We start from the raw sequence: 40641 nt of genomic DNA, 5'->3' as shown, positions 1-40641 counted from the left end.
TGGGGTAGATGCGGACTTTGGTCGCTCTTAACATATTCAGCGCTCATTGATAAAGTGCATTCATTTTAGCCTGTTTTACAGGCAGATATCAATTCAGTCAGGATACGTTGGAGTAGCCAGACCTAAAGCCCTTTGGGCTTTTCGCCTTATATCCCCGCCCGCACTGGGCAAGGGTTTACGGCGGTTTTTGCTAACTTCTAACTCGAACCAGCCAGGTGTTACCTCTCTCGCTCCTGCCCAGCGGTGATAAAATCGAGCCAAACATTCGTCATTAAGGGGTGAATCAACCAAGGTATTAACTTGACCATAAAGCCAACTACCCGGCCCAAGCATTTCCATAGTCACTTTTGCCAATAGATAAAGAGGAGCAAATGGATTAGCAAGTCCCTGGCGTTGCCGGGTTCGGCGCAACATAATGATCCAAACCCTCGGTGCATCATAGCGCCAGGCAATTTCACAGCCTTCACACCGCACACGCCAGCCAAGAGGAATTGAGCTATTCCCCATACAGTGAGGTAGCACCGAATAACCGTGCGCTTCAAACCACGGGGTAAGCGGATCATGATTCATAGACAAACCCTACCAAGAGGCTGAATATTAATCTGTTGAGTCAACTCTTGGTATGAAAGGACTGGTAAACCATGGTGATCACCCTCAATTAACTTACGTACATAGCGACGAATATCCATTGATACGATCAACACTGGCTTATTCTGCATCTGCGTTAAATCGCCTACAGTTTTCTTCATCTGTTCAAGGAAACTTTGAGTCACCGCCGGGTCCAGCGCCAAATAACTCCCTGCACTCGTCTGGCGAATTCCTCCCCGGATCTGTTCTTCTACCTGTTGGTCCAGCAGATAAGCAGGCAGAATGTTATTGCCGTTAGCGTATTTGTAACAAATGTAACGTTTGAGGCTACTACGAATATACTCCGTCAATTGCACCACATCTTTCTCCTTTTGCCCCCATACCACCATGGCTTCGAGAATCGCACGTGTATTGCGAATAGAGATATCCTCTCCTACCAGTCGTTGTAGTATCTCTGTCATCCGTTGCAGTGGGATTATGCGCATAGCCTCCTTGACCAACTCACCATAGCTGCCTTCCATCTGCTCCAAAAGATAACGGGTTTCCTGAACACCAATAAAATCTTCCGCATATTCCCGCAACACATGTGACAAATGCCAAGTTATTACCTGAGACATTGATAAAACCGCCAATCCAGACTTAGATAAACGCTCTTGGTGTGCTTCAGCTACCCACAAAGTAGGTTGATTCGGTAACAACGGCTCTCCTTCCTCATAGGGAATAGCCAACAATTCCAACTGACTGACCGGTTCCTGTACCAGCAAATGTGCCAAACGCAACCGACCACGGGCAACAGGTACCTCTTGTAGTTGGATCAGGTACTCTCCTTCCTTCATACCCTCATTAAAGCGTAAATGGATACCTGGAAATGGGACTCCCAAGTCTAAATAGAGCGCGCGTCGTACCCGTATTAATTCATCATTAAGCGAAATAGCTTCCAGCTCAGCTTGTAACCCAGCATCCACATCAATAAGTAAAGGAACCGTCATAGCGAATTCCTCTTTCTCACTAAGTTTCCCACCTTTGGCCTTACTACCGATCTTAGGCTTAGATTTAGGTTTAGCAGCCGGAGCCCCCGCCCCTTGAGCTAACAAACTAGGAAGGTCAGTTTGCTGGCTAGCGTTGACTTGCCGCTGACGTTGGAACAAAAAATAGCCTCCACCAGTCACCACCAGTGCAAGCATCAAAAAGGTTAATGTAGGGAACCCGGGAATAAGTCCAAACAATACCAATAAAACACCACCAATCAGCAGCGCCTTAGGTTGAGCAATGATCTGCTCGCCAATCTCATTACCCAGATCCAAGGAATCTTCCGATGAAACCCGAGTAACAATGATACCCGCTGTGATAGCAATCAGCAGTGCCGGAACCTGAGCAACCATGCCATCACCAACGGTCAAAATAGCGTAGAGTTGCAATGCCTCAGAAGCTGTCATCCCCTTCTGAGTAACACCTATAGTTATTCCCCCCAAGATGTTGACAAAGATGATGAGGAGACTAGCAATAGCATCACCCTTAACAAATTTCATTGCGCCATCCATTGAACCAAACATCTGGCTCTCTTTTTCGATAATGCTGCGCCTCTCCCTAGCTTCATTGACGTCAATCACTCCAGCACGCATATCTCCGTCAATGCTCATCTGCTTACCGGGCATAGCATCAAGGGAAAAGCGGGCGCTGACCTCAGCCACACGTTCCGAACCTTTGGTTATGACGATGAATTGTACGATAGTGATAATCAGGAAGATCACTATCCCTACTATCAAATTTCCACCAACAACAAAATTACCAAAGGTATAAACAATCTTCCCGGCATCAGCCTGCAAAAGGATCATTCGGGTGGTACTCACTGAAAGCGCCAAGCGAAACAGCGTTGTTACCAACAAAACTGCCGGGAAAGCAGAAAATTGCAAAGGTGAATTTATATAGACCGCCATCATCATTAGCACGACAGAGATAGTCATATTAATGGCGATCAAAATGTCAAGCAGGACAGGAGGAAGTGGCAACACCATCATGAAGACAACAGCCAGCAACAATATTGCTAGCATAATATCTTTACGCTCGCCGAGCAGACTTAATAACTCAAACCCACGATTCACAGTGGCGTCCCTTGGGAGAGATAACGCTGATAAGCACTACGAGCCTCTTCCAAATCTCCCTCTTGTTGGCAGGCTCGGCTGACACAAAGCCAGAGGGCTGCACCTTGTTCTCCCTGCTCCTGTAAGAGCGTACAATGCTCTTTTGCCACACCTCCCCGTTGCAGCTTAAGTAATGAAACTACCAAAGCTCGACGTCCTTCTTGATGCTCAGGATGTAAAGCCAGCAACGCATCCAACAAAATGCGAGCTCGTTCAGGATGACCGTACTGGAGTTGAAGCCAACCTAGCAGTAGCAAAGCGCTCTGCTGTTTAGAACTGAGAGTCATGGTCATACCTTGTGTAACAGATGCAGAGCCATCTGCAACAACTGTTCATCTTGATTCATATTTTCCAACAAGGAAACGGCATTCCGTACCCTAATATCATCACCTTGTTGTAAAGTCGCTCGCAGGCTACTGACAGCCTGACGGAAGTCCTGCGGACGCAACAGAGAATGAAATCCATCTTTTGGGCAAGCAAAGGCCAGTAAAGCCTGATCAGCTTTGTTAGCTGGATAAAGACGTGCAGAATGGGTCTCAACGGATTGACCATCAGGCAATAACGCATAGCGTTCGGGCAAACCAACTGCTATCTCTTCCCGGCTGATCGCCGTCAGTTGCTCAATTCCTATATGGGCGGAAGCGATTCTACTCACGAAGCGAGCACCTCACGCTGTACCCTTAATAAAGAGCAAAATGCCTGATGCAGCAAAGGCAGCGTTATGCACCGTTCATCTAATGTAACAAACAATAACAGACGATCATCCCCCAACCAGCCACAACGCAGAGGCAATTCAGGCCCCAGCCCGCTAAAAGTAAGCGACATTGCCTTAACCATCACGTCGCCCCCCTGATGCCAAGGGATTTCACGGGCCAGCCAAAGCGTTAATAACTCACCATAACGCTCAATCTGTAACGTGCCAGAGTACTCAAAATCTATTTGGATCAAAGGACTGGAAGCATCAGACATTTCCACACCCAAATCCTGACAAAATTGAAGCAATTGTGGCTCTACCCAGTTCATGATGTTCCTTCTCCTGACCACAATTCATCTTCGCTCTCAATTGCCGTATCAAGTGCCGATTGACAAGAATTAAGCAGGTTTTGGCGCTGTTCCTCATCACTAAACACTTCCACCGGAATCAGCCGAATCAATCGTTTCAATTCCCGGTAGAAATGAATTTGAGTTTGGCTATCCTGCAACCCTAAAGCATGACAGAGCATTTCAACATCCCGCACATTGGCCCAGCGTTTCTCGACCAAGGAAACAACATCTCCCATAAGGTCAGAAGGCCCGTATGCCATGACTTTCCCCTTCGATCACGCTTTTCCACAACTGCTCAACCTGAACTGACAAACTGTTAAGCAAACGGAGCTTATGCATGTCACTCATCACGCGCTCCAGCTTCACAGGATCAAGGTGCCGCGGTTGGCTGTCCAGATCAGCACTCAAGGCTTTCATGATAAACCCGGTCACATCCATCACAGAACTACACTTGAAATGGGACTGGATATCCCGCCAAGCAGCCGATAACCCTTGATAATCCATAACTGCATCACGATAGATATTACGCAATGCCTGCAATTCACCCACTCCATCTTGAGCCGCTATTGTCGCATCAGGAGTAATGTGAGCACCTAATTCAATAGCTACACCTTGCTCTTGTGCTAAACGTGACAATTCATGTTCAATCAATGTCAATATAGCGCGTGCTTCTGGCTTACCTGTTAACGCTTCGCGGGCTTGACTTAACGCATAAAATTGCTCACTCACCTCTTCAGAGAAACTCTCTAGGTAAGCTTGTAGCTGAGAAATATTAACCAGTTGACCGTTATTTAAGTGAGAGATCAATGACTTGATCTTTTGTTGACGCTCTAAATCCGGTATCTTCTGAAAATATTCACTTACCAATGCCTCAATTTCCCTCACCCGGGCATGCCCATCACTAACCTTACGTCTGGAGAGCGGCATATCCTTACGTTCCGAAAATGCAAAGGTAAGTTCTTCAGCTGCATCAGCAAAAGATTGGGATGCAGCTACCAGCACCGCTTTTTCTCCCTGAAACTGACCGACCTCCGGTCTCTGTTGTGCTGCAATCCCGGCATCAGGTTCTGGCAAAGTCATCGAATGAAGATGATTTTGGATAATACCCACGGTTTAACCTGTCATATCAGAGTTAATAATGGACAAATTATAAAGATACCAACCCAGTGTCTATGCCAAAATCAGTCGTGAATTTTTAGCAAAATCCGCCAGAAACTGCCCCTAAAGCGATTGGGGAATCGTCATGTCAACTACAACCATTTTCTAAAAACTCCCGACTCAGACTGTAATCCTTCTTTCATTCCCTACTTTATAGTGTTGGTAGTAAAGATTACATATAACGACTATGAAGCTTTCCCTAGACCACATTCCTGGCCAAATGCACCACGCCATTAGGGAATGTCGACTGATTCAGATTCGCGGTAGAGTTACCCAGGTTACAGGCACCCTGCTCAAAGCTGTCATTCCTGGTGTACGGATAGGTGAGCTTTGTCACCTGCGCAATCCTGATAACACATTGTCGCTCTTGGCGGAGGTTATCGGTTTCCAGCAACATCAAGCTCTGTTGACACCACTTGGTGAGATGTTTGGTATCTCTTCGAATACAGAAGTGAGTCCAACTGGTGCTATGCATCAAGTTGGAGTTGGTGATTATCTATTAGGACAAGTCCTTGACGGATTGGGTAACCCATTTTCTGGCGGCCAATTACCAGAGCCACAAACTTGGTATCCAGTTTATCGAGACGCTCCAGCACCAATGAGTCGTAAACGGATTGAACACCCGCTCTCACTTGGAATCAGAGCTATTGATGGCTTGCTAACCTGTGGTGAAGGGCAACGTATGGGGATTTTTGCCGCTGCGGGTGGTGGAAAAAGTACGCTGTTATCTACATTGATTCGTAATGCCGAAGTTGATGTTACCGTGCTAGCACTCATCGGTGAACGAGGTCGAGAAGTACGAGAATTCATCGAATCGGATCTGGGCGAAGAGGGATTAAAACGCTCAGTGCTAGTAGTAGCTACCTCAGATCGCCCAGCAATGGAGAGGGCTAAGGCAGGATTCGTAGCCACGTCAATCGCCGAATATTTCCGCGATCAGGGCAAACGAGTACTACTATTGATGGATTCCGTGACCCGTTTCGCCCGCGCTCAACGAGAAATAGGTCTGGCGGCAGGTGAACCACCAACCCGACGAGGATATCCTCCATCAGTCTTCGCGGCCTTACCACGGTTAATGGAACGTGCGGGTCAATCTGACAAAGGTTCGATTACAGCCCTTTATACTGTATTGGTAGAAGGGGATGACATGACAGAACCTGTGGCAGATGAAACTCGTTCTATCCTAGACGGCCACATTATTCTGTCACGCAAGTTGGCCGCTGCTAATCACTACCCGGCCATTGATGTATTACGTTCGGCTAGCAGGGTGATGAATCAAATTATCACCCCCGCGCACCAAGCTCAGGCCAACCTGTTACGCCACTGGCTAGCTAAATATGAAGAGGTTGAACTTCTGCTCCAGATTGGGGAGTACCAAAAAGGGCAAGATCCTGTTGCCGACAACGCTATTGCGCATATTGAAGCAATACGTGGTTGGTTGCGTCAAGGTACTCATGAGCCAAGTGATCTGCCGCAAACTCTGGCGCTCTTACAACAGATAACGAAATAATGATTGATCGCTTACAACGTATAAAAGCGTTACGTGTCAAACGCGCTGAACAATATCTGTCACTGCAACAAATGAAGCTTCAAACGGCTCATCAGCGACACCAACAAGCCTTGCAAAACGTACAAGATTACTATCAGTGGCGAATAAAAGAAGAACAACGTCTTTTTAAACTGTGTCAAGGCAAACCCATTGACCGCAAAGGGCTTGAGCGTTGGCAGCAACAAGTTGCCCAGTTGCGCGAAAATGAAGCGCAACTGGAGAAGAAAATCGCTGAAATACTCGAACAAGTGGAGCTAGAGTTCCACCAATTACAAGAGTGCCAACGCGTATTGCACCACGCACGCCGTCAACAAGAAAAATTTAATGAATTGAGTCGCCAGAAACAAGAAGCGCTCCGTATCCAAAGTGAATACCAGGAAGAGCTGGAACAAGAAGAGTTCCATCGTCAAGAAAGAGTATAAAACAGAAAGCATGAACCCACTGACAGCTATCGGCAAAGGTGTATCCTCCCTCCCAGAGTCCTCCGTGGCGGCAGACGCAGACTTGCAACGCCGTTTCGAGCTGGCTATCACCTCACACACACGTCAGCCAACACCACCACGGTCGGAACAATCGTTAAATGACACGAAGACAAATAACAGAACAGCGAATTTGCATTCCACGGATGACTCAAATGAGGAACTTTCTTCATTCGACTCCATGCACCTAACAACCAATGACCCGGGTATACATTCTTTACCACAGCCACACCATAGTATCTCTCCCGTTTCACATAATAATAGAGAAGAGAGCCAGGCTAGCCCAAATCAGAGGGAAATCTTACCAACATTTGTTTCTCCCCCTGCGGAGACAATCATTGAACACAAACAGAGAAACACCATAGCTGTACAGAAAGACGCAAACGGTGAACCAGCACATTATCCAATGACTAAAACAACGCCAAACATATTCGCCACCCAACCAGATACACAGCAAACGACTCTCCAGCCACGGCTAAACCGTGATGCACCAACCCTCTCTCAAGGAGGTGATATAAACTCTAGCTACTGGCAAGCTGAACTGGATCAGAAAGAAAATCTATCGGCATCTGTTCATCACCTCAATGAAATCACGATTGAAATAAAACAATCTCTGACACATAAATGGACAGGCTCTCTGGCAATACCTGATCTCCCTACGCGTCAGACAAACCAGAACACCCAACCCATTTCTGATCTAGAACTGGTCGATATCACCTCTACGATTACTTCTTATCCTGACACGGTAGCTATCCCTGTATGGGAAGACCCAAACAATAAACCGACAGACTACCCGGCGACTCGGACAACACCTGATATATCCACACGACCAGACACACAACAAAGGGTAATTCCTCGCCAGCAAGCAGATCTGACTTTACCTATACCTATCTACCATCCCAATGAACTTGGTATTGCAGAAAGCAAGCTCCTCAACGAATTAGAGATGCCCCCTCTGTCGGCGTCGAAGCCAACAGAATCTGACACTCAGCCCTCTTACCCTAACGAATCAGATGGGAAAGGGCTTTTCTTGCCACAAACACAACTCCTGCCAGGAGAGCGCATACTAGCTACGATGCAAGCAGCCTCAGCCTCTTCTCCCCTTTTAGCGGCGCTGATTGATAAACTGGGTATAGAGATTAGTATAGAACTAACACGACATCCACATCCGACGACATTACATCTGACACTGCCTAACCTAGGCGCTCTTGAGATCCAACTAACCAACGAGAATGGCAAACTTCAAATAGAGATTCTGGCGAATCCGACAACCCAACAACTACTGAAGCAGGCACGCTTTGAGTTGCTTGAACGTTTACAGCTCCTTTATCCAACACAAACGATCGAACTCTCTCTTCCCTCTCAAACGGATAGCGAGCATGGTTCACGCCAACGTCGCAACATATATGAAGAATGGGAAGACGATGTATGAATAACCTGACCTTACCCAAAGTCTCACTGGAAGAATTGACCGTGCGTCAAACCTTGAGTCGTCATCAGCAACAATTTAGCTGGGCTAATGGTCACCTCTCCCTGGATGTCGTCTCTCCCCCGCAAACATTGGACAGAGTACTACTTGCCCATTGGAAAGGGCATACATTCTGTTTTTATTGCCATGCAGCTGAACTGAGCCTGTGGCTTACTCCTGAGCTGCAACAAGCGGACTTATCCTCACTTCCTCAGGATCTACTGCTATCACTACTGGAACACCAGAGTAAGATGCTATCCGATCTATCATGGTCAGCACTGCGTACCACATCGGCTCCCTCTTTGTCAATCTGCTTACTATTGCGCTTTGAACGGCAAGGTGCCACATTACCGCTCTGGTTACCAGAACCCTCTCCCTTACTTGCCATATTGCCAAAACGTCAACCGGGCGAATACCTGACCATTCCATTACTACTTTCTCTACAATGGGGAGCAATAAACCTGACCTTGAACGAATTTCGCACCCTGGAATCTGGGGATGTACTGCTATTGTCCCCCCAGCTGCAACCAGATACTCCTCTGTTAGGGTACCTGGAAGGGCGCCCCTGGGCCTACTTTAAATATCATGAATATAAACTGGAGTTAATCACTATGCACACACCCTCTCCTGACAGTCCCAGCAACACTTCGTCAGTAACGGACTTAGACAGCTTAGAGGTTCATGTCAGTTTCGAAGTAGGTCGCCAGATTATTGATTTGCATACACTTACCAGTCTACAACCCGGTTCATTACTTGATCTTGGTATCCCGCCAGATGGCGAAGTGCGTATTCTCGTCAACCAAAAATGCCTCGGCTCAGGAAGGCTAGTGGATATTCAGGGACGTTTGGGAATAAGAGTTGAGCACCTTGCCATGGAAAAAGAATCATGATCCAGCTACCGGACGAGCTAGATCTCATCATCGGACTTGCACTACTATCACTGCTCCCTTTTATTGCCGTGATGGCCACCTCTTTTCTCAAACTGAGTGTGGTATTTTCCTTATTACGTAATGCCTTGGGAGTACAACAAATCCCGCCCAACATGGCTATGTATGGGCTGGCAATTATCCTCACTATCTACGTGATGGCTCCTGTGGGGTTTGCTACTCAGGATTACCTGCGTCAGAACGAAGTTTCATTTAGCAACGCACAATCAGTAGAAAAATTCCTGGAAGAGGGCATGGCGCCTTATCGGAACTTTCTCAAACAACATATTAAGCCCAGTGAACGCACTTTCTTTATCGATAGCACCCGACAAATTTGGCCAAGCCAATACGCAGACCGGCTAGAACCAGACAGCCTGCTAATCTTACTACCAGCCTTTACCGTCAGTGAGTTAACCCGAGCATTTGAAATTGGGTTTCTTCTTTATTTGCCATTTATTGCGATCGATCTCATTATTTCTAATATTCTGCTCGCAATGGGAATGATGATGGTTTCTCCCATGACCATTTCTCTTCCTTTCAAGTTACTACTATTTGTCCTGCTTGATGGCTGGACACGCCTGACACACGGCCTTGTCATCAGTTATGGAAGTTAAATATGAGTAACGCTGACATTCTACATTTCACCAGTCAATCTCTCTGGTTAGTGTTAATCCTTTCCCTGCCACCTGTACTGATGGCTGCCGCAGTGGGAACACTGGTTTCTCTGATCCAAGCACTCACCCAAATACAAGAACAAACATTAGGTTTTGTCATCAAATTAATTGCGGTCATCATCACTCTATTTGCCACTGCTACCTGGCTTGGCAACGAGCTCTACAGCTTCGCCAACATGGCCTTTCTCAAGGTGCCATTGATCAAATGACGCTACAAGAGCTTCAGCAACACATACTTGCCTATACCCTGCTGTTACCACGCATTATGAGTTGTTTCGTGATATTCCCTGTCCTCAGCAAACAGATGCTGGGAGGTGGAATGATTCGTAACAGTGTAGCTTGCTCACTGGCCCTTTATGTTTACCCAACGATAGCCGGTAGCGCCCTGCCCACTTTTGGCAGCCTGGAATTGATGATGCTGCTTGGCAAAGAAGTCTTGCTTGGCTCACTAATCGGCTTTATCGCTTCTATCCCATTTTGGGCCATGGAAGCCACAGGTTTTATTGTGGATAACCAGCGGGGAGCAGCAATGGCTTCAGTACTTAACCCTTCCCTTGGAAGCCAAACTTCACCTACCGGTCTGTTATTAACTCAAACTCTGATCACACTTTTTTTCTCCGGCGGTGCTTTTCTTAGTCTACTTAGTGCCCTATTTCAGAGCTATAACAGTTGGCCGGTAGCCCAGTTCTTCCCCCAAATCACCAACCAGTGGATCAGTTTTTTCTATGGTCAGTTCAGTTATCTGCTACAACTTTGCGCCTTGATGGCTGCCCCCCTGTTAATTGCCATGTTTCTGGCAGAATTTGGATTGGCATTGATTAGCCGTTTTGCTCCCTCTCTCAATGTTTTCGTGTTAGCAATGCCGATCAAGAGTGCAATTGCCAGTCTGCTACTGGTTATCTATATCTGGTTACTGATGCACCATGCCTATGATAAGGTGCTGTTAACCCTCTCTCCTTTGAACATGTTAACCCCGATCCTGGAGGTCCCATGAGTGGAGAGAAAACTGAAAAACCTACGCCCAAGAAACTCAGAGATGCCCGCAAAAAAGGCCAAGTAATCAAGAGTGCTGAAGTAGTATCTACCTCCTTAATCCTGGGACTGATTGGTATGATAATGGTTATGTCTGATTACTATCTGGAACATCTGAGTAAACTGATGTTGATTCCTACTAACCTGCTGGAGAAACCCTTCCCCCAAGCCCTCAATCATGTCGTTGAAAACCTGATGCAGGAACTGGTCTACCTTTGCCTGCCAATTTTGAGCGTTTCCGTTTCATTATCGCTGGTATCACACTTCGCTCAATACGGTTTCCTGCTGAGTGGAAATTCAATCAAACCTGATATTAAAAAAATCAACCCTGTCGAAGGTGCCAAGAGAATTTTTTCTATCAAGAGCCTGGTAGAATTCGTCAAATCAATACTCAAAGTAGGTCTACTCTGTACCCTAATCTGGGTTACTCTGGCAGGTAATCTACAGGGGCTACTAAACCTACCGGAATGCGGGTTAAGATGTATTATTCCGGTACTTGGTATGATGTTAACCCAGCTAATGACTGTATGCGGTATCGGGTTTATTATCATTTCTATTGCCGATTATGCCTTCGAACATTACCAACATATTAAACAGCTCAGAATGAGCAAAGACGAGATTAAACGGGAATATAAAGAAAGTGAAGGCAGCCCAGAGATCAAAAGTAAACGGCGCCAGTTTCACCAGGAATTACAATCAAGCAATATGCGCGCCAGCGTCAAGAATTCATCAGTGATAATTGCTAACCCAACTCACCTAGCCATCGGTATCCGTTATAAGAAAGGAGAAACACCTTTACCTCTCATCACGCTCAAGTTTACCGATGCCCAAGCCCTACAGGTCCGGCGTATTGCCGAGGAAGAAGGTATCCCCGTATTACAGCGAATCCCTCTCGCACGGGCACTTTATCAAGATGGTCTCATCGACCACTATATTCCAGCTGATCTGATCCAAGCCACCGCCGAAGTTCTACGCTGGTTAGATCAATGGCAGGATCGCTCTCCTGAATTATAACCTTCTCCATATATTATTAGACTTTTGATAATGCAAAACCGTCCATACTGATAACACCACAGGTAAATGTTCACTATGTTTCGATCATCGTCGGCAACTCTATTTATTTAAGGTTTGTTCAATTTATAGCTTGTTAAACCACTTTTCTTTTAAGCGACGAAGCAACTTGATAAAAACTCGACTAATTACGTAAAACGATTTGCGTGTCTTGCATTAGTATCTCTCTAAAATTCTTTTGGAGAGTATCTAAAGATGCAAATTCAAATTAATCCTTTAAAAATATCTTCTCCTGCTCATGAAGCAACAAAAAATTATACGTCTCCAACAAACGTTACCAAAGACCCCGTAGTTCAAAGTCTCACCAATGCTTTGAAAAGTGCAGCGGCAACTTTACGTCTCCCAGCCGAGACGGCCGTTCGTAACCTAATCCAGTCTCCAGCCGCACGGGGCAACGCCACTGTTATGGCAGAAGATGCTGGAAAACGACACATTACGTTAAAACAATTTGAAAATGGTAGTGTCAGCCTGGAGTTGAATCGCCCGCCATTAACTAGCCTGGTACTCAGTGGAGGAGGAGCTAAAGGCGCCGCCTATCCCGGAGCTATCAAAGCCTTAGAAGAGCAGGGAATGTTAAAAGGCATCCGTACCATGTCAGGTTCTTCTGCGGGCGGGATTACTGCCGCACTATTGGCATCGGGTATGAATGCGGCAGGCTTTAAAAAACTTTCTGATGAAATGGACCTAATTTCCTTGTTAGATAAACCCAACAGCAAGACACAATCAAACTCGCCCCCTATCACCCGCTCCGGTAAACAGTTTGCGGGTCCTTTTGGCGCACTAGGAAAGCTGGTTGACCTACTTTATAAGCTGCTTCCGCGTATACAGTCCAAAGCTATACCACTGGAAAAAGTTATCCGCCAGGAATCCGCTAAATCAATGCTAAAGCAGATAGCAGCCCACCCAGAACTTTCCAATAAACCTGACATTACGTCCATCCGTGATCGGCTCAGCAATGGGGGAGGAGTAACATTTAAAGATTTGGATATTCTGAGTAAACACATTCCCGAAATAAAATCACTGAATATTACCGGAACCGCAATGTTTGATGGTAAACCACAAATGGTCGTTTTCAGCTCAACGCTCACCCCATACATGGAAATTGCGCGTGCTGCCCATATTTCAGGCTCTTTCCCCATCGTATTTTCCAAACCTGAAGAGCACAGCCAACCTTTCCAGACAGAACAAGAAATTACCCAATTCCAAGACGGCGGTGTGATGTTAAACGTACCGGTCCCTGAGATGATCAACCCACATCATCAACACTCTCCTATTCGGCAAAATGATAATCTGATCCTGGAATTTGAAGGAGAGAAGGTACATGTACCAGCCAAAGGTAGCCTTGGCTCCACAATAGTAGATTGGATCGTCGGTGCACCTGTAACCGCCAGAAGTGCATTACAGGTCAAGGATCTGAAAACGTACAAAGAACAAACCGTCACAGTCCCGCTAAAAACAGAGATGGGTGATTTTAGCAATACGCTCAGCGGAACGTTGAATTTCACCATGAGCGGCGAGATAAAAAACCACCTACAAGAAAAGCTGAGTTCCACAGTAACAGAACACTTGCAGAATCGGGAAAAACAAACAGAACAGCACCGTTTTGATAACCTGGAACAAGCATTACTATCTCTGGATGATGAAATGTTCTCAGCTGTTACGGCACAATCCCGAGAAGCAACCTCAGACATTGCGCAATTCCGTGCTGAAGCCCGGGAATTCCTGTCTGAATTAGCGGCTGTGATTATCAGTGAAGAGAACGATCATCAGTTAACCATGACCCCATTCATGCAATCTACATTGCAGAAACTGGATGCCTTAGCGACGACACCTGAGCGTAAAGCATGGATTGCTGGCGAATTGAATCAGAGCGATAACCCAATATTCCAACGATTACTCAGTGCCAGTGCAGGGGAAAAAATTGACTCCCCTGTATTAGGACAAGCACTGACAGAAGCAAGACGCAGAGATGTCGCTAATATTGCGTTGAATATTACACGTGAAGTCGTTTATCCATCATTATTCCGAATGGGACAACCGGCCTCTAATATCGCACTATTACGTAAAGTCGAACATAGCCTTGCCAGAGCAACAACCGCCGAGCAAGTCAATCAAGCTCTCACAGAACTGGCGGATAACTATGGAGCAAGAATGAAACCTTGGAAAAAACCGTTCTCTTCAACAACGGTAGAACTGGCTAAAGCCTGGATGATCAAAACGGCATAGGAATAATATATGTTACAAGAATGGTTAAAAAAATATCAACTAGAGTTGCCTGTAGCGGGAGAAACGCTGTGTATCAAAAACAAACAAGCTCCCGATGTCCTGCTAGAACGGTTTGATGAGAATTATTTGCTAGCAGTGAAATTAGGTGATTATCCAGGTAAAGTTCTGCAAGGCGTTATGCTGCAATTATTGCAAGTGAACAATCCCTTTTCAACTTTATACCCTGTACGGCTCACTGCTGATGTTGCCGGGGATTTGCTACTATGGCTGCCCCTTTCCACAGAAGCAACAGAAGACGAATGTGATTCTGCTTATCATAAATTACTTGATGGTCACCAAGCCCTAAGTCCTATATTAAATCCACCTGACGACGACATTACTAAACCAACGGAGATGATGTTTGTTTAATTCAGATAAACATCACCACCGTGAATACAGTAAACATAATATAATATGAATTGAGCATTGGCGTTAAAGTATTTCCCAATGCTCAATGCAAACAAAAATGACTCAGGCTATCGTTACCAAATTGTATAATTACAATAAGTTTGAGATAAAACAATAAGTTTAAGATAAAACAATAAATTTAATAAAAATTACCAATGATGGCGTAGTATTCTTTAAACGATATTAAAATAAACAATTCAATGCGCTTGGGTTGATTTCTTATTTTTATTTATCAATCAAATCGTTCAAACCAAATTTGAATTTCTTATCAAATGATCTATTATTATGCGAGGACTATTTGAGCTATTAAGTTTCATTTTATACTGATTTTGTATCTTTTAATCAATAACATTCAGCTAATCATTACAATAATTGACATATTCTGAATTATTTATACATCATTTGAAATAAAAAGGAGAAAATTTAAGTCTGGATAAAAACTCAGTTTATACCTAATGGATTTCAAGATGCATCGCGACGGCAAGGGAACGAATCCCCGGGAGCATATACCCAATAGATTTCAAGTTGCAGTGCGGCGGCAAGAGAACGCATCCCCAGGAGCATAGATAACTATGTGACTGGGGTAAGTGAACGCAGCCAACAAAGCAGCAGCTTGAAAGATGAAGGGTATAGATAACTCTGTGACCAGGGTGAGTGAGTGCCGCCAACAAAGAGGCAACTTGAAAGATGACGGGTATATGACTAACTGCTTATCCATTAGGTTATCTTATTTATTTGCTGCGTTGTTTTAATGTAATAACAATGCAAATCTGAGCAGTGTTTACTACTCATACATAAGAATGTCATTCAAAAAAACGGTATGCAACAATTCACACTTACTGAGATAAACGCTAAGAATACTAAATCTATAGGTACTTGTTATTATGAATAAAAATTTATCACTTTTTATCTATCGTTTATAAAACGTAAAAATAATACTATTATTTAGGTAGGGATAGTAAACCCACCAAAAGAAAAACTATTTTAATCAAAAGGCATTACAATTCACTATCCAATTTAAGTATGCAAAATTATTCTTCCTGTCTATTACAGGTAGTAAAATTAAAGAAAACATATAGTTAATATCAATAAAAATAACGTGATTTATATTTTTTTAAGACAACACCAATAGATCCAGGACAATAAAATGAACGGCATCATAACATCAGGGAAAGGAATGGATATCACTCTATTCCAGAGTAGCATGCCTGCCTTCAACGTTATAGAACATCATCAGGAAGGGATATATATCCTGCTCGAAGGTGAAATGACATGGCAGGACAGTACCAATACCTACGATATCTCCCGCAACGAGCTGCTTTTTGTTCGTCGTGGCAGTTATGCAGCAAAAACTCGTAGTAATACCTGTAAGGTACTCTGGTTGCCTCTGAGTACAACTTTTCTTCACGGTTTTCTGCAACGTTTTGGTACTCTACTTAGTGAAGTCGAACGACACAATGTGCCAATGCCCGAATTAATTACATTTACCTCATCCCCTCTATTATCTCAAAGTATTCACGGACTGGTTGATCTATTGGCTCATGATTACCCTCCAGCCTTGGGTCAACTAAGAACAGAAGAATTGCTATTGTTGTTAGCATTTGGGGAGCAAGGTACTTTGCTCATGTCAGTGTTACGACAACTAAGCAATCGCCAAGTAGAACGTCTGCAAAGTTTTATGGAAAATCACTACCTCAAAGAGTGGAAACTCAGCGAATTTGCGAAAGAATTCGGTATGGGATTAACCACTTTCAAAGAGCTGTTTCGTTCTGTATACGGAATATCACCACGGGCCTGGATCAGTGAGCGCCGTATTCTTTATGCACATCAGCTACTCCTCAATAGCGAAATGAGTATTGTTGATATCTCTATGGAAGCTGGATTCTCCAGTCAATCCTACTTTACTCAAAGCTACCGACGGCGCTTTGATTGTACCCCCAGTCGGGCCAGATATGGCAAAGAGTAACGATTGGCTAAAATAATCTGACGTTTTTTACAAGTTAACCATTGGCCTGACAGATAAAATAAGGCCATTCCTAATTTAATCGACAAAAGTGACTAGCAGCAAGATGAGCATAGCATGAGCCAGCAAGACCATAATCAGACTCGAACCAGCATGTTTCTTGGTCGCAAAATCTCTGTCATGCAGTCTGGGATTCCGCGCCGGGATCAATTACTCGGAAAATCACAGGCAGCTCAGTGTCAGACTGCTGACATTATCAATAGCCAGCAGTCTGTTTTATTACAACGTCTCCTACCAAGACACCGTCTGGAAAGCTTGGTGAAATCGGTCTGGTTTCGCCGAAGATTAAATTGTGGGCAAATTTTGAGACGTGATGAACTACAACAACTCATCAGAGCAGCTACGCAACCAGAATGCGACTGGAATAAAGTACTGGGCGACCACATTAACCTAGCCGACAAATGTCTTTTACAGCACTGGGTACTACAGCCACTATTTAACTGGTGGCTCTGCCTGCTAGAACCAGAGATTGAACTCTGGTTCACCGAACTTGAACAGTTACAGATTCAAGAACGGCAATTACGTGCTAAAGCACATTTTTGGCAGCAAGCTGAAAACGTACCATCACAATATCGGGAACGACATCAGCAAGAGGTTATATCCTTGCAAACAGAGCTTAACCAACGCAAGCAACAGCTAGAAAAACAGCTAGTTACAATTGAAACCCAAGCCCGCGAAGCATGGCCAAATTGGTTTACTGGGCTAGATGCACTCCAGACCGACGGCAACCTGATGGCTTTTATGCCAGTACCCAAAGCATTGTCATCATGTTGGGCTTGGTTAGCGGCCGTAGAATGTGACTCCGAGGCGGCCAACCATTTGCAACAATGGCTTTGTGCCCAGGCTTTATGTTTACCACAGGACAATTTTTACTGGCAATCGACGATAGCCTAATTATTCAGAGGAAACATGCAAACTCTACTCAATCATTTGGCCAATCACTTAGGCCATAAGCCTTTTGTTTCCGACAGACAAGGACACTACCATCTGCACATTGATAACTACAACCTGTTCCTTCGCCAACAGGGAACCGAACTTGTGTTATCCAGTCCGCTAAACTGGCGTCATAACCTAAAAGATCCGACAAGCGCTGAATTACTAAAAATATTACTTCAACAAGTCACTCACTGGGGACGCTATGCTCCTCAAGCACTCGTCCTGGATGAATCAGAGAATCTTATTCTGGAAGCACGTCTTGATCCTGACAATCTGGATGTTCAAATACTGGAACAGATGATAGCCATGCATATCGACCTACTGGAACAGGTAATGATTTTATTACCAGAAACGCCATCTGCCCCACCATGGAAACAGGTAATATGGCAGCCATGAAGCAGTTCCAACGGATATGCCGTTTCTTACTGTTGTCATTAAGTATCAGCGGAATGATGCTCCCCTCTGCATTTAGCCAGGATCTAGACTGGTTGCCCACACCTTATAACTATCTGGCTAAAGGAGAAAGCCTACGGGATGTGCTGGTTAATTTTGGTGCTAACTATGAAGCATCAGTGATTGTCAGTGATAAAGTGACTGATCAGGTTAGCGGTCATTTTGAGCAAGATAGTCCTCAGGCATTCCTGCAACATTTATCTTCTCTCTACAATCTGGTCTGGTACTACGATGGAAGTGTGCTTTATGTATTCAAAAATAGCGAAATACAATCGCGTCTCTTTAAGCTTGAACAGACCAACGCAGCAGAATTAAAGCAGGTATTAATACGTGCTGGCATCTGGGAATCACGCTTTGGTTGGCGCCCTGACTCAACCAACCAACTAGTTTACGTATCTGGCCCTCCCCGCTATCTTGAACTGGTCGATCAGACCGCTTCTGCATTAGAACAACAGTCACTATTACGTAGCGAAAAAACGGGCGCATTAACCATAGAAATGTTCCCACTTAAATACGCTTCAGTTGTCGATCGCAAGATCCAGTATCGTGATACCAATATTGAAGCTCCGGGTATAGCCACCATCCTCTCCCGCCTGCTTAGTGATGCCAATGTCACTACTGTCACTGGTGAAAAGTCATCATCTATGGGAGGAAACCATTCAAGCCGTGCTGTCATACAAGCAGAACCCGCTTTAAATGCAATCATTGTACGAGACAATCCTGAAAGGATGTCCATGTATGCGCATTTAATCAATGCACTGGATAAACCATTAGCTCGTATTGAAGTTGCCCTTTCCATCGTTGACATCAACGCGGACAATCTCTCAGAGTTGGGTGTCGACTGGCAGGTAGGCATCAACACCGGTCCACGTCATGTGATTGATATTACAACCTCAGCTAGGGAAAGAGAGAAGAGCGGAGGAAAAAGCGAAAGCCCCAGTTCAACTGCATTGGGTAGTTTAGTCGACCGCCGTGGCCTGGATTATTTACTGGCCAAAATAACCTTGTTAGAAAGCAAAGGCAGTGCTCAGGTAGTTTCCCGCCCGACACTTCTCACTCAGGAGAACACCCAGGCAGTCATTGACCACAATGAAACCTATTACGTAAAAGTTGAAGGTGAGCGGGTGGCTGAACTTAAGAGTCTTACCTATGGCACCATGCTACGCATGACGCCCAGAGTCGTCAAAATAGGAGATGCCCCTGAAATCAGTTTAAATCTACACATTGAAGATGGTAACCAGAAACCCAATAGTTCAGGCTTAGGTAGCATTCCTACAATTAACCGAACCATTGTCGATACAGTTGCCCGGGTTGGGCATGGTCAAAGCCTGCTAATCGGCGGGATCTACCGTGATGAGATGAGTGAAACTGTACGCAAAGTACCATTCTTAGGCGACATCCCCTACTTGGGTGTCTTGTTCCGCACTACCACTGAACAGGTCAGACGATCAGTACGATTGTTCATTATTGAACCACGACTAATTGATAGCGGAATAGCTAATTATCTGGCTTTGGGTAACGGTCAGGATCTACGTACCGGATTACTGGCAACACAAGATATCTCTAATCAGAGCATTTCTCTGAGTAAAGCACTAAGTAGTGCACAATGCCAACCATTATCCCCTGCCCGTCAAGTACAAGAAACGTTACGGCAAGCAGGTAAAAGCTCATTTCTGGCCTCATGCCGAATGGGCAAAGTTTATGGATGGAGAATCATCGAACAACAATGTTCACTTAAGGATAATTGGTGCGTTCGTGCACAAAATAAGGCGAGCAGATGAGTTGGAAAATTCGCTTTTACCGCGGGCTAAATAAAAGTATTGAGGTCAATTTAGCTGAAGGACGTCTAACCATCGGCTCCGACCCTCTACAAGCAGACATCGTCCTGGTAGATGAGGATGTTGCCCCTGTGCATCTCATCTTAGAAGTAGAACCAGACGCAATCCGTCTGTTGGAATGGGCTGGTGAAGCACCACCAAATCAGAACGGCGAACCGTTGTCGCCGGGTGCCTTATTGCAAGCGCTGGCCCGTCAGGAAGCAGGCCCATTGCTATGGGCTTTCTGTGACCAACAACATACCTTCCCAAACCAACTTGCCGAGCCAGTGACAACCCCATACCAGCACCCCGCCCGACAAAATCGCAACCGAGTCGCCGGCTGGATGTTGGTATCCTGTTTGGTACTGGCACTCGGTTTTCTGGCTCTACTTGGGCATGAAGGATGGAAAAGAAGCAACACGTCCAATGGTATAGCCGAGCAAGAACTACGCCGTTTTCTTAATGACGACTCAGCCTATCGTCAAGTTAGTGTACAAATGACACCTAATAACGGGCCTCTACTGATAAAGGGTTATGTGGACCGCAACCACCATCGGCTGGTACTGCAACAATATCTTGATACTCACCCTCTTAATTACCGCCTAGAGTTACGTACTATGGAAGAATTACTTCAGGGAGTAGATTTCATCTTACAGAAATTAGGTTATACCCACATCCAAAGCAGCAATAGCAAACAACCTGGTTGGATTCGCCTTACCGGAGAATTAACTGATGCTGACCAGAACTGGAATGACATCGAATCACTGCTTAAACGCGACGTTCCTGGATTGCTTGGCATAGAAAACCAGACGATGCAAACCGGTAGCCATCTCAAGAGACTACATACGCTACTGGCTAAACATGATTTACCCAGCACACTAACCTATCAGGATAAAAGTGATCGTATCGAGTTCACAGGTCAATTGGATGAACACCAAACTCACAGCTTCTACCGCTTACAGCAAGTATTTCAACAAGAGTTCGGTAACCGGCCAGCTCTGGTATTACTGAATAACAACCGGCTCTCCCGCCATGATGAACTGAACTTCGATGTCCGAGCAGTTTCCTTGGGACGCGTACCCTATGTGGTACTAAAAAATAACCTGCGTTACCCGGTTGGAGCAACGACAGAAAATGGTTTAAGGATCGAAGCAATCCGCAACGATGCCATTGTCATTATCAAAGGTGAACAGCAATTTATCATCAAACTTAACAGGAGCCCCGCTTTATGATGACATCCCTGGAGGCCCGACTGTTCGGTGCTGATCCCGATTATGTCAACGAAATACAACACCGCCTCTCTCAGGCGCTAAACGATATCAAACAACGCTTGAGACGTGGAGGTTCGGTACAAGAATACCAACAGTGGCAGTTGGAAGCTGATGCCATCCAAGCTGCAATGACAATACTTAACACAACAGAAGGGGGCCATCATGGCTAAAATTTTTGAACACACAGGCACAGTCAATACACTCGATCAGGTTGCTGAAAAGCTTAGTACCCAAGCCAACACAGCTAACACCGACGTTAGTAATGCAATCACCGCTCTTAATAGCGGCCCTGATAACCCCGCGTTGCTGGCTGAATTGCAACACAAGATTAACAAGTGGTCGGTAATCTACAACATTAATTCTACTGTCACCCGGTCTATGAAAGACCTGATGCAGGGTATATTACAGAAGATCTAATCATGACACGTTCACTCAAAGGGTTACTGGCAGATATTGCTCTGGTTGGAAGCGGTCATCACTGCCATAACGAAGCCAACATTATTGCCGATTGGCTGATGTCAAGCGATGAAGGACAAGAAGCAGCAAGCCTGATTCGGCTCTCTTCTTTGACGAACCAAGGTAAATATCAACAGGCTCTGGATTTTGGCCGGGACCTTCCCTGGTCTGGCCTCGAACCTTGGTTAGCTTTGTGTGAGTGGCGTCTGGGGCTGGCATCAGCTCTGGAACAAAGGCTGACGCGAATGGCGGGCAGTGACGATCCACAATTGCTCTCCTTTGTTGACGGCATGCGGGAACAACTGACTCATGAATAGGATAGAAGGGTCATCCTATAACACCGTGTCGCAACCAACGACACAGACTCCGGTCAGCTCTGGGCATCAACACAGCTTCGAGCAAGCACTGGAAATCCTGCCCGATCAGCAAATGCTGAAAGAGCGGCAGCAACGCTGGATTCAGGGCGAACCGCTGGAAACTGTCTTAGGCGACTTCGATTCAACGACACAGCGTAAAACTATCTGGCAGTGGTATCAGACCTTATCGCCTGAAAGCCAACCTTCGCAACATGCCCAGTTAGAGGCCAAACTTACTACCCCTGTCCAAGAACGCTTGTGGTCGCAGTTTGGTGGCTTGGCATTGCCCGTCAACCCATCCCTAGATATACCAGAACTCAGAGCAATTGTTCGTGAATTCGCGCCTACAGGCCGCCAACAGGAAACCGTACTTCTCAAGGTACTGGGTAAAATTGAACCGTTAGCAGGTAATGAGTACCTGAATGACCTAATCCAACGTGAGTTAAAAACACTGATCCCCCGTAACGGTATGATGGATAACCTGCTACGAAACTCACACAAACTCGATTTGGAGGAATAATGGACCTACCACAAATAAGCGAGACACTGATAACCAACCTGGATGAACTCAACACACCTCAGGCCAGTGCCGAAAATATTGCCCGTTTTGAACTTGCTATGTCCAATCAAAATCAGGGAATTGAAAACAACCTGATCAGTGAATTGGGTCAGCTCAAACAACAGATTACTCAAGCTAAACAAGAACTGGAAACACAGCTAGCTATCCCTGGCAGTGATCCCAATAGCCTGATGCAAATGCAGTGGTCTCTGATGCGCATCACCCTGCAAGAAGAGCTGATTGCCAAAACGGTAGGACGACTCAATCAAAACGTTGAAACTCTAATGAAAGCCCAGTGAGGAGTTGTGAAGAAACCCTATATAATCTGCGTTATGCTCGCTGTCCTGATGCTAACTGGCTGTAAAATCGAACTCTACACCGGAGTTAGCCAAAAAGAAGGCAACGAAATGTTAGCCTTGCTCAGGGAAGCGGGCATTTCCTCTGATAAGCAGCCAGATAAAGATGGCAATATCAAATTGTTAGTTGAAGAATCTGATGTCGCACAAGCTGTTGAGGTGCTCAAGAGTAAAGGGTATCCACGAGAAAACTTTTCCTCTCTACAGGATGTCTTCCCCAAAGATGGCCTTATCTCCTCCCCGGTAGAAGAACGCGCTCGGCTCAACTTTGCCAAAGCACAGGAAATTGCCCGAACACTTTCGGAGATCGATGGAGTACTCGTGGCACGAGTACATGTGGTTTTACCGGAGGAGCAAGACAGACTGGGTAAAAAATTATCACCGGCCTCTTCTTCCGTGTTCATCAAACACGCGGCTGACGTTCAACTGGACACTTACATCCCCCAGATAAAGCAATTGGTCAATAACAGCATTGAAGGGCTGAGTTATGATCGTATCAGCGTCGTATTAGTTCCTGCGGCTGGCGTGCGTCAAGTACCATTAGCACCAAGGTACACGACTTTATTCTCTATCCAAGTCACTGAAGAATCACAGGGGCGCTTGGTTGGGCTTTTGGTTTTATTATTAGCCTTGCTATTTATCAGCAATTTAGCTCAGTTCCTGTGGCACCGAAGCAAGGTGCAATAATGGCAACAGAATTAACCCCCTACCAGTTCCGATTCTGCCCTGCCAGCTATATTCATTCTGACCATCTGCCACCAGAATGGCTTTCAGTCTTGTCCTCCCTTCCTGAATGGCGTAGCTCTCCTAGGATCAATAGGCTGTTGTTGACTCAATTTGATCTGAATGTGGACTATGAATTTCCGACCCGGTTGGGAAATATCGCCCTATTAAAGCAATCCTATCTAGAGCAGATTCTTACCTGGCTGGGAGCCTTACTTCATGGACAAGCTATTCGCCATTGCCTGCTGGCGACAGAACTTCGCCACTTGCATGACTCACTCGGGAGAGAGGGACATCATTTTTGCTTAAAGTACCTCGATATCATCATCGGCAACTGGCCGCCTGGTTGGCAACGTCCATTACCGCCTACAATTACTGCGAACTATTTTCGTACCAGCGCGCTACAGTTCTGGCTAATGGCAATAAGTCCCCTTCCCGCTGACTTCGTTAAATGTCTGAACCTGCGGCTTCCTCTCCATGAAAACCTCCCAGACTGGCCGGTCAATCAGACCGAACGACCATTGGCACAAGCATTGTGTCTCAAATTAGCTAAACAAGTGAATATAGAATGTTACCTTTTATTAAAATAACAAAAGAACACCTTCAACTATCTCCTGAACTTCTGATACTACGTAAAGCAGACTATCAGACCTGTCTCAGTGCCGAATCATTGCTTGATGCCGCCCGTGCCCAAGCGAGAGAAATTGAACGAGAGGCTCAAACAGTTTATGAACAGCAAAAAGAGCTGGGTTGGCAGGCAGGAATTGATGCCGCTCGTGCAGAACAAGCTAGCCTGATTCATCAAACTCAATTGCAATGCCAGCAATACTACCGGCAAATTGAGCAACAAATGAGCGACGTGGTATTACAGGCTGTACGAAAGATCCTGAAGAATTACGATCAAATTTCCCTTACCTTACAGGTGGTTCGAGAAGCGCTTTCATTAGTCAGCAACCAAAAACAGGTCATCCTACGTGTTAATCCTGAACAGGCCGCAACAGTGCGCGAACAGATATCTCGAGTACATAAAGACTTTCCTGAAATTGGCTACTTGGAAGTTACTGCTGATGATCGCCTCGATCAGGGCGGTTGTATTCTAGAAACAGAAGTGGGGATCATTGATGCCAGCTTAGATAGCCAGCTCGACGCGCTCATGTCCGCGATTAATAGCAAATGGAAAAGTTAATGATTTTGTCACCTTGATAGATTCACAAACAACCATTTTCAACGCGATAATCCATGAACTCATTACCACCAAACACGTCAGATTCGTTATTTCTGAAACATACACAAAAATGAGGTTAGTACGTTTTAAAGAGAGTTTTACAACACTGCGGAAGGGCTAGACAGGAGTTCACTCTAAAGGTGAAAGCACCTTTAATTGGAAGTCAGAAAAGACGATTCCATGTTAATCCTCTAGTTTCTATTTAAACAGCCAATACGAAAAAGCCGAACAGAAAATCAAATAAAATACGGCTACCACCAACAAAAAACCCGCAATCAAGCGGGTTTTAACTTATTAACAACTTTAACTGCTCAGGATATCACCTTCATCGCTATCGTAAAGTCGCTAATGGATTCAAGCAACTAAGTCAAATCAGGATAATACGATAACATTTACTGCTGCTGGGCCTTTAGCACCATTCTCAATAGAGAATGAAACTTCCTGACCTTCTTCTAGTGTTTTGAAATTATTGCTCTGAATTGCAGAATAATGGACAAAAACATCCTTACTACCATCTTTTGGAGAAATAAATCCAAAACCTTTATCGTTATTAAACCATTTTACTGAACCAGTCATTGCATTAGACATAACGTTTTCCTTTAATTTTATTAAGTTGCCACGAGGCGTATGAGGTCTGTTTTTCAGTTTTACTTATGGGTACTAATTAGAAGGAATTCGCAATGAAGAGGTATCAGGGATAACGCTAAATGGTGAACTGCTTTAACTTTCTTTTTCATAAATAGGTCTGTACTTCCAAACCAGTGACGCTATTAACTCACATTTATTGACCATTAGCAAGTTTTAATTTCTTTTATTTTTTCTATTAGTGTTCCCCTTTATCTTAAATTTCGGCTTTACCATAGCCATAACTAACTAATTATAAAAAATTTTTATCCACAATCTCTATTTGCCAAGATTACGGCACTGATTTGAATTTCCAATTTTTCCATAACACCCTAATCAAGCTACAATCCGTAGCCTGAAATTAATGAAAATAAAGTTAACATCTATAAGTCTTTAAATAACCATCGCAGTTAACGAGCTGTGATACCTTAGAATATGGGAAAAACCGAGTACCATTCTCAACAACTGGTCCATGAGCAACACGACATATACCTGTCATTTATCATATATTGTTAATGGTTAAATATAGCTAAAGTTCCATCCTTTACCACTAAATTCCTAACATTTTATCCAACATTCATATTCATGGCTAAAGGGGAAAAAATACAGGAAAAGCCGTCATTGATGTTGCACCAAAAGATGCTAATGCTTATGGTCTGAATACCATGTTGCGTAAGAATTTCACAGCCATCAACGGAAAGGTAGTAGAAACCGTAGACCAGATGAAATATTTTGATTTTAATTATGGAAAAGATATCCGCAACGGTAATCATGTCGGAACTATAACTATTTCTCTTAGAAATCCTGACCTACAATTACCTTAGCAAATAGATTAAAGGTACGACATAAAATACCATGTCGTACCTCTCAGCATTACCAAATTATCCCGGCACCATACACCTATAAGGCTAGAGTTAATCAAACCCATTAGAAGCCCTTCACACTTACCCATTTTCGCCCTTGCTCCTGCTCAACAACACTTTCTATACTCCCAATCACCGCTTTCCCCTTACTCTGAACGGCGAGGTTTTTCGGAGGCTAATTGATGAAGCAGGAAGTCAATCAACGACACCGTGCCCTTTCCGATAGCTACGGCTGGGAGCGGATCTTGACTAACAGCCCCAAAATGATGGCCTTGTGCCGAGATACAGCGAAAATTGCCCGCAGCCATGCGAGGGTATTGATCACCAGCGAAAGTGGCACCGGTAAAGAACTAATCGCTAAAGCCATTCATTACAACAGCCCACGGGCTAAAAGACCGTTCATCAAAATCAACTGTGGAGCTTTACCTAAATCTTTACTGGAAAGTGAACTGTTCGGCCATGAAAAAGGGGCCTTTACTGGCGCACAGATACAACGTCAGGGTCTGTTTGAACGCGCCAATCAGGGCATTCTGTTGCTGGATGAAGTTGGCGAGATGCCACCTAACTTACAAGCCAAACTACTGCGTGTATTACAAGAAAAAGAATTTGAACGCCTAGGCGGCAACCAGACTATTAAAACCGACATTCGCTTGATTGCAGCAACCAACCGTAATCTGACTGCTATGGTGGAAAGAGGAGAATTTCGTCATATAAGTCAGCTTCTGTACATCATATAAGGGAATAAATATGAAAAATAAATGCATTAGCATCCAGCAAGCCACAAAGCATTTTTATGATGGCATGACTATCATGATAGGCGGTTTTATGGGCATAGGGACACCTCCCCGGTTAGTCTCCGCATTACTAAACTCCGGTGTAAAAGATCTGACCCTCATTGCCAACGATACTGGTCACATCGGCATGGGTATTGGTCTTCTTGTGACGAATGACAGGGTGAAAAAAGTCATCGTCTCACATATTGGTACTAACCCAGAAACCGGACACAAAATGATTGCTGGAGAACTAGAAGTGGAACTGGTTCCTCAGGGGACGTTGATTGAACGTATTCGCTGTGGCGGAGCAGGTTTAGGCGGATTCTTGACCCCTACTGGAGTGGGTACGGTTGTAGAAGATGGAAAACAAAAAATAACCCTCAATGGAACAGACTATTTGCTGGAACTGCCACTGCGCGCCGATCTAGCACTCATTCAAGCCCATATTGCCGACTATCATGGTAACTTGACCTACCAATTAAGCGCGCGGAATTTTAACCCTTTGATCGCTCTGGCTGCTGACGTCACGCTGGTTGAGCCGGATGCGCTAGTTGAAGTGGGAGAAATTGCACCGGATTGCGTTATCACACCTGGTGCACTGATCGACTACATCGTTTATCCAGGAGAAAACAATAATGAATGCTAAACAACTTATTGCCCACCGCGTTGCTCTCGAACTACAAGACGGCGACGTTGTCAACCTTGGCATTGGCATTCCCACGCAAGTCGTGAACTATCTGCCCGATAATATTCATGTTACCCTCCAATCAGAAAACGGTTTTCTCGGCTTGGGTCCCATTACAGAAATCCACCCCAATCTGGTTAACGCCGGTGGAAAACCCTGTGGCATTCGGCCCGGAGCCTCCATGTTTGATAGTGCCTTCTCTTTTGCTCTGATCCGAGGTGGTCACGTAAACACCTGTGTTTTGGGCGCTCTTCAAGTTGACCAGCATGCCAATCTGGCGAGCTGGACAATACCGGGAAAAATGGTCTCCGGCATGGGGGGCGCCATGGATCTTGTCACGGGTGCCCGCAAAGTGATCATTGCAATGGAACACTGTACCAAAGATGGTTCTGCAAAGATTGTCAAGCAATGTACTCTGCCACTTACCGCCATCAACAAAGTCAGCATGATTGTCACTGAACTGGGCGTCTTCTACTTTGAACAAGGCCAGTTAATCCTGAAAGAACATGCACCAAACGTCACACCAGAAGTTCTGCGGGAAAAAACTGAAGCAGAATTTAGCATTGCGCATGACCTCAAAGTTATGCCTATTCCGGTACAAGAGAACGGCGCATAATTAGCAGTAACCAGCTGGTTTTATAAGCCATTATTTCACCAGCCCACCAAATTGCCATACTATTGACCATGGACGTTCACCTGATACAGAATATGTTTTTAACATAGAGCTGTGCCTCGCCGGATTATAAATAAAAGAAAACCGAACAACAGTGAATAAATATACCCGTCATCTTTCAAGCAGCAGCTTGAAAGATGACGGGTATATAATTTTTTATCGATTATAAGTTACGTATAAACTGATTTATTTTTTCACCAACACATAATACGCATAAAACAGAGTGAAATGATATAAAAAACATATTACTTAGAACAAATTCAATATATTTTACCTTACTAAATATCCATACAAAATATAAATAGCTTAGATATATTTCTGGTTTAAAAATATTAAATAATTTATTTACACCAATTATACAAAAATAGTTAACCATCTAAGTTATAAGAACATTTCATTATTCTCACTTCGAACTAAACTGTCATTAACGTGCATCTCAGAGAGTTACTTTCATAATAATTTAATACATTTACCATAAAACGGCATTATTTAATTTGAGGAGAGTATATGAGTACGAAGAATGATTTTAAGGCTTTTTCTATTAGCAATAATGCAAATGTAGTAAGCCAAGAAAGATATGAAGAAGAACAAAGTTTGAAAACTGGGTTTCCTCCAGAGCATATTACCACTCATGTGTTAAATAAGGTATTACGTCAGTCATCAACCATATCATCTGTCGTAGCTAATTTTATAGAGACACAATCTGGCAATGATGTTCTGGATGATGGAAATATAGTCAAACTCACTACTCAATTAAATAAAGCCTTAGAACAAAAGATCGCAACAGAAGTTCCCAGTGCTTCATTAACTCAAAAAGGAATAGTTCAACTCACAGACAAAACCGGCAACAGTAATTCACTTGCAGTCACTCAGAAACTTGTTTCTGATGTCAATGAGAATGCTAACAACAAATTGGCAAAAAACCAAAATGGCGCAGACATTCCTGATAAAAATGCGTTTGTGAAAAATATCGGATTAACGGAAACGGTGAATCAGGCCAAGAATGCCGTGCCGAATAGTAGAAAAATTAACGGCAAGGCGTTGACCGGAGATGTCATTCTGAATGCCGGGGATGTGGGAGCATTTAAGCTCGGATTAACAGAAAGATACACTGTTAATAATCAAGTCCCCTGGAACGCAAACACAGGGTTATATGATTTGCTGAACCCTGGAATAGATTCTTCGCATATCGCTCATTTCAATAACGGCATTGGAAGTTGCCCCGCTTTTCAATTGAAAGTGCAATACAGAAATGGCGGAATTGCTTATCGCTCTGCCCGTGATAGTTATGGTTTTGAGGAAGATTGGACTTATATTTACACAACAAAACATAAACCAACTGCGGCGGATATCGGAGCATATGCAAAATCCGAAGGATCTGAATTTATCCAACCAAAATATGTGACTCAAGCGAATATAACTGATTTTACAGCATGGATAAAATCATTGCCGCAGGGCGGTCATTCATTCAGATTTAACGGGGATCATGGTATTGGCTATCCATGGTCAGGCGGCTATATAACCAGAATGCATGACATATGGGCAGGATTTGTCGCGCATTATGACTATGCCGGTATTAGCTTTATCCACGGAAATGATGGGGGCGGAAATACAAAAGTTAGCCGACTTTGGACAGACAAAAACGCACACCCTGACGCTAACGGCATTCTTAGAAAAGCCAGCCCAGTTGTAGATATTCATCCAGACGGAACTTACGAGTTAACCTGCGAAGCTGAAGGAATGACTGTTAAGCGTGTAGATACCGGGAAATATCGTATCAGCGGCTGCAACGGTTTTGCCAAAGATGGAGCATGGGGAATTCACGGTGGCACTGTCGTTCCAGCAGACAGCAACGGGTTAAATCTTATTTGGGTTCGCGAATCGGTAGACACATCCAGCGGCGATATAACTATCGAATGTTATCATCGTCAAAATACCGACGCGCCAGAGTTTGCTCAAAACAAGCGCGTCAAAAGCATAACTGCCATAGGAGAAATCGTTTATTACAATGATGGTGAACTATGCGATATTCCAGACGGAAGAATGATCAATGTTCGTGTGCAAGCACCTGAAAAACCATAATAATGGCAATCAGGGCTATATAGCCCTGTAATAGAATCTCGGTATTCCTCTCCAGGAGAAATAAAAGCTGTGTAAATATGTATTACCAATAAAGCAATAAACATTCTCATTGATATAATGCCAAGTGAAAAATCACATTATTTCACTTGGCAGACAACAGCCCACAATTCCCTATTCTTACTTTTGGCATCCCCGGCCATCCAACATTAGTAGCTTGTAAAATATCTACCTTGCTTAGTAATACTCTGTATTACTTCCATTCCGGTAAAGTTGCTTCTTGTGTTTTTTGGGCTTTCAATAAGCATATTTTTGTTCAGTCATTATGCTGCTCTTACTATGTAATTAAAGGCAATATTGCGGGGACGGGTTTCGTGCTCACCATTCATTCCAATAGACTTTCTTTCCCCTAAACCCCCTCGATAGCTAGCTCCTCCAATCAGACTACCACGCACGGGGTCTGTATCCTCAAGAGTTTTACTCGGGCTATTAGTAGTCGAAATACTGTGATTGTGCCTTTTAAACGCATCAGCCTGAGTACTCAATAGATTACGTCCAATATCGATGCCACGCCCATCATCCCATCCGCGGATAAACTCATCTCTTAAATCGGGTAATCTCCCATCAGGATAAGCTTCAGCTAATTTTGGGTACTGTAATTTATTAAAAGCTGAACCGTTACAAGTGAAATAGCCAATAGGTGGATGGGGCAACAGCCATGGAATAGGAGAACCGATAGGAACTTCACTGGCTATGTTAATCCTATTATCTATCTCTTCACGGGTATATTCACGTAATGAACTTATTACCTCCTGAATAAGCTTTTGTGTAACCGCCAATGTGTCGCTATTGCCAATCACATTTGTCAGTTGGACAACACCTTTTTGTGTTAATGAAGCACTGGGAATATCTGTTGTAATTTTTTGCTCTAAAGCTTTATTTAATTGACCGGTGAGACTGGCTATATTTCCATCATCCAAAACATCATTGTCAGATCATGTTGCAATAAACTCAGCTACGACAGATGATATGGTTGATGCTTGACGCAATACTTTATTTAACAAATGAGTAGAAACATTATCCGGTGGAAATCCAGTCTGCAAACTCTGGTTTTCTTCATATTTCCCCTGGCTTATTACATTCGCATTATTACTAATAGAAAAAGCCTTAAAATCATTCTTGTGACTCATACACTTTCTCCTAAAATTAAATAATGTTGATAGATTCACATAATAAGTGCAACATCATTAATTATATAAGCCTTCACTTTGAGTGACTTTTTCTCTAGCAGGAGTATTTTATGCTTGATTACCGCCCTGAAAACTCAGAATAAGTACTCGACCACTGACGGGCACTTATTAACAGTATTATTGAGCAAAATCATCTCACATTTAAGTAAATCCTGACTTTCGTTTTATGAGAACATATTGACTGCTCAGTAAAAGACACTCTCGCCCACTGTTCTTGTAGCTCGGGCGAAATTAATATTATTGCAGTGCTTTTCTATGATATAAGTAGATTTGGTTATTTTCAGGATAATGAATATTAAGATAAACATCTTGCCTGTATAGAAAATGCAATTTAGTTTTTAAAGTTAATATGCTTTGAAAAATAGATCCTAGGAGTAATTGAATAATGTTCAACAAGTTTTTTCCATGACTGTAAAGCCAGTAAGAATTGAATAGAGTTTTTTTCAGTTATCCGTTTAATATCCTGTTCAAATACGAACCAAAGAGATGCATATTTAATTTCCTTATCACTTTTAACCCCCCCATTTAGGATCAATTCCAGTGCATCCTTCGACTGCTCAATGTTGTAAATTAGCTCTTTATCTTTAGCAGAGATTTTCACAGAAATTATTTCCCCATCTTTATATAAATCAGCAATTTCAAGCTTATATTTCTTCTTTTTATTTTCAATAGAATTTATTAGCGTTAGCTCTCTATCTAACAATTCATAGCCTTCTTCATTCGATTTCTTCTCATTAAAATAATATTCCCTGTAAGTTAATTTGTTTTCAACATACTCTCCTTTTTCGATCTTATCCTTTTTGACTGAAAGCCATTCCAAATAATCATTTTCATCTAAAGGATCTTGGATCTTTAAATCAATATTGTTTAGAGAGTCCCTTAAATAGCTCAAAAAAGGTTGATTAAAACAACACCAATCACCATTACTTAGAAAATAGTGAACATCACCGCTCTGGATATATATATCTAAAATTTCCTTAAGTGGCCTCGTAAACTTACTGCCTTTATCCTCTATGTCAAATGTGATTACTAAGTCATTTAAAGATTTTATTTTAGGATATGCTTTAACGTATTTGGATATAGCTTCAATACTGATAGAATTGCCGAGTTCTTCTTTAAGAAGATGTTTCCTACCAATCTTTGTTGCAATTTTATAATTATATTCTGTAAAGCTAAAACAAAAGTTAACACCATAAACTTGGAACTCTTCTAATCGAAGAGAAGCATCATTTCGCTTTAAATAATCAAATAGCACACAATCTAAGTTTAATGTTAATTCCTCATCAGTCACCATCTCTCTTTTTGGAAGGCGGATGCTTTGCGTATCCGCCATTGCCAATATTATCTTATCAAAAATATGTGCTAACTCTTCTGGTTTTTTATCAATATCCATTTGGATGGAATCAGCAAAGATAATATTTTTCGCTCCCCAAACATCCTTGTCCGTAGCTTTTAATTTCAAATGGTCTACTGATTCTCCCGGTTCATAACTATCTTTTATGAAATTTTTATATGACGATATCTCTTGCTTTTTTGATCCAGAAAAATACGTGCTTTTCTTTAGCAAGATAGTTTCTTCGTTCGCAATCCTGATAGCTAACTCAATACCAAAGTTCCGTTCGATAAACTTATTAACATAAAAATGAGACTTACCAAGTGTTATTGCAAATCCAAAATCAGGGTTTTTGATATTTTTTATACAAATAAGCAAACCATAATAAAATTTATTTTTAGGTTCATCCACTGCCTCATCAAAAAACTGCCTATACGTTTCCCACCACCATATTGGACTCCCCTCTAATCCTTTAGAAAAGTAAAAACACATTTTATAATCATCAATATCTTTTTCCTTTTGTTTGATCAGTCCAACTGAAATGGCTTTATCAATCAGTTTTTTAAGATTAGAAATGCGAAATCTATAAATATTGTATGTGTTAACCATAAATACTTATCCTTCTTTAAGAATCAACGAGCAAGAATACCCAGTGAATTAAGTATTTGAGTATCCAAAGTTTCGGTTGTAGGAGAAGGCAATCCATTCTCAACACGATATGTTCTTAAAGCTAACCGTGTTAAGGGTCCCATCTTTCCATCGATTGTTCCATTGTAAAATCCTTTATCAAGCAATGCGAACTGAACCCGCATAATGAGTCTTTTACGCTTTTCTGAATCTGAAACTAAATCATTTGATGATCTGTCTACTCCAGTGATGCTTGATGAGTTAGTTGTGGAAGAATTGTTGTGACTGTTTGAACGAAGAGAACGGACTGAAGAAGATGAAGAACCTGAGCTCGAGTTATCAGATGAACTTGGTGAGCTATATTTTTTTGGATAGTAAGGAGCACTACCTCCATAATAACCACCGCCTGATGATGACCTGTGAGAACTATGGCTACGGTGTGAACTGTGACTACGATGCCCAGCAATGTAGAACGGAACTTCTGTATTCAATGGAGCTATCACCAAATCATGCTCGTTAAGTGTCATGCCAGGTAGCTCACTCGCTCCAGTAGAAGAATCACTTGCCCAAACGGAGTTATTGAGTGCAAGAAATCCCGGAAGTAATGCAGCAAAATTGAATTTTTTCATTTAATTGGACTCGGAGGTTGATGAAAACGGCCTTTTGATGAACTGAAATAACCAGCACAGGAAGATTTCTGAGTGCATTCATCACATTCTTTTGGGTAAAAATTTTTCCAGTCAGAGATTGATTGTGTAGCTATTCTCCACGCCTTTCTGGGTAAATGACAAAGAGGAAAATTAAATATGGCCAGAGGGATACCACATCTGTGAGCACTATCAATGGCAGATAGCAGACTATCAGTATAACTTTCATGCTCAATGAAAATCGCTGACCAGTTTTTTCTTGCCCAACCAATCGACTCCAGTCCCATGAGTGATATCTGGTTGATATTTGAGAAAACCCTCCCTGAAAACTCAACTATTTCGTTTAGTTCGTTATGGTTATCTTGAGTAGGAATGATCCTTAGTTCAATGTTAATGCCAGAATTTCCGGCATTTATGAGTCCTCTTACCGTTTCGTCAAATGCTCCTTTACTACCTACTAACTGGTCATGTACCGCTTGCCTGGATGAGTAAAGTGGAATTCCAAAGGTTATCTTAAGCTTTTCGCATCGATCTTTAATCTTCTCTGCAAAGCTTGCATCTGAAAATTTTCGTCCGTTAGTCAAAATATGCAGAGAAGTTTCAGGCGAGTTTTCTATGATGAAATCGAGGAAGTTTAGAAAATCATCCCCATACAAAAGAGGCTCCCCACCGCTTACCCCTACCACTCCATCTAAAGCGAAGGAGGCTATGGCAAGTGCAGACTGGTTGAGTAACCAATCATCATTTCCTGTTTTTGGAGGTTGAGAACAGAAAAGGCAAAGGTTATTACATCTCTCTGTAACTAGAACAGTATTGTGGTTGGCTTTACGAGACAGGATAACCCTGATCATATTGCCATTATTAACTATCCCAATATCTCCATCTTCAATCGAATCGTATAACTGCTTACTACACACTGAACCTAAGTAATAAGGAGGATTACTCGAATCATCGAGATTTTCCTTGATTAAGAGGTTTGGAAGGTAAAACTGCGGATTCACTGGCTTATACTTACAAAGACGATAGAACCCCCGCTGAACAATCTCTTCAGATGAAAAGTGAAAAATATCGTTTCTCAACACCTCAGACATAAGCCCAGCCTTTGAGCATTTTTGCCATCGCTCCATCCTTGGAAATCTCGTTTAACAAATAACGGAACATTCCTTTGTGGTAATGGCAAAAGGTAGACCGACTTTTGTCACCTACTGGTTCTCCATGAACACTTATGCTCTGGCAGGGATCAGACCCGCAGAAAGGCTGATAAGCACAGGTGTCACAGCCAGGCATGGCGAAGTTGAATGATGATACTAACGAAGATTGATAATATTCATTGCTACTGAAAGACAGTGATGAGAAATTCCCTGCACTGAAATCCGCTTCTGGATTTGCTTTCTGAAGCATACGGCTTTCATCACTACCATACGCCCTACCGTCATAGTTGAAAAGGATACAGTTGAGCACCACCCCACTCGGTGATTTCAAGTCTGCATAACCGCTAAAGCCCGGATTGAAGATACGTTTAAGGTGTATCGCGGCTGAATGCTCAACTACAGGGATTCCCTCCTGGTTCTGCCAGAGGATTTCCTGCATTAGTTGATCATAAAATTCAAAATACTCTGGCATCGAAAACGTACAACTTTGCTTGTGAGCAAAACCATAGGGACTAACAGGTCTGATAAACATATCCTTCAGACCTAACGACAAGTGAGCTTCAACTATTGAGGCAGGATCAGCAGTCAGTTCTTTGGTTACGGTAGTTACTGTTGCTACACGACTTGGACCAAGTTCATCACGGATAGTCTGGATTCCTGCGACCACCTTAGAATGGGCTTTTGCTCCGGTCAAAATTCGATTTTTATTGTGAACATCTTCCTTACCATCGAGGGAAACAGAAAATGTAATGTTCCGATCTTTCACCCAGTCAATGATCGAAGCATCCAGAAGCGACAGGCTAGTTGCGATCACCATTTCAAAGGCATCATGCCCAAGTAAACTTTGGCATTCGTCATATATCCTCTGAACAAGATCAAACCTAAGGAGAGGTTCTCCTCCCTGAATCTCAATTTTATATGGGGTTGTTCCAAGTTTCTTAATAACACTGACGATTTCAGGGATCAGTGCAGGGTCCAAGTCGTAACCATTCGCCCCAACCGCTGCTCTACTGACCTGACAATACTTACAGGTATGGTCGCACCTCAGTGTTGGAACGATCATAAAGATAGGTCTGACAGCCAACTCATTCATCAATCGTTTAGCGAAACCAGAACTTAATGAAGCTTTGGCTAAAGCTTGAGTAGAATCCCCTGTTATAAACAGTCGCCCTTCCAATTTTGCAGAGGACGGATGATCGCTAGGGAAACGGTTTTGAGAAAGAAGTCGCAGCTCTTCGTCTTCTACGAAGTTATGGAAGCCCGCCAGGTTGCTAATGAAGATTTTGCCATCATTCAACCGGTCAAAGTTAAACGGCATGGTGTTCATTGAGCAAGTCTCGAATCAATGCTTTTGAGGACATTCTCGATGATCGAATTCCTGACCTGCTCTGTCTGGCTCTGGAGTCTTTCTCGAAGCTTATAGTCGTTGAGAAGTCGTTCGAATTCGAACTCAACCTCTCCACTATAAGTATCGAAGGACACGATCCAATAGTCATCATACTCATCCAGCTTCCAACGGCTATAGGCACTCATCCAGTAAAGGCTGTTTCTAATGACCCATTCTGAACATGCTGTTTTTCTTATGTTTTTAATCAAAGTCATTACCTCAAAATATACGAGTAAATCTTCCAATCTACTTGGATTAAACTTTTTTAATAAAGCGTCGTGCTTGTTTAAAACATTAAAAATGAAAAAAAAACACAATCAACTGTTTTCTAATAATTTTTTTTCAAAGCGATTTTACGGATGATTCTCATTGAAGGAATATTAATCACTATATTTTCAGATGTAAATTTTTTTTACCAAAATTGATAAGCCATGAAGATATATTTAAAAAATATAATGAATAATTTGTCATCTAATCTTATCGTTTTTTGCGGTGTTAAAGTGAGAAAACTCGATGTAGCTTACTGATAACATGCTGTTTATGAAGAAAATATGAGGTTGGCAGAAACGATTTTTTTAGAGCTTTATAGAACAAAGAACATGGGCTTCAGTGACACTCACCTTCGTTGCTATGTGTTGTATGATGATTATAGTAATCTAAGATTAATAAATTTCTTAATCTCAATCTCAGAGATATCTTTTCTTGGGAAGATATTCTTTTTACGTCTTTCTTCAGCTAAAAATTGTTTGAATGCCTGATAAAGCACATCATCTTTTGCAGCCAGATTAACACTAAGATACCATTCAGAGCGGCTATCTTCGGTTCCTTTATAAGTAATAACGTTGTCATTAACATAATTTTCGTCTTTCTCAATGAGAACCTTATGTATGAATTCATCAGATGATAAATCACCAATGGAATGCTGATGAGCGGTAAACTGGAGATCAACATCACTCATCGTATGTAATGGCAACTCCATATATTCACGAAGAAATTCTTTGTTATAATTTAAATAATCAAGAGATAAAACAGTTTTAATTTCAATATCATTGATAAATTGATTATATTTTTCAACCTTGTCATCAATAATATCTGACCTATAGTTTTTTTCCTTATAGAAAGAACGTAATTCTTTTATTTTTGTGGGAAAATTCCAATATTCATGCCGTATTTTCAAAGCCAGAAACCATTGTTCATGGTTTAAGGAATGAACATATTCTTCATATTTATCGATATCAAACCAATTTAAACAGCAATATTCATTCATCAGCATTGTTCAAAAGCCATCCTAAAATGTTCAGTTAATACAGATTAACATATGGAACTTATCCACTACGCCCTTTTGCCAAATTTTCCGATCAACACATTTTCACCTCGCTCCAACATATCCATATAATCCGCATACCATTGCAGCATTTCCCTACGACCATCCAGATATTGAGCGTGATTGTAAGTTCCCCGAATACTGTTCTTATCAACATGTGCAAGCTGTGTTTCAATCCATGCAGAGCTATAGCCTTGTTCATGCAAAATTGTACTCATTGTATGGCGGAATCCGTGGCCTGTTGCCCTTCCATCATAACCTATACGCTTAAGAACCTGATTAATGGCGGCTTCACTCATTGGCTTGCCTACGTCATTCCTACCATGAAAAGCAAAGTTAAATCGGCCTGTGATCGCTTCCAACTCTCTCAGCAAAGCCAAAGCTTGCTCAGAAAGCGGAACAATATGAGGCCGACGCATTTTCATGCGCTCTTGTGGGATTTCCCAAATTGCTTTGTCTAAATCAATTTCTGTCCAAGTAGAGGCTCGTAGCTCTATTGTTCTTAATCCGGTAAGTAAAAGTAATTTGGTAGCGATTTGAGTAATTTTACTTCCACTATAGAGGGAAAGCGCCTGTAAAAATGCAGGTAATTCATCAACATTCAAATGTGGGAAATGCTTGGCTTTTGGTGTCGCTAATACGCCAACCAGTTCAGCCGCAGGATTATATTCTGCTCTTCCCGTGACAATTGCGTATCTGAAAACTTGATTACATGCCTGTCTGATCTTTTTCAACTTATCAAGAACGCCGCGTTGTTCCATTTTACGCAGGACGGTGAGCATGTCTAAGGAATTGATATCGGTGATAGCGTGTTTACCGATATAAGGGAAAATATCTTTTGTGAAGCCTTCTAAAAGATCATCTGCGTATCCCTTTGACCAGTTAGGAGCCTTGCAAGCGTGCCACTCAAGGGCAATTTTCTCAAAGCTATTATTTACGATGAGAGCCTTTTCCCTTTTTTCCTGCCTTTTGACTAGCCCTGGATCATCGCCATTTGCCAATATTTTCTTGGCGTCTTCTCTTTTGTTTCTGGCTTCTGCCAAAGTTACGGTGGGATAAGTACCAAATGCCAATCGCTTTTCTTTGCCAGCAAAACGATATTTTTGCCGCCAACATTTGGAACCATTCGGGAAAATTTCTAAGTACATGCCCCCACCATCGGAGAGTTTGTACGATTTGTCTTTGGGCTTCGCGGTCTCTATCTGTCTGGCTGTCAACTTCATTTGGGAGCATTCATTTTGATTGAACCTAACAATGCCCCCTATTATGCCCCCAGAGATCTGTGGATTTCAACATACTCTAGTAGACATCGATAGATTGTAGTTTCTTGATTTTTTTGTTTTTTAAGGAATTTGTAGACTTCAAAAGACGTTTGGATACTTGGAGATGGCGCGCCCTACAGGATTCGAACCTGTGACCTACGGCTTAGAAGAGAGTAGAACCACTTTTTAAATCAACAAATTACCGCATTTATCAGTGCTCACACACTCCATCTTACCCAAGGTTACCTGTTGTTGCTTTGGCTTACCCTGCGATACCCGTCCCATATATGTCCCATCACTTCGGCGCTGGTGGCCACTCAACATCAGGCGCTTGGTTCACGTCTACACGAGTGAGTAGTACTCTGTATTTTCTCCATTCGAGTAATGCTTCTTTATCTGCATCTGTCGCAATCTCTAAGTCAACAGAGTCTTGTATCAACTCTATCGTGTTATTTGCTTGCTGTAACAGTGTTGCTTGTTGCTGCTTCGCTTCGTTTATCTGATGTGCTTTGAGCAAGTCTTTATCAACGACCCAGCCTTTTCCGTCCCATTTGTCGTAATCAGTATCAGGCTTTTTGAATGTGAGAGTATCGGGTAACTCGCCGATTTCAGTTATCTCAATAGCCGCCCGCGTCAATGTGTCATAAGCCACTTTACCCCGGTAGTCAGGCACGATTTCCCAACAGCGTTTATCTTCACTGCGGCGAACGGCTACATCATGAGATTGAGGAAGTTCTGGCGCATCGGGATAAGCCCCGGCTGATACACTGACACCCAGCATGAGATATTCAATATCAGAGTTTGTGAACTCTCTCGTGATTTGATTTGAGTGATAAACCTTTATCCAGCCTGCTTGAGTGGCTAATCCATCTTTACCCAATACAGCGGTTTCATGTTCTAAAGAGTATTTCTGTTCTGTCATTATGCTGCTCTCACTATGTAGTTAAAGGCGATATTGCGGGGGCGGGTTTCGTTTGCAGTACGT

At 43.0% G+C, this 40641-nt stretch carries 42 protein-coding genes and 2 pseudogenes; 27 read left to right on the top strand and 17 right to left on the bottom strand.

The window, feature by feature from the left end; all coding sequences use genetic code 11:
• Positions 1 to 93 precede the first annotated feature (93 nt).
• The 7 genes from EAE89_RS18815 to sctW are packed head-to-tail and all read right to left on the bottom strand — an operon-like array spanning position 94 to position 4883.
• A complete protein-coding gene (locus EAE89_RS18815) occupies positions 94 to 570 on the bottom strand; it encodes an LcrR family type III secretion system chaperone (RefSeq protein ID WP_083451891.1) in 477 nt (158 codons plus the stop codon).
• Entirely contained in the window at positions 567 to 2639 is a 2073-nt protein-coding gene (gene sctV / locus EAE89_RS18810) for a type III secretion system export apparatus subunit SctV (protein ID WP_214086400.1), read from the bottom strand. The genes EAE89_RS18815 and sctV overlap by 4 nt, the downstream gene beginning before the upstream one ends.
• 47 nt (positions 2640 to 2686) lie before the next feature.
• A complete protein-coding gene (sctY, locus tag EAE89_RS18805; RefSeq protein WP_054477406.1) occupies positions 2687 to 3016 on the bottom strand; it encodes a type III secretion system chaperone SctY in 330 nt (109 codons plus the stop codon).
• A gap of 2 nt (positions 3017 to 3018) precedes the next feature.
• Positions 3019 to 3384 (bottom strand): YscX family type III secretion system protein SctX, encoded by a 366-nt coding sequence (gene sctX, locus EAE89_RS18800; RefSeq protein ID WP_149616235.1) that lies wholly within the window; start codon positions 3382 to 3384, stop codon positions 3019 to 3021.
• Positions 3381 to 3752: a type III secretion chaperone SycN gene (sycN, locus tag EAE89_RS18795; RefSeq protein ID WP_054477409.1), complete on the bottom strand. Its 372-nt coding sequence runs from the start codon at positions 3750 to 3752 to the stop codon at positions 3381 to 3383. The genes sctX and sycN overlap by 4 nt, the downstream gene beginning before the upstream one ends.
• Positions 3749 to 4033: a TyeA family type III secretion system gatekeeper subunit gene (locus EAE89_RS18790; RefSeq protein ID WP_054477411.1), complete on the bottom strand. Its 285-nt coding sequence runs from the start codon at positions 4031 to 4033 to the stop codon at positions 3749 to 3751. Before EAE89_RS18790 ends, sycN begins: the two co-directional genes overlap by 4 nt.
• Positions 4014 to 4883: a type III secretion system gatekeeper subunit SctW gene (gene sctW / locus EAE89_RS18785; protein WP_054477412.1), complete on the bottom strand. Its 870-nt coding sequence runs from the start codon at positions 4881 to 4883 to the stop codon at positions 4014 to 4016. The genes EAE89_RS18790 and sctW overlap by 20 nt, the downstream gene beginning before the upstream one ends.
• Before the next feature lie 235 nt (positions 4884 to 5118).
• Here sctW and sctN point away from each other — a divergent pair, with 235 nt between their 5' ends.
• The 23 genes from sctN to EAE89_RS18670 all read left to right on the top strand — a co-directional run bounded on the left by sctN (position 5119) and on the right by EAE89_RS18670 (position 24939).
• Positions 5119 to 6441, top strand: coding sequence for a type III secretion system ATPase SctN (gene sctN, locus EAE89_RS18780; RefSeq protein ID WP_149616234.1), 1323 nt, complete (start codon positions 5119 to 5121; stop codon positions 6439 to 6441).
• A complete protein-coding gene (locus tag EAE89_RS18775; RefSeq protein ID WP_214086399.1) occupies positions 6441 to 6902 on the top strand; it encodes a type III secretion protein in 462 nt (153 codons plus the stop codon). The genes sctN and EAE89_RS18775 overlap by 1 nt, the downstream gene beginning before the upstream one ends.
• Positions 6903 to 6912: 10 nt before the next feature.
• Positions 6913 to 8391, top strand: coding sequence for a type III secretion system needle length determinant (locus EAE89_RS18770; protein ID WP_214086398.1), 1479 nt, complete (start codon positions 6913 to 6915; stop codon positions 8389 to 8391).
• On the top strand, positions 8388 to 9317 hold the full coding sequence (sctQ, locus tag EAE89_RS18765) for a type III secretion system cytoplasmic ring protein SctQ (RefSeq protein ID WP_214086397.1): 930 nt from the start codon (positions 8388 to 8390) through the stop codon (positions 9315 to 9317). Before EAE89_RS18770 ends, sctQ begins: the two co-directional genes overlap by 4 nt.
• Complete coding sequence (sctR, locus tag EAE89_RS18760; RefSeq protein WP_054477421.1) at positions 9314 to 9967, top strand: type III secretion system export apparatus subunit SctR; 654 nt, start codon at positions 9314 to 9316, stop codon at positions 9965 to 9967. The genes sctQ and sctR overlap by 4 nt, the downstream gene beginning before the upstream one ends.
• Before the next feature lie 2 nt (positions 9968 to 9969).
• Positions 9970 to 10236: a type III secretion system export apparatus subunit SctS gene (gene sctS / locus EAE89_RS18755; RefSeq protein ID WP_021323784.1), complete on the top strand. Its 267-nt coding sequence runs from the start codon at positions 9970 to 9972 to the stop codon at positions 10234 to 10236.
• The gene (gene sctT, locus EAE89_RS18750) at positions 10233 to 11021 is read left to right on the top strand and encodes a type III secretion system export apparatus subunit SctT (protein ID WP_214086396.1); all 789 of its coding nucleotides are present in this window, start codon (positions 10233 to 10235) and stop codon (positions 11019 to 11021) included. Before sctS ends, sctT begins: the two co-directional genes overlap by 4 nt.
• Positions 11018 to 12073, top strand: a complete 1056-nt coding sequence (sctU, locus tag EAE89_RS18745) for a type III secretion system export apparatus subunit SctU (protein WP_214086395.1) — start codon at positions 11018 to 11020, stop codon at positions 12071 to 12073. Before sctT ends, sctU begins: the two co-directional genes overlap by 4 nt.
• Positions 12074 to 12325: 252 nt before the next feature.
• The gene (locus tag EAE89_RS18740) at positions 12326 to 14356 is read left to right on the top strand and encodes a patatin-like phospholipase family protein (RefSeq protein ID WP_214086394.1); all 2031 of its coding nucleotides are present in this window, start codon (positions 12326 to 12328) and stop codon (positions 14354 to 14356) included.
• 9 nt (positions 14357 to 14365) lie between these two features.
• Positions 14366 to 14764 (top strand): type III secretion system chaperone family protein, encoded by a 399-nt coding sequence (locus EAE89_RS18735; protein WP_054477428.1) that lies wholly within the window; start codon positions 14366 to 14368, stop codon positions 14762 to 14764.
• Between the two features lie 1186 nt (positions 14765 to 15950).
• Positions 15951 to 16769: a helix-turn-helix transcriptional regulator gene (locus tag EAE89_RS18730; RefSeq protein ID WP_054477431.1), complete on the top strand. Its 819-nt coding sequence runs from the start codon at positions 15951 to 15953 to the stop codon at positions 16767 to 16769.
• A gap of 114 nt (positions 16770 to 16883) precedes the next feature.
• Positions 16884 to 17720 carry a T3SS regulon anti-activator ExsD domain-containing protein gene (locus EAE89_RS18725; protein ID WP_054477432.1) on the top strand — a complete coding sequence of 279 codons (837 nt, stop codon included), beginning with the start codon at positions 16884 to 16886 and terminating at the stop codon, positions 17718 to 17720.
• 15 nt (positions 17721 to 17735) lie between these two features.
• On the top strand, positions 17736 to 18158 hold the full coding sequence (locus EAE89_RS18720; protein WP_054477433.1) for a YscB family type III secretion system chaperone: 423 nt from the start codon (positions 17736 to 17738) through the stop codon (positions 18156 to 18158).
• A complete protein-coding gene (gene sctC / locus EAE89_RS18715; protein ID WP_054477435.1) occupies positions 18146 to 19996 on the top strand; it encodes a type III secretion system outer membrane ring subunit SctC in 1851 nt (616 codons plus the stop codon). The genes EAE89_RS18720 and sctC overlap by 13 nt, the downstream gene beginning before the upstream one ends.
• The gene (sctD, locus tag EAE89_RS18710; RefSeq protein WP_214086393.1) at positions 19993 to 21264 is read left to right on the top strand and encodes a type III secretion system inner membrane ring subunit SctD; all 1272 of its coding nucleotides are present in this window, start codon (positions 19993 to 19995) and stop codon (positions 21262 to 21264) included. Before sctC ends, sctD begins: the two co-directional genes overlap by 4 nt.
• Positions 21261 to 21473 (top strand): EscE/YscE/SsaE family type III secretion system needle protein co-chaperone, encoded by a 213-nt coding sequence (locus EAE89_RS18705; protein WP_188093319.1) that lies wholly within the window; start codon positions 21261 to 21263, stop codon positions 21471 to 21473. Before sctD ends, EAE89_RS18705 begins: the two co-directional genes overlap by 4 nt.
• Complete coding sequence (gene sctF, locus EAE89_RS18700; RefSeq protein WP_054477439.1) at positions 21466 to 21720, top strand: type III secretion system needle filament subunit SctF; 255 nt, start codon at positions 21466 to 21468, stop codon at positions 21718 to 21720. The genes EAE89_RS18705 and sctF overlap by 8 nt, the downstream gene beginning before the upstream one ends.
• A 2-nt stretch (positions 21721 to 21722) precedes the next feature.
• On the top strand, positions 21723 to 22076 hold the full coding sequence (locus tag EAE89_RS18695) for a YscG family type III secretion system chaperone (protein ID WP_149616226.1): 354 nt from the start codon (positions 21723 to 21725) through the stop codon (positions 22074 to 22076).
• Positions 22069 to 22635 (top strand): YopR family T3SS polymerization control protein, encoded by a 567-nt coding sequence (locus tag EAE89_RS18690; protein WP_054477443.1) that lies wholly within the window; start codon positions 22069 to 22071, stop codon positions 22633 to 22635. Before EAE89_RS18695 ends, EAE89_RS18690 begins: the two co-directional genes overlap by 8 nt.
• The gene (gene sctI / locus EAE89_RS18685; protein ID WP_054477445.1) at positions 22635 to 22973 is read left to right on the top strand and encodes a type III secretion system inner rod subunit SctI; all 339 of its coding nucleotides are present in this window, start codon (positions 22635 to 22637) and stop codon (positions 22971 to 22973) included. The genes EAE89_RS18690 and sctI overlap by 1 nt, the downstream gene beginning before the upstream one ends.
• A 33-nt stretch (positions 22974 to 23006) precedes the next feature.
• Positions 23007 to 23717 (top strand): type III secretion system inner membrane ring lipoprotein SctJ, encoded by a 711-nt coding sequence (sctJ, locus tag EAE89_RS18680; protein ID WP_054477447.1) that lies wholly within the window; start codon positions 23007 to 23009, stop codon positions 23715 to 23717.
• Positions 23717 to 24343 carry a Yop proteins translocation protein K gene (locus EAE89_RS18675; RefSeq protein WP_054477449.1) on the top strand — a complete coding sequence of 209 codons (627 nt, stop codon included), beginning with the start codon at positions 23717 to 23719 and terminating at the stop codon, positions 24341 to 24343. The genes sctJ and EAE89_RS18675 overlap by 1 nt, the downstream gene beginning before the upstream one ends.
• Positions 24322 to 24939 carry an HrpE/YscL family type III secretion apparatus protein gene (locus EAE89_RS18670; RefSeq protein ID WP_054477451.1) on the top strand — a complete coding sequence of 206 codons (618 nt, stop codon included), beginning with the start codon at positions 24322 to 24324 and terminating at the stop codon, positions 24937 to 24939. Before EAE89_RS18675 ends, EAE89_RS18670 begins: the two co-directional genes overlap by 22 nt.
• Positions 24940 to 25350: 411 nt before the next feature.
• Here EAE89_RS18670 and cspE read toward each other — a convergent pair whose 3' ends face one another.
• The gene (gene cspE, locus EAE89_RS18665; RefSeq protein WP_054477453.1) at positions 25351 to 25566 is read right to left on the bottom strand and encodes a transcription antiterminator/RNA stability regulator CspE; all 216 of its coding nucleotides are present in this window, start codon (positions 25564 to 25566) and stop codon (positions 25351 to 25353) included.
• A 1105-nt stretch (positions 25567 to 26671) separates the two neighbouring features.
• Between cspE and EAE89_RS18660 the strand changes: the two are divergent.
• From EAE89_RS18660 to EAE89_RS18645, 4 genes and pseudogenes are all read left to right on the top strand, one after another.
• Positions 26672 to 27172: pseudogene (locus EAE89_RS18660) on the top strand (sigma 54-interacting transcriptional regulator); the annotation flags it as partial.
• Between the two features lie 40 nt (positions 27173 to 27212).
• Positions 27213 to 27884 (top strand): acetate CoA-transferase subunit alpha, encoded by a 672-nt coding sequence (gene atoD, locus EAE89_RS18655; RefSeq protein ID WP_054477455.1) that lies wholly within the window; start codon positions 27213 to 27215, stop codon positions 27882 to 27884.
• The gene (locus EAE89_RS18650) at positions 27874 to 28539 is read left to right on the top strand and encodes a CoA transferase subunit B (protein ID WP_054477457.1); all 666 of its coding nucleotides are present in this window, start codon (positions 27874 to 27876) and stop codon (positions 28537 to 28539) included. Before atoD ends, EAE89_RS18650 begins: the two co-directional genes overlap by 11 nt.
• Before the next feature lie 564 nt (positions 28540 to 29103).
• A complete protein-coding gene (locus tag EAE89_RS18645; RefSeq protein WP_054477459.1) occupies positions 29104 to 30678 on the top strand; it encodes a phage tail protein in 1575 nt (524 codons plus the stop codon).
• A 320-nt stretch (positions 30679 to 30998) separates the two neighbouring features.
• Here the strand turns inward: EAE89_RS18645 and EAE89_RS18640 are convergent.
• The 9 genes and pseudogenes from EAE89_RS18640 to EAE89_RS18600 all read right to left on the bottom strand — a co-directional run bounded on the left by EAE89_RS18640 (position 30999) and on the right by EAE89_RS18600 (position 40578).
• A pseudogene (locus EAE89_RS18640) lies at positions 30999 to 31865 on the bottom strand (tail fiber protein).
• Positions 31866 to 32256: 391 nt separating this feature from the next.
• The gene (locus tag EAE89_RS18635; protein ID WP_054477461.1) at positions 32257 to 33867 is read right to left on the bottom strand and encodes a DUF6119 family protein; all 1611 of its coding nucleotides are present in this window, start codon (positions 33865 to 33867) and stop codon (positions 32257 to 32259) included.
• A gap of 23 nt (positions 33868 to 33890) precedes the next feature.
• The gene (gene hxsA / locus EAE89_RS18630; RefSeq protein ID WP_054477463.1) at positions 33891 to 34514 is read right to left on the bottom strand and encodes a His-Xaa-Ser repeat protein HxsA; all 624 of its coding nucleotides are present in this window, start codon (positions 34512 to 34514) and stop codon (positions 33891 to 33893) included.
• Positions 34511 to 35623, bottom strand: a complete 1113-nt coding sequence (gene hxsC / locus EAE89_RS18625) for a His-Xaa-Ser system radical SAM maturase HxsC (protein WP_054477465.1) — start codon at positions 35621 to 35623, stop codon at positions 34511 to 34513. The genes hxsA and hxsC overlap by 4 nt, the downstream gene beginning before the upstream one ends.
• Positions 35616 to 37010, bottom strand: coding sequence for a His-Xaa-Ser system radical SAM maturase HxsB (hxsB, locus tag EAE89_RS18620; protein ID WP_054477467.1), 1395 nt, complete (start codon positions 37008 to 37010; stop codon positions 35616 to 35618). The genes hxsC and hxsB overlap by 8 nt, the downstream gene beginning before the upstream one ends.
• Positions 37007 to 37285: a His-Xaa-Ser system protein HxsD gene (hxsD, locus tag EAE89_RS18615; RefSeq protein ID WP_054477541.1), complete on the bottom strand. Its 279-nt coding sequence runs from the start codon at positions 37283 to 37285 to the stop codon at positions 37007 to 37009. The genes hxsB and hxsD overlap by 4 nt, the downstream gene beginning before the upstream one ends.
• 431 nt (positions 37286 to 37716) lie before the next feature.
• Entirely contained in the window at positions 37717 to 38343 is a 627-nt protein-coding gene (locus EAE89_RS18610) for a DUF6387 family protein (protein ID WP_054477468.1), read from the bottom strand.
• A 59-nt stretch (positions 38344 to 38402) separates the two neighbouring features.
• Positions 38403 to 39617 carry a tyrosine-type recombinase/integrase gene (locus tag EAE89_RS18605; RefSeq protein ID WP_214086392.1) on the bottom strand — a complete coding sequence of 405 codons (1215 nt, stop codon included), beginning with the start codon at positions 39615 to 39617 and terminating at the stop codon, positions 38403 to 38405.
• 334 nt (positions 39618 to 39951) lie between these two features.
• Entirely contained in the window at positions 39952 to 40578 is a 627-nt protein-coding gene (locus EAE89_RS18600) for a tail fiber assembly protein (protein ID WP_214086391.1), read from the bottom strand.
• Positions 40579 to 40641: the final 63 nt, after the last annotated feature.

The organism is Photorhabdus heterorhabditis (assembly GCF_018448905.1).
Classification (GTDB): Bacteria; Pseudomonadota; Gammaproteobacteria; order Enterobacterales; family Enterobacteriaceae; genus Photorhabdus; species Photorhabdus heterorhabditis.
The sequence above is the reverse complement of the archived record's forward strand: the minus strand, read 5'-3'. Positions and strand labels throughout refer to the sequence as shown.

What these genes read in the sequence shown, in the direction of transcription:
- EAE89_RS18815 (WP_083451891.1), bottom strand. Translation starts at nt 570, where the DNA reads ATGAATCATGATCCGCTTACCCCGTGGTTTGAAGCGCACGGTTATTCG.
- sctV (WP_214086400.1), bottom strand. Translation starts at nt 2,639, where the DNA reads ATGCTAGCAATATTGTTGCTGGCTGTTGTCTTCATGATGGTGTTGCCA.
- sctY (WP_054477406.1), bottom strand. Translation starts at nt 3,016, where the DNA reads ATGACTCTCAGTTCTAAACAGCAGAGCGCTTTGCTACTGCTAGGTTGG.
- sycN (WP_054477409.1), bottom strand. Translation starts at nt 3,752, where the DNA reads ATGAACTGGGTAGAGCCACAATTGCTTCAATTTTGTCAGGATTTGGGT.
- EAE89_RS18790 (WP_054477411.1), bottom strand. Translation starts at nt 4,033, where the DNA reads ATGGCATACGGGCCTTCTGACCTTATGGGAGATGTTGTTTCCTTGGTC.
- sctN (WP_149616234.1), top strand. Translation starts at nt 5,119, where the DNA reads ATGAAGCTTTCCCTAGACCACATTCCTGGCCAAATGCACCACGCCATT.
- EAE89_RS18775 (WP_214086399.1), top strand. Translation starts at nt 6,441, where the DNA reads ATGATTGATCGCTTACAACGTATAAAAGCGTTACGTGTCAAACGCGCT.
- EAE89_RS18770 (WP_214086398.1), top strand. Translation starts at nt 6,913, where the DNA reads ATGAACCCACTGACAGCTATCGGCAAAGGTGTATCCTCCCTCCCAGAG.
- sctQ (WP_214086397.1), top strand. Translation starts at nt 8,388, where the DNA reads ATGAATAACCTGACCTTACCCAAAGTCTCACTGGAAGAATTGACCGTG.
- sctR (WP_054477421.1), top strand. Translation starts at nt 9,314, where the DNA reads ATGATCCAGCTACCGGACGAGCTAGATCTCATCATCGGACTTGCACTA.
- sctS (WP_021323784.1), top strand. Translation starts at nt 9,970, where the DNA reads ATGAGTAACGCTGACATTCTACATTTCACCAGTCAATCTCTCTGGTTA.
- sctT (WP_214086396.1), top strand. Translation starts at nt 10,233, where the DNA reads ATGACGCTACAAGAGCTTCAGCAACACATACTTGCCTATACCCTGCTG.
- sctU (WP_214086395.1), top strand. Translation starts at nt 11,018, where the DNA reads ATGAGTGGAGAGAAAACTGAAAAACCTACGCCCAAGAAACTCAGAGAT.
- EAE89_RS18740 (WP_214086394.1), top strand. Translation starts at nt 12,326, where the DNA reads ATGCAAATTCAAATTAATCCTTTAAAAATATCTTCTCCTGCTCATGAA.
- EAE89_RS18735 (WP_054477428.1), top strand. Translation starts at nt 14,366, where the DNA reads ATGTTACAAGAATGGTTAAAAAAATATCAACTAGAGTTGCCTGTAGCG.
- EAE89_RS18730 (WP_054477431.1), top strand. Translation starts at nt 15,951, where the DNA reads ATGAACGGCATCATAACATCAGGGAAAGGAATGGATATCACTCTATTC.
- EAE89_RS18725 (WP_054477432.1), top strand. Translation starts at nt 16,884, where the DNA reads ATGAGCCAGCAAGACCATAATCAGACTCGAACCAGCATGTTTCTTGGT.
- EAE89_RS18720 (WP_054477433.1), top strand. Translation starts at nt 17,736, where the DNA reads ATGCAAACTCTACTCAATCATTTGGCCAATCACTTAGGCCATAAGCCT.
- sctC (WP_054477435.1), top strand. Translation starts at nt 18,146, where the DNA reads ATGGCAGCCATGAAGCAGTTCCAACGGATATGCCGTTTCTTACTGTTG.
- sctD (WP_214086393.1), top strand. Translation starts at nt 19,993, where the DNA reads ATGAGTTGGAAAATTCGCTTTTACCGCGGGCTAAATAAAAGTATTGAG.
- EAE89_RS18705 (WP_188093319.1), top strand. Translation starts at nt 21,261, where the DNA reads ATGATGACATCCCTGGAGGCCCGACTGTTCGGTGCTGATCCCGATTAT.
- sctF (WP_054477439.1), top strand. Translation starts at nt 21,466, where the DNA reads ATGGCTAAAATTTTTGAACACACAGGCACAGTCAATACACTCGATCAG.
- EAE89_RS18695 (WP_149616226.1), top strand. Translation starts at nt 21,723, where the DNA reads ATGACACGTTCACTCAAAGGGTTACTGGCAGATATTGCTCTGGTTGGA.
- EAE89_RS18690 (WP_054477443.1), top strand. Translation starts at nt 22,069, where the DNA reads ATGAATAGGATAGAAGGGTCATCCTATAACACCGTGTCGCAACCAACG.
- sctI (WP_054477445.1), top strand. Translation starts at nt 22,635, where the DNA reads ATGGACCTACCACAAATAAGCGAGACACTGATAACCAACCTGGATGAA.
- sctJ (WP_054477447.1), top strand. Translation starts at nt 23,007, where the DNA reads ATGCTCGCTGTCCTGATGCTAACTGGCTGTAAAATCGAACTCTACACC.
- EAE89_RS18675 (WP_054477449.1), top strand. Translation starts at nt 23,717, where the DNA reads ATGGCAACAGAATTAACCCCCTACCAGTTCCGATTCTGCCCTGCCAGC.
- EAE89_RS18670 (WP_054477451.1), top strand. Translation starts at nt 24,322, where the DNA reads ATGTTACCTTTTATTAAAATAACAAAAGAACACCTTCAACTATCTCCT.
- cspE (WP_054477453.1), bottom strand. Translation starts at nt 25,566, where the DNA reads ATGTCTAATGCAATGACTGGTTCAGTAAAATGGTTTAATAACGATAAA.
- atoD (WP_054477455.1), top strand. Translation starts at nt 27,213, where the DNA reads ATGAAAAATAAATGCATTAGCATCCAGCAAGCCACAAAGCATTTTTAT.
- EAE89_RS18650 (WP_054477457.1), top strand. Translation starts at nt 27,874, where the DNA reads ATGAATGCTAAACAACTTATTGCCCACCGCGTTGCTCTCGAACTACAA.
- EAE89_RS18645 (WP_054477459.1), top strand. Translation starts at nt 29,104, where the DNA reads ATGAGTACGAAGAATGATTTTAAGGCTTTTTCTATTAGCAATAATGCA.
- EAE89_RS18635 (WP_054477461.1), bottom strand. Translation starts at nt 33,867, where the DNA reads ATGGTTAACACATACAATATTTATAGATTTCGCATTTCTAATCTTAAA.
- hxsA (WP_054477463.1), bottom strand. Translation starts at nt 34,514, where the DNA reads ATGAAAAAATTCAATTTTGCTGCATTACTTCCGGGATTTCTTGCACTC.
- hxsC (WP_054477465.1), bottom strand. Translation starts at nt 35,623, where the DNA reads ATGTCTGAGGTGTTGAGAAACGATATTTTTCACTTTTCATCTGAAGAG.
- hxsB (WP_054477467.1), bottom strand. Translation starts at nt 37,010, where the DNA reads ATGAACACCATGCCGTTTAACTTTGACCGGTTGAATGATGGCAAAATC.
- hxsD (WP_054477541.1), bottom strand. Translation starts at nt 37,285, where the DNA reads ATGACTTTGATTAAAAACATAAGAAAAACAGCATGTTCAGAATGGGTC.
- EAE89_RS18610 (WP_054477468.1), bottom strand. Translation starts at nt 38,343, where the DNA reads ATGCTGATGAATGAATATTGCTGTTTAAATTGGTTTGATATCGATAAA.
- EAE89_RS18605 (WP_214086392.1), bottom strand. Translation starts at nt 39,617, where the DNA reads ATGAAGTTGACAGCCAGACAGATAGAGACCGCGAAGCCCAAAGACAAA.
- EAE89_RS18600 (WP_214086391.1), bottom strand. Translation starts at nt 40,578, where the DNA reads ATGACAGAACAGAAATACTCTTTAGAACATGAAACCGCTGTATTGGGT.